This is a genomic window from Halobacillus aidingensis, assembly GCF_900104185.1.
In the GTDB taxonomy this organism is placed as follows: domain Bacteria; phylum Bacillota; class Bacilli; order Bacillales; family Halobacillaceae; genus Halobacillus; species Halobacillus aidingensis.
Window position 1 is genome coordinate 1 of sequence record NZ_FNIZ01000022.1, and the last position, 57,671, is coordinate 57,671.

At 42.3% G+C, this 57,671-nt stretch carries 58 protein-coding genes (1 of these 58 running past the window's edge); 6 read left to right on the forward strand and 52 right to left on the reverse strand.

The genetic code is table 11. The annotated features are described in order from the left end of the window. Positions 1-203: 203 nt before the first annotated feature. The 3 genes from BLS23_RS17140 to BLS23_RS17150 all read right to left on the reverse strand — a co-directional run bounded on the left by BLS23_RS17140 (position 204) and on the right by BLS23_RS17150 (position 4,536). Positions 204-1,841: a Na/Pi cotransporter family protein gene (locus BLS23_RS17140; RefSeq protein ID WP_089654346.1), complete on the reverse strand. Its 1,638-nt coding sequence runs from the start codon at positions 1,839-1,841 to the stop codon at positions 204-206. 196 nt (positions 1,842-2,037) lie between these two features. Beyond that, a complete protein-coding gene (locus tag BLS23_RS17145) occupies positions 2,038-3,822 on the reverse strand; it encodes a methyl-accepting chemotaxis protein (protein WP_089654275.1) in 1,785 nt (594 codons plus the stop codon). A gap of 93 nt (positions 3,823-3,915) precedes the next feature. Continuing rightward, positions 3,916-4,536, reverse strand: coding sequence for an NfeD family protein (locus tag BLS23_RS17150; protein ID WP_089654276.1), 621 nt, complete (start codon positions 4,534-4,536; stop codon positions 3,916-3,918). 250 nt (positions 4,537-4,786) lie between these two features. Between BLS23_RS17150 and ispG the strand changes: the two genes are divergently transcribed. Beyond that, positions 4,787-5,911: a flavodoxin-dependent (E)-4-hydroxy-3-methylbut-2-enyl-diphosphate synthase gene (gene ispG, locus BLS23_RS17155; protein WP_089654277.1), complete on the forward strand. Its 1,125-nt coding sequence runs from the start codon at positions 4,787-4,789 to the stop codon at positions 5,909-5,911. 34 nt (positions 5,912-5,945) lie between these two features. On the opposite strand, the gene BLS23_RS17160 is transcribed toward ispG, so the two are convergent. Next, positions 5,946-6,518, reverse strand: a complete 573-nt coding sequence (locus tag BLS23_RS17160; protein ID WP_089654278.1) for a DUF4190 domain-containing protein — start codon at positions 6,516-6,518, stop codon at positions 5,946-5,948. Positions 6,519-6,633: 115 nt separating this feature from the next. Beyond that, positions 6,634-7,362: a transglycosylase SLT domain-containing protein gene (locus BLS23_RS17165; protein ID WP_089654279.1), complete on the reverse strand. Its 729-nt coding sequence runs from the start codon at positions 7,360-7,362 to the stop codon at positions 6,634-6,636. A gap of 190 nt (positions 7,363-7,552) precedes the next feature. Between BLS23_RS17165 and BLS23_RS17170 the strand changes: the two genes are divergently transcribed. Next, complete coding sequence (locus BLS23_RS17170; RefSeq protein ID WP_089654280.1) at positions 7,553-7,837, forward strand: DUF2624 domain-containing protein; 285 nt, start codon at positions 7,553-7,555, stop codon at positions 7,835-7,837. A gap of 490 nt (positions 7,838-8,327) precedes the next feature. Here BLS23_RS17170 and BLS23_RS17175 read toward each other — a convergent pair whose 3' ends face one another. Beyond that, complete coding sequence (locus tag BLS23_RS17175) at positions 8,328-9,221, reverse strand: deoxyribonuclease IV (RefSeq protein ID WP_089654281.1); 894 nt, start codon at positions 9,219-9,221, stop codon at positions 8,328-8,330. A 15-nt stretch (positions 9,222-9,236) separates the two neighbouring features. Further along, complete coding sequence (locus BLS23_RS17180; protein WP_089654282.1) at positions 9,237-10,556, reverse strand: DEAD/DEAH box helicase; 1,320 nt, start codon at positions 10,554-10,556, stop codon at positions 9,237-9,239. 175 nt (positions 10,557-10,731) lie between these two features. On the opposite strand from BLS23_RS17180, the gene BLS23_RS17185 reads away from it, so the two are divergent. Beyond that, positions 10,732-11,688: a 4-hydroxy-3-methylbut-2-enyl diphosphate reductase gene (locus tag BLS23_RS17185; RefSeq protein ID WP_089654283.1), complete on the forward strand. Its 957-nt coding sequence runs from the start codon at positions 10,732-10,734 to the stop codon at positions 11,686-11,688. A 35-nt stretch (positions 11,689-11,723) separates the two neighbouring features. On the opposite strand, the gene BLS23_RS17190 is transcribed toward BLS23_RS17185, so the two are convergent. The 38 genes from BLS23_RS17190 to gpr all read right to left on the reverse strand — a co-directional run bounded on the left by BLS23_RS17190 (position 11,724) and on the right by gpr (position 49,338). Continuing rightward, positions 11,724-12,842: a Nif3-like dinuclear metal center hexameric protein gene (locus BLS23_RS17190; protein WP_089654284.1), complete on the reverse strand. Its 1,119-nt coding sequence runs from the start codon at positions 12,840-12,842 to the stop codon at positions 11,724-11,726. Further along, entirely contained in the window at positions 12,839-13,546 is a 708-nt protein-coding gene (locus BLS23_RS17195; RefSeq protein WP_089654285.1) for a tRNA (adenine(22)-N(1))-methyltransferase, read from the reverse strand. The genes BLS23_RS17190 and BLS23_RS17195 overlap by 4 nt, the downstream gene beginning before the upstream one ends. A gap of 69 nt (positions 13,547-13,615) precedes the next feature. Beyond that, a complete protein-coding gene (cccA, locus tag BLS23_RS17200; RefSeq protein WP_089654286.1) occupies positions 13,616-13,984 on the reverse strand; it encodes a cytochrome c550 in 369 nt (122 codons plus the stop codon). Between the two features lie 108 nt (positions 13,985-14,092). Beyond that, positions 14,093-14,626, reverse strand: coding sequence for a hypothetical protein (locus BLS23_RS17205; protein ID WP_089654287.1), 534 nt, complete (start codon positions 14,624-14,626; stop codon positions 14,093-14,095). 78 nt (positions 14,627-14,704) lie between these two features. Continuing rightward, complete coding sequence (rpoD, locus tag BLS23_RS17210; protein ID WP_089654288.1) at positions 14,705-15,838, reverse strand: RNA polymerase sigma factor RpoD; 1,134 nt, start codon at positions 15,836-15,838, stop codon at positions 14,705-14,707. 37 nt (positions 15,839-15,875) lie between these two features. Continuing rightward, a complete protein-coding gene (gene dnaG / locus BLS23_RS17215) occupies positions 15,876-17,687 on the reverse strand; it encodes a DNA primase (protein WP_089654289.1) in 1,812 nt (603 codons plus the stop codon). A 37-nt stretch (positions 17,688-17,724) separates the two neighbouring features. Beyond that, positions 17,725-18,186: a YaiI/YqxD family protein gene (locus BLS23_RS17220; RefSeq protein ID WP_089654290.1), complete on the reverse strand. Its 462-nt coding sequence runs from the start codon at positions 18,184-18,186 to the stop codon at positions 17,725-17,727. Between the two features lie 254 nt (positions 18,187-18,440). Then, a complete protein-coding gene (locus BLS23_RS17225) occupies positions 18,441-19,253 on the reverse strand; it encodes a pyruvate, water dikinase regulatory protein (protein ID WP_089654291.1) in 813 nt (270 codons plus the stop codon). 24 nt (positions 19,254-19,277) lie between these two features. Continuing rightward, positions 19,278-19,907 (reverse strand): transcriptional regulator CcpN, encoded by a 630-nt coding sequence (ccpN, locus tag BLS23_RS17230; RefSeq protein ID WP_089654292.1) that lies wholly within the window; start codon positions 19,905-19,907, stop codon positions 19,278-19,280. 82 nt (positions 19,908-19,989) lie between these two features. Next, positions 19,990-22,074, reverse strand: coding sequence for a glycine--tRNA ligase subunit beta (gene glyS, locus BLS23_RS17235; RefSeq protein WP_089654293.1), 2,085 nt, complete (start codon positions 22,072-22,074; stop codon positions 19,990-19,992). Next, complete coding sequence (gene glyQ / locus BLS23_RS17240) at positions 22,067-22,954, reverse strand: glycine--tRNA ligase subunit alpha (RefSeq protein WP_089654294.1); 888 nt, start codon at positions 22,952-22,954, stop codon at positions 22,067-22,069. Before glyQ ends, glyS begins: the two co-directional genes overlap by 8 nt. 284 nt (positions 22,955-23,238) lie before the next feature. Next, a complete protein-coding gene (recO, locus tag BLS23_RS17245; RefSeq protein WP_089654295.1) occupies positions 23,239-23,985 on the reverse strand; it encodes a DNA repair protein RecO in 747 nt (248 codons plus the stop codon). An 18-nt stretch (positions 23,986-24,003) separates the two neighbouring features. Then, positions 24,004-24,198, reverse strand: a complete 195-nt coding sequence (locus tag BLS23_RS17250) for a YqzL family protein (protein ID WP_309545149.1) — start codon at positions 24,196-24,198, stop codon at positions 24,004-24,006. A 52-nt stretch (positions 24,199-24,250) separates the two neighbouring features. Then, positions 24,251-25,156 carry a GTPase Era gene (era, locus tag BLS23_RS17255; protein WP_089654296.1) on the reverse strand — a complete coding sequence of 302 codons (906 nt, stop codon included), beginning with the start codon at positions 25,154-25,156 and terminating at the stop codon, positions 24,251-24,253. Between the two features lie 78 nt (positions 25,157-25,234). Continuing rightward, positions 25,235-25,612: a diacylglycerol kinase family protein gene (locus BLS23_RS17260; RefSeq protein WP_089654297.1), complete on the reverse strand. Its 378-nt coding sequence runs from the start codon at positions 25,610-25,612 to the stop codon at positions 25,235-25,237. Further along, positions 25,587-26,057: an rRNA maturation RNase YbeY gene (gene ybeY / locus BLS23_RS17265; protein ID WP_167356112.1), complete on the reverse strand. Its 471-nt coding sequence runs from the start codon at positions 26,055-26,057 to the stop codon at positions 25,587-25,589. The genes BLS23_RS17260 and ybeY overlap by 26 nt, the downstream gene beginning before the upstream one ends. A 1-nt stretch (position 26,058) precedes the next feature. Next, entirely contained in the window at positions 26,059-28,176 is a 2,118-nt protein-coding gene (locus BLS23_RS17270; RefSeq protein ID WP_244157265.1) for an HD family phosphohydrolase, read from the reverse strand. A gap of 64 nt (positions 28,177-28,240) precedes the next feature. After that, the gene (locus tag BLS23_RS17275) at positions 28,241-29,203 is read right to left on the reverse strand and encodes a PhoH family protein (RefSeq protein WP_089654298.1); all 963 of its coding nucleotides are present in this window, start codon (positions 29,201-29,203) and stop codon (positions 28,241-28,243) included. A 2-nt stretch (positions 29,204-29,205) separates the two neighbouring features. After that, the gene (yqfD, locus tag BLS23_RS17280) at positions 29,206-30,387 is read right to left on the reverse strand and encodes a sporulation protein YqfD (protein ID WP_089654299.1); all 1,182 of its coding nucleotides are present in this window, start codon (positions 30,385-30,387) and stop codon (positions 29,206-29,208) included. 16 nt (positions 30,388-30,403) lie between these two features. Next, positions 30,404-30,685, reverse strand: coding sequence for a sporulation protein YqfC (gene yqfC / locus BLS23_RS17285; protein ID WP_089654300.1), 282 nt, complete (start codon positions 30,683-30,685; stop codon positions 30,404-30,406). A 71-nt stretch (positions 30,686-30,756) separates the two neighbouring features. Beyond that, complete coding sequence (locus tag BLS23_RS17290) at positions 30,757-31,242, reverse strand: hypothetical protein (RefSeq protein ID WP_089654301.1); 486 nt, start codon at positions 31,240-31,242, stop codon at positions 30,757-30,759. A 28-nt stretch (positions 31,243-31,270) separates the two neighbouring features. Beyond that, the gene (gene floA / locus BLS23_RS17295; protein WP_167356116.1) at positions 31,271-32,239 is read right to left on the reverse strand and encodes a flotillin-like protein FloA; all 969 of its coding nucleotides are present in this window, start codon (positions 32,237-32,239) and stop codon (positions 31,271-31,273) included. Positions 32,240-32,253: 14 nt separating this feature from the next. After that, positions 32,254-33,612 (reverse strand): NfeD family protein, encoded by a 1,359-nt coding sequence (locus BLS23_RS17300; protein ID WP_089654303.1) that lies wholly within the window; start codon positions 33,610-33,612, stop codon positions 32,254-32,256. A 160-nt stretch (positions 33,613-33,772) separates the two neighbouring features. Then, entirely contained in the window at positions 33,773-34,219 is a 447-nt protein-coding gene (locus tag BLS23_RS17305; protein WP_089654304.1) for a GatB/YqeY domain-containing protein, read from the reverse strand. Between the two features lie 20 nt (positions 34,220-34,239). Continuing rightward, complete coding sequence (rpsU, locus tag BLS23_RS17310) at positions 34,240-34,413, reverse strand: 30S ribosomal protein S21 (RefSeq protein ID WP_008638284.1); 174 nt, start codon at positions 34,411-34,413, stop codon at positions 34,240-34,242. A 94-nt stretch (positions 34,414-34,507) separates the two neighbouring features. After that, a complete protein-coding gene (locus tag BLS23_RS17315) occupies positions 34,508-35,029 on the reverse strand; it encodes a flavin reductase family protein (RefSeq protein WP_089654305.1) in 522 nt (173 codons plus the stop codon). A 711-nt stretch (positions 35,030-35,740) separates the two neighbouring features. After that, a complete protein-coding gene (gene deoC / locus BLS23_RS17330; RefSeq protein ID WP_089654308.1) occupies positions 35,741-36,412 on the reverse strand; it encodes a deoxyribose-phosphate aldolase in 672 nt (223 codons plus the stop codon). An 89-nt stretch (positions 36,413-36,501) separates the two neighbouring features. Then, on the reverse strand, positions 36,502-37,251 hold the full coding sequence (locus BLS23_RS17335; RefSeq protein WP_089654309.1) for a 16S rRNA (uracil(1498)-N(3))-methyltransferase: 750 nt from the start codon (positions 37,249-37,251) through the stop codon (positions 36,502-36,504). Positions 37,252-37,255: 4 nt separating this feature from the next. Continuing rightward, positions 37,256-38,194, reverse strand: coding sequence for a 50S ribosomal protein L11 methyltransferase (gene prmA / locus BLS23_RS17340; RefSeq protein ID WP_089654310.1), 939 nt, complete (start codon positions 38,192-38,194; stop codon positions 37,256-37,258). 144 nt (positions 38,195-38,338) lie between these two features. Further along, complete coding sequence (gene dnaJ, locus BLS23_RS17345) at positions 38,339-39,469, reverse strand: molecular chaperone DnaJ (protein ID WP_089654311.1); 1,131 nt, start codon at positions 39,467-39,469, stop codon at positions 38,339-38,341. Positions 39,470-39,612: 143 nt separating this feature from the next. After that, positions 39,613-41,445: a molecular chaperone DnaK gene (dnaK, locus tag BLS23_RS17350; RefSeq protein ID WP_089654312.1), complete on the reverse strand. Its 1,833-nt coding sequence runs from the start codon at positions 41,443-41,445 to the stop codon at positions 39,613-39,615. A gap of 42 nt (positions 41,446-41,487) precedes the next feature. Beyond that, positions 41,488-42,018, reverse strand: coding sequence for a nucleotide exchange factor GrpE (grpE, locus tag BLS23_RS17355; protein ID WP_089654313.1), 531 nt, complete (start codon positions 42,016-42,018; stop codon positions 41,488-41,490). Between the two features lie 117 nt (positions 42,019-42,135). Continuing rightward, positions 42,136-43,158: a heat-inducible transcriptional repressor HrcA gene (gene hrcA / locus BLS23_RS17360; RefSeq protein ID WP_089654314.1), complete on the reverse strand. Its 1,023-nt coding sequence runs from the start codon at positions 43,156-43,158 to the stop codon at positions 42,136-42,138. Between the two features lie 404 nt (positions 43,159-43,562). After that, complete coding sequence (gene hemW, locus BLS23_RS17370; protein ID WP_089654316.1) at positions 43,563-44,702, reverse strand: radical SAM family heme chaperone HemW; 1,140 nt, start codon at positions 44,700-44,702, stop codon at positions 43,563-43,565. A 73-nt stretch (positions 44,703-44,775) separates the two neighbouring features. After that, a complete protein-coding gene (lepA, locus tag BLS23_RS17375; protein WP_089654317.1) occupies positions 44,776-46,590 on the reverse strand; it encodes a translation elongation factor 4 in 1,815 nt (604 codons plus the stop codon). Positions 46,591-46,686: 96 nt separating this feature from the next. Beyond that, the gene (locus BLS23_RS17380; protein WP_089654318.1) at positions 46,687-47,004 is read right to left on the reverse strand and encodes a hypothetical protein; all 318 of its coding nucleotides are present in this window, start codon (positions 47,002-47,004) and stop codon (positions 46,687-46,689) included. A 15-nt stretch (positions 47,005-47,019) separates the two neighbouring features. Then, entirely contained in the window at positions 47,020-48,168 is a 1,149-nt protein-coding gene (gene spoIIP / locus BLS23_RS17385; protein WP_089654319.1) for a stage II sporulation protein P, read from the reverse strand. 78 nt (positions 48,169-48,246) lie between these two features. After that, on the reverse strand, positions 48,247-49,338 hold the full coding sequence (gpr, locus tag BLS23_RS17390) for a GPR endopeptidase (protein WP_089654320.1): 1,092 nt from the start codon (positions 49,336-49,338) through the stop codon (positions 48,247-48,249). A 161-nt stretch (positions 49,339-49,499) separates the two neighbouring features. Here gpr and rpsT point away from each other — a divergent pair, with 161 nt between their 5' ends. Next, complete coding sequence (gene rpsT / locus BLS23_RS17395; protein WP_089654321.1) at positions 49,500-49,760, forward strand: 30S ribosomal protein S20; 261 nt, start codon at positions 49,500-49,502, stop codon at positions 49,758-49,760. 206 nt (positions 49,761-49,966) lie between these two features. On the opposite strand, the gene holA is transcribed toward rpsT, so the two are convergent. Beyond that, complete coding sequence (holA, locus tag BLS23_RS17400; protein ID WP_089654322.1) at positions 49,967-50,986, reverse strand: DNA polymerase III subunit delta; 1,020 nt, start codon at positions 50,984-50,986, stop codon at positions 49,967-49,969. Between the two features lie 348 nt (positions 50,987-51,334). On the opposite strand from holA, the gene BLS23_RS17405 reads away from it, so the two are divergent. Further along, the gene (locus tag BLS23_RS17405; RefSeq protein WP_089654323.1) at positions 51,335-51,469 is read left to right on the forward strand and encodes a YqzM family protein; all 135 of its coding nucleotides are present in this window, start codon (positions 51,335-51,337) and stop codon (positions 51,467-51,469) included. Between the two features lie 43 nt (positions 51,470-51,512). On the opposite strand, the gene BLS23_RS17410 is transcribed toward BLS23_RS17405, so the two are convergent. The 3 genes from BLS23_RS17410 to BLS23_RS17420 form a co-directional block, all read right to left on the reverse strand. Further along, a complete protein-coding gene (locus tag BLS23_RS17410) occupies positions 51,513-53,687 on the reverse strand; it encodes a DNA internalization-related competence protein ComEC/Rec2 (protein WP_244157270.1) in 2,175 nt (724 codons plus the stop codon). A 92-nt stretch (positions 53,688-53,779) separates the two neighbouring features. Then, positions 53,780-54,337, reverse strand: coding sequence for a ComE operon protein 2 (locus tag BLS23_RS17415; protein ID WP_089654325.1), 558 nt, complete (start codon positions 54,335-54,337; stop codon positions 53,780-53,782). A gap of 56 nt (positions 54,338-54,393) precedes the next feature. After that, the gene (locus BLS23_RS17420; RefSeq protein ID WP_167356113.1) at positions 54,394-54,975 is read right to left on the reverse strand and encodes a helix-hairpin-helix domain-containing protein; all 582 of its coding nucleotides are present in this window, start codon (positions 54,973-54,975) and stop codon (positions 54,394-54,396) included. Positions 54,976-55,047: 72 nt separating this feature from the next. Here BLS23_RS17420 and comER point away from each other — a divergent pair, with 72 nt between their 5' ends. Further along, positions 55,048-55,857, forward strand: coding sequence for a late competence protein ComER (gene comER / locus BLS23_RS17425; RefSeq protein ID WP_089654327.1), 810 nt, complete (start codon positions 55,048-55,050; stop codon positions 55,855-55,857). A gap of 327 nt (positions 55,858-56,184) precedes the next feature. Here comER and BLS23_RS17430 read toward each other — a convergent pair whose 3' ends face one another. The 3 genes in view from BLS23_RS17430 to yqeK are tightly spaced (at most 45 nt apart) and all read right to left on the reverse strand, a layout consistent with a single transcriptional unit that may run on beyond the window. Further along, entirely contained in the window at positions 56,185-56,901 is a 717-nt protein-coding gene (locus BLS23_RS17430) for a class I SAM-dependent DNA methyltransferase (RefSeq protein WP_244157267.1), read from the reverse strand. Positions 56,902-56,917: 16 nt separating this feature from the next. Further along, entirely contained in the window at positions 56,918-57,271 is a 354-nt protein-coding gene (gene rsfS / locus BLS23_RS17435) for a ribosome silencing factor (protein WP_089654329.1), read from the reverse strand. A 45-nt stretch (positions 57,272-57,316) separates the two neighbouring features. Continuing rightward, on the reverse strand, positions 57,317-57,671 hold the 3' portion of the coding sequence (yqeK, locus tag BLS23_RS17440; protein WP_089654330.1) for a bis(5'-nucleosyl)-tetraphosphatase (symmetrical) YqeK. Its footprint extends 206 nt past the window's final position; only the last 355 of its 561 coding nucleotides appear in the window; its start codon lies beyond the right edge, outside the window; its stop codon occupies positions 57,317-57,319.

Here is a 57,671-nt window from a genome sequence, read left to right on the forward strand (position 1 = left end):
CAGGACGAAGTCCGAGGAAGCTTGCCACTCCCCCACAGGAAAGCGAGTAGCTTCCCAGCCACCCCTAACGCTCAACACGGCAAACGAACCCCCAAAGTCTCGAAACTGAGTCTTCCACAATCCTGCCATATTCTTTAATAACATTTTTTATATTACATATCCGTTAAACAAAAAAAGGCGGCTGTGTCAGCCGCCTTTTTCCTTTATAGACTTTCCTTTTCTCCCAATACTTCCTCAGCAATGTTCACAGCATGGTCACCGATACGTTCTAAGTTGCTGATCATGTCTACAAATACAATACCTGCTTGTCCTGTACACACACCTTCGTTCAAACGGATGATGTGTTTCTTACGGTAACTACGTTCCATACGATCCAACTCATTCTCTTTTTGGACGACGGCCAATGCTTCTTCGCGGCTCATCGTTTCAAGAGATCTTGTCGCCTGCTTGACGGTCATTAGCGTAAGGTCAAACATTGTATTCAAATCCTCAATGGCCTGAGGGGTAAGGTTCACTTTATTTGAGTTCTTATAATCGATCAGCTCAATGATATTCTCAAAGTGGTCACCAATACGTTCTAAATCTCTGACAGAATCCATTAGTGCCGAATGCTTATGACTTTCCTCATCCGAAAGAGAAGCTTGAGAAAGATCCACGAGATAATCTGTTATTTTACGATCAAGGTTGTTTAAAGCATCTTCAATCTGCATGGCAAGTTCAGAGTGCTTTTGCTGTTTATTGTTCAAATAAAGGCTTGTCTCTTCAAGACCTTTATAAGCATATTCACCCATACGAACAACTTCTTCTTTTGCTTGGTCTAAGGCAAGGGATGGAGATTGTTCAATAAAGATCGGATCCAAATGCTGTGGTTTATGGTCAATTTCTGAATCTTTCCCTGGTACCAGTTTAATGACAATCCATGCGAGGACTGCAATAAACGGGAATTGTACAACCGCATTAGCAATGTTAAAGGATCCGTGAGCGAAGGCAATTGTCATTTCAGGCTCTAGATCCATACTCGTTTGTAACCAGTTCACATATCTTTCAAATGGAACTAGGAAAATCAAGAATACGGTAGCACCTAACACATTGAATATGACGTGAGCAAATGCAGCTCGCTTCGCGCCGACACTTGCACCTATGGAAGCAAGAACTGCTGTAATTGTTGTACCGATATTATCTCCAAACAATACAGGAATAGCTGCTTGTAAATCCACAAGTCCTTCTCCCAACAACGTCTGCAAAATTCCGATTGTTGCACTGGAGCTTTGTACGATAACCGTGAATAGGGTACCTACAATAACACCCAAAATAGGGTTATCACTCATACTTACCGTCAAATCTTGGAAAGCCTGTAATGATCGAAGTGGCTTCACTCCTCCACTCATTACTTCAAGTCCAAAGAACAAAGCACCTAGACCAAAGATGGTCTGACCAAAGTTCGCAACTTTTTTACTTTTGAAAAAGAATAGCAAGAAAGCACCAACGGCAAGGATTGGCAATCCATAAGCTTTAATATCTATACCAATAATAAATGCGGTCATGGTGGTACCAATGTTGGCACCCATAATAACACCAATCGCTTGTCTGAATGTCATGAATCCTGCGTTGACAAGACCAACTGTCAGTACGGTTGTCGTACTACTACTCTGCAAAAGAATCGTAACGACTGTACCCGCGATCACACCCATAAATGGATTGCTCGTGAAGCGGTCTAACAGTTCCCTCAAACGATCTCCCGCCGTACGTTGTAGTCCATCCGCCATATACTTTAAGCCGAATAGAAAGATACCGAGTCCACCGATGAATTCAAATATCATCTGTTGCACATCGATTTCCATGTTCTCCACCCTTTCTTCATCCAAGTTTCATCATTTTTCTCTTTATTAAAACAACCTCACTCATATTAACCATGGAAAAAGCTTTTGTAAAGGCAATTCATGAATCTTAACATTAAATTTACATTCGCATAATACCAACACAACCGTAGTGTGTTATTTGAATTTTCCGATAAAAAAAGGCCCTCATAGGGACCTTTTATGAAGCCTTCTCATTTATTGTAGAAGTATCTTTATATTCTTCTTTTACATCTCCTTGGGATTGTTCCTCTTTGAATTCTTCCTTTTCAAATTGATTGGAAGCAATAATAAGGGAGAGCTCTTGGGTAAGTCCTATCAGATCAGTAGTAAAAGCATCAAAGGTTTGCATCGTTATTTGTTGGCGGTTAGAAGTTTCTACTAATTCCCCTGTTGAACGCGACTGATTTGATGTAACTTCTTTCATGCCTTCAATCACATTTTCCATACGCGGCATAACCTCTTTGCCTTCTTTTAACTGATATTTAGTGGACTCTAATTGTAAATTAAATGTACTCATTCCTTCCGATAAATTCCTGAAGGCATCTTTTGAGATATCCATTTGCAGCTGCCTTTCCTGAATTTCTCTTTCCATTCGGTCAAATTGTGTGGAAAGATCTCCTCCGAGAGACATGACATCCTTCATCCGCTGATCAATATCAACAGCTGCTGTTCTGGACCGATCCGCCAGTCGTCTAACTTCTTGGGCCACTACGGCGAATCCTTCTCCATGCTGTCCGGCACGAGCCGCTTCAATAGAAGCATTCAATGCAAGCATTCTCGTCTGCTCTGCAATATTTTGTATTTTGGTTCCCGAATCCTGGATGTTCAACATGTAATTTTGAAAAGATTCGATTTTTGAAGTCATTTCTTGAATTTCTTTTCTCAAACTGTGGAAAGATTGTTCGACCTGCTCCACTCCTCCATTTCCCACTTGAACAGCTTCATTCATTCGTTCCTGTTCTCCAAAAAGGTTTTCCAACGTTTGGTGTATCTGACCGAATACCCTATTCAATTCATCGAAAACTTCTTTTTGGCTGTCCATATATTCTGAAGTTTGATTACTTTCCTCCTGGACTTGATTCACACTTCTGCTTAAATCCTGATGGACAAGCTTCAACTCCCGAGAGGAATCATCCATCTGTTCTCCTCCCTTTTCAAGTTGAACAACAGCCCCTTGAAGGGAAGATAGAATCTCCGCAATTTTATGTATAAGCTCTTCATAACTTTTTCTTAACGACTGGATCTCAGGAAGGCTTGTATTAATGGAGCTTGCTTCACTAAGAACCCCATTTCTCGCTTGCTTCATAACACGTTGCATCTGTTTCACTGGATGAACGATTTTCCCTACAACCAAATAAACAATTATACCAATCGCTATTATGGTAATGAGACCTAATATCAATGTGTACATGGCCATTTGGCGCACTCCACTCATAAAATCCCTCTCTGGGACTCCAAGAACATAAATTCCTTGTAATTCTTGGACAGGTGCGTAAGATAACACAAAACCTTTCCCATCCAACTGCACGGTTTCTGTACCATTCTCTTTGTTCAGAAGTTCCTTCGCAAGAGGTTCAGGAAAAGGCGCTTCATCCATTGTAGGGTACGAATAGATTCCCTCGTTATTAATGAGATAAGCTTCAGAGGACAAACCATCTTGTTGAATTTGCGCCTGTTGAGAATTTGAGTATCCTTCCATGCGTTTTGTGAATTCTTCCTGGTCTCCAACGAAGGCGTACATCAATTGTTCTGCTACATCCTGAGCCATTAACAACTCGCGTTCCAGGCGATCCTGAACCAAATCCATTTGATTTTCTTTAGCTTTCATGTAAGAGAAGAAACCAATCATGGAAACTGATATAAGCACGAGAGCACAAACGATGGCTGTCAGCCTTATTTGCAAGTTGATTTGAGACCATAGCACTTTTAACGCCACCGGCTTGAATCGTATCCCTATTTTCATAAAAAACACTCCATCTCTTTGATTGATTGCACAAACAAAGTATGACGACAGAGTGTTAAGGGATTGTTAACGTTTTTTTAAAGTTTGGTAATTTCACAACTTCTTGACCAGGATTTTTGTACCATCTACTTTCACGACCTTAATTTTATCCCCGGAGGTAATCCACTGGCCGTTTGAAACAGCACTGTATTCTTCATCCTCAATTTTTATCGTACCTACAGGTCTCATATCTGTTAGTGCTTCTCCTTGTTGTTCAAGTAAGTATTGGTACTTTTCATTCATTGAATTGTACCCCATTTCTGTGGAAAGTTGGTCATTGAGAGCCATTTTCGACCACATCTTTCTGTGCTTGAAAACTTTCAAGAACAGCAAAGAAGCCGCTCCACCTAAAATAACCCCTATTACACTGTACAAACCCGCTACCCAATTAGGTGCACTGAAGCCGACAGCAATAATCATCGTTACAGCACCAATTACCGCCAGTGTCCCATCATTCAATAGTTTCCCATCAATAATCATAAGAATGATTCCCAGAAAATATACGAGCATCATGACGATGAACATTTCTGTTTCAAGATAACCTGAAAAATAGACAGTTATAAAGCCGAAACCGATAATCGCAAACACTCCACGCATGTTAACGAGTAATTCCCCTATTAAAAACATAGTACCGAGAAAAGTAATAAATAAAGCGATCCAATCATAAGTAAACATGATGGTTCACATCCTCTCCTTAATTACTATATGTACGTCCGAAGATGTCCTTTTGTTTCAAAGTTACAATTATTTTTTCTCCACTAACCCCATGATATAATGATGACAACATTTATGAGTTTACACAAATTTAACTCACAAATGTGCATATTTAAGGTTCCTGACTTCTCATTTATAAAAATAGCCCTTATAATGAAGATTGGAATTCATCTTGCATACCTTTTTGTGAATATACAAAGGAGCGATATTAATGGCAATTACGCACAGAAAAGATACTCGTCCCGTAAGAGTCGGAGACGTTACGATAGGTGGATCGGATGAGGTTGTTATCCAATCCATGACCACCACCAAAACACACGATGTAGAAGCAACAGTCGCTGAAATCAAGCGTCTAGAGGAAGCCGGATGTCAGATCGTCCGAGTGGCTTGCCCGGATGATCGAGCTGCTGACGCCATTCCTGAAATTAAAAAACGCATCAATATCCCACTGGTTGTTGACATCCACTTCGATTATAAAAAAGCTCTGAAGGCCATTGAAGGTGGAGCAGATAAGATTCGTATTAATCCTGGGAACATCGGGAAACGCGAAAAAGTCGAAGAAGTCGTGAAAGCAGCCAAAGCAAAAGGCATTCCAATCCGAATCGGAGTCAACGCAGGTTCTCTCGAGCGCCATATCCTTGAAAAATACGGTTACCCGACCGCAGACGGAATGGTCGAGAGTGCTTTGCATCACATCAAAATTCTCGAGGACCTTGATTTTCATGACATCATTGTGTCCCTTAAAGCTTCTGACGTGAAATTGGCGATTGAAGCGTATGAAAAAGCTGCTGCAGCTTTCAACTATCCAATTCACTTGGGAATCACTGAATCAGGAACCCTTTTCGCAGGTACAGTAAAAAGTGCTGCCGGACTTGGTGCCATCTTGAGTAAAGGGATAGGAAGTACCGTAAGGATCAGCTTAAGTGCTGACCCTGTGGAAGAAGTAAAAGTAGCGAAAGAACTTCTCAAATCATTCGGTCTTGCATCAAATGCTGCGACATTAATTTCCTGCCCGACTTGTGGACGGATTGAGATTGACTTGATCTCTATCGCCAATGAGGTTGAAGAATATATCCAAACCATTAAAGCACCAATTAAAGTAGCTGTACTCGGCTGCGCAGTCAATGGTCCAGGTGAAGCGAGAGAAGCAGACATTGGGATTGCCGGTGCCCGCGGGGAAGGTCTACTCTTCCGTCATGGGGAGATCATCCGTAAAGTACCTGAAGACATCATGGTCGATGAACTGAAGAAAGAAGTCGACAAATTGGCAGAAGAACACTACGAAAAAGAGCGTAAAGAAAAAGAGAAACTAAAACAAGAGCAAGAACAATCCTAAAAAAAGGTGACCCTGATCAGGGTCACCTTTTTGTTTATATCAAGTTATAAATCGGGGCGAAGAATAATGAAAATGCGATGGAAACGATACTGACAATAATCGCCATATTCCCTAGTGTATCGGCTCCGCGTCGCTTACCAATGATCCCGAGAACAATCCCGGCCGCACCGAGAATTAACGGAGCAAAAAAGAAAGAAAGGATCGCGGCGGATAATCCCAACCAGCCCATCCCCACTTTTACATCTTCCTCTTCTTCCATTGTTGTTTCTTTTTCTTCGTTATTCATTGGCTCATCGATCGGCCCTATGGCCGCTTCCTGAGCGAACTCTTCCTCATAACTATCGCCATAAACAGGCTCATCTGATTCACGACCGTGATTATCAACGGCGACAACGTCATCAAAGTCAGAAGCTCTGGCTTCGCTGTTACCAGGTTCTTGTCGTAAATCATGGTCTTGAATTTCTTCAAAAGCTTCGTTCAACACTTGTTCTGTCGAAGGTTCGTCATGTTCATCAACAGCTTCAACATGCACTTGTTCTATTTCATCCCCATGCTCAGGGGCCTTTTGTGTTTTATGATTCTCAACAGTATCTTTCGGATCATGCATTAGAATACCCTCACTTTCTGTTTGAAGAATCATGATTATTATATGGAGAGTCCAAGAAATTACATGAGGGATTTGATGGTAAAAAACCGCCTGACATCACGTCAGACGGTTACAATCAATTCGCTAATACTACGGTCGTATGACTTTCTGCTTTCTCTTGAATTTCTTTTGCATACCAGCTTTCGGCATGTCCATTTTCTTCTTTATATTCATTCAAGCCGCCCATACCTCGGTGATAGGCTGTGAGTGCTTCGTCCCAATTATCGTATTTGTTTTGTAAGAAATCTAAATAAACTAATGATAATTGCATGGAATAATAAGGGTCGAAAAGCAACTCTTCTTCATAAGGTAAGCCAGCCATATCAGCAATCCAAGGAGCCGTGTTTTTCATAAATTGTGACATCCCATAAGCATGTCCATATTTCGTTTCAGGTCCCACGAGCTCAGGATCAAAGGTTCCTCCTGTTTCCACTTTCAGTAACTCATAAACAAGAAAAGGGTTGATTTTATAGCGCTCTGCTTCCTTAACCAGGTACATGGCCCAGGATTTTTTGAAATTCCCATCACTTTCTTTTACGAGACGGTCTGCCTTTTTCTCAATTTCCGGCCACGTATGATACCCATTTTTTTCTTCTGCTGCTGAAGGCTGTTCCTTCAAATAATCATTCGTGGACTGTAGCCGCTCAATTTCCTTGGATAGCTTTTCATTTTTATTTTTCAATTCCTGCTTTTGATCAGCCAGGGCTTTTTCCTGCTTTTGGTTCCATTGGTTTATAGTAAAGAATGCCGCCACAACGAGAATCAATGCAATACCCGTTGTCCAATTAGGTTTTTGTTCCTTCATATTTGTTTCACTCCTTCACTTTCTGCACATTGGTACTTTTGACTAGTACCACACTGAACCCATTGGCTTATACTAACCGATTGGTATATGTAATTCAATTGAAACACTTATAGACATAATTTTTTAAAAACACAAATCCTTCTCAACATTCATATGGTGTAGTAAATACGGTGAGAGGGAGTATAAGCCTATGAAGAATGTGGCACAACAGTTAATTACCCAGAAATTGAAACAGTTAACCGTAAAAGAACTACTTTTTTATAGTCAGAAATATCAAATCCCAATAACTAAGGATGAAGCTGCTGCCATTGTCACAGCTTTAAAGAAAAACAAGGATAACCCCTTCGACCCTGATGGAAGAAAGCGCATGTTCAGCAAACTCGCGAAAATCACATCAAAAGATACGGCAAGATCTGTATATAAATTGCTCATGAAAATGTCCAAAGAATACGGTGTTGAGCATTGGTTAAAATAACTTACCCCCATATTAATTCAACAAAAGCTTCCTTTTATTGAGGTCTCAGTTTCGAGACTTTTGTTGAGTTTGATGGGGGATGCGGCAAATGGCTAGCTTTCCTCGGGAGCTTGGTGAGCCTCCTCGGACTGCGTCCTGTGGGGTCTCACCAAGCACTTTTTTTCCCCTAGAGGTCTCCCATTCCCCTCCGCTCCTTTACCATATAAGTGCCTCGAAACCACCCCTGGAATAAGTTGCTTTTACTCACAAGGAAAGTAGAGCTATATGAAGTTCCATAATCGCTATTCTGGATAAAAAAAGCTTGCTATAGTGCGCTTTATTACTATAGATCAGGAATTGTAAAAGACATTCCTCCTCGGATAAGGGCACAGCCACCCCTGACACCCAACACGGCAACGTACCCAGAAACATCTCGAAACTGACGCTTCAAGAACCCTGCCATTTACTTTAATGACTAACGAAAAAAAGAAGGAGCACAAGGGCTCCTTCTTTATTGCTGCATGATTTTATCTTTTAAACCTTCGTCAAATACGCCTTCTTTGACCATATCAATTTCATAGCGATACGGAGGCTTTTTATTTTTCTTATCTTCCCCTACATATGGTGTTTCAAGGATTTTTGGTAGATCTTTCAAGGTCGGATGATGAATGACTTTATGAAGAGCATCAAAACCGATATGGCCGAACCCGATGTTCTCGTGACGGTCCTTGGCTGCCCCTTGGATATTTTTACTGTCATTTACATGAATGACTTTCAGACGATCGATCCCGACGACTTTATCAAATTCATCTAAGACGCCATCGAAGTCCTCAATCACATTGTAACCTGCGTCATGAATGTGACACGTATCCATGCAGACAGATAATTTCTCATTAAGGTTCACCCCATCAATGATCTTTGCCAACTCATCGAAACTTCTCCCGATTTCAGAGCCTTTCCCCGCCATCGTTTCAAGGGCAATTTGAACCTTTTGGTCTTTATGAAGGACTTCGTTCAAACCTTCAATGATTTTTGGTAAACCTTTATCTACCCCTTGTCCAACGTGCGACCCTGGGTGAAGAACGATTTGCCTTGCTCCGAGAGCTTCTGTACGTTCGATTTCATTTCTTAAAAAATCAACACCAAGCTGGAACGTTTCCGGCTTTGTTGTATTGCCAATATTGATGATATAAGGAGCATGGACCACGATGTCGCTGATGCCATTCGCTTTCATATGCTCCGTCCCTGCTTCAATGTTCAACTCTTCAATGGGACGGCGCCTTGTGTTTTGCGGGGCTCCTGTATAGATCATAAATGTGCTCGCACCATAGGAAGTTGCTTCTTCACTAGCGCCCAGCAGCATTTTCTTCCCTTTCATTGAAACGTGTGACCCAATCTTCAACATAAGATCTACCCTTTCTTATTTCTTCTTGAAACGGTTCTGTTTCAGCTTTCTCATATTCTTATCTGTCTGTTGCTTCATTTTTTTCTTATAACCAGGCTTCACTTTCTTCGGTTTCCGTACCATCTGCTTTGCTTTTTTCTCTAGATCGGAAGCATGTCGTTCACGGTTCTGTCGCTCGTTGTAGGCATTTGTTTCTTTCCATTCACCGTTTTTTACTTCATAAAATTCAAAAGTAAGTCCTTTTTTCTCGAGTTTCTGAATGAGAGGAAGGTCGGATTCCTTATACAAATTAATAGCCGTTCCTTGCATTCCAGCTCGAGCTGTTCGTCCGACTCTGTGAATGTAGAATTCTTCTTCTTTCGGCATCTGGGCGTTGATGACATGACTGACGCCTTGAATATCGATCCCTCGTGAAGCAAGATCTGTGGCTACAATATATTGATAGCGCAAGTTTTGCAACTCTTTAAGCATTCTTTTTCTTTCTCTTGGTGAAAGCCCACCGTGAAGAATTCCTGTTTCAAGACCTCTGTTCATCAATTCACCAGCTAGCTCGTCGGCATGATTTTTGCCATTTGTAAAAATGATGGCCAAATAAGGCTGGATCGCCTTCGATATTTCAACAATCACATCGGCCGGGTCTTTATGTCTTAGCGGGACTAGTCGATGCTCCATCGTTTCTGGTGATGGTTTGTCATCTTCAATCTGGATGTGTGTAGGGTTCGTCAAATATTTCTTTAAGAATGGTTGCAGTCGTTCTGGAATGGTCGCTGAAAAGACGAGCATCTGTACATCCTGGTCCATCCGTACAAGAATTTGGTCTACCTCTTCAATAAAGCCTAAATCCAGCATCAGGTCTGCTTCATCCAGCACAAACGCTTTGGCTTGGTAAAGATCAATCGCCTCTTCTTTAACCATGTCTAAAATACGACCCGGTGTTCCGACGACAATGTGAGGAGGTCTGGAAGATAGTTTTCCGACCATTTTTTGCTTATCCGTACCACCTATGAGGAGTTTTGAACGCCAAACCTCTTCTTTTCCAGCCATTTGAATTGCTTTTTTTACTTCATCCTGAATTTGGATGGCTAACTCTCTTGTGGGCGCTGTAACCACAAACTGTACATGGTCTGCCTCGTCATCCATCTGATTGAACAATGGAAGTAAATAGGCATGGGTCTTACCTGATCCTGTATGGGACTGTCCGATAAGACTCTCCCCTCTCAAGGCTGCAGGCAGTACCTGCTTTTGAATGGGGGTGGGTTTTTTAAAGCCTAATCCCTCTACAATTCGACTGACTGTAGAAGTGATGGCATATTGATCAAATGTGTGCTTACTCATAACCGTTCTCCTTTAATGTAAAATGTTCCTTCCTTATTATAATAGAGCTGAAGGTAAATTGCACGATAACCTTGTCTTAGAACGTCTTTCTTTGTCATCTTTCCCTTTACCCTTTATAATGATAATGGTATCTTTAAAGTTATTGGATTGGATTTATAGAGGAGGACGTTAATCAATGGAAGTCATTAAAATCGCCCCTCGCGGTTATTGTTATGGTGTAGTAGATGCAATGGTCATTGCTCGAAACGCAGCTAAAGACCCGAATCTGCCACGTCCTATATATATACTAGGTATGATTGTCCACAACTCACATGTAACCGACGCCTTTAAGGAAGAAGGAATCATTACTGTTGATGGAAAAAATCGCACCGACATGTTAGAAGGCATTCATGATGGAACGGTTATTTTTACCGCTCACGGTGTTTCTCCTCAAGTAAAGGAGCGCGCGAAAGCGAAAGGTCTCACCGTTTTAGACGCCACTTGCCCTGATGTGACCAATACTCACAACTTGATTAGAAAAAAAGTGGCTGAGGGATTTGAAGTCATTTACGTAGGAAAAAAAGGACACCCGGAACCAGAAGGCGCTATGGGCGTAGCACCAGGTAAAGTCCATCTCGTCCAAACGGAAGAGGATGTGGAAGAACTCAACATTGATCATGACAAATTGATGATTACTAACCAAACGACGATGAGTCAGTGGGACGTCTATGATGTTATGGAAAAAGCGAAAGAAAAGTATCCGCAACTCGAAAAACAGCAGGAGATTTGCATGGCAACCCAGGTACGTCAGGAAGCTGTTTCCGAACAAGCAGGCGAAGCAGATTTAACGCTGGTTGTTGGTGACCCGATGAGCAACAACTCCAATCGACTTGCCCAAGTCTCTATGGAAAAAGCTGGTACAACGGCTTACCGCATTGCTGATGTAACAGAAATTCAATTAGAGTGGTTGGAGGGTGTCGAGAAAGTAGCCGTTACAGCGGGCGCTTCAACTCCAACTCCTATAACAAAAGAAGTCATTAAGTTCATCGAACAGTTCGATCATAATGATGATAGCACATGGATTCGCGAGTCAAAAGTTGAGCAGAAAAAGATTCTGCCGCCCGTCCGTGCCAGAAAAAAAGTGAAGAGATAGAAAAAAGGATGAAAGCTCTAGCTTTCATCCTTTTTTTATACAATTGTAAAGGGCTCCGTCTCCGCTTTGGAAACAAAAATGTTCAAATCTCCATCTTTATTACACTTCTCATCCAAGTACCGTTTTACTTTCGGACAGACGACTTTTTCAACGTGATGACCGGGGTCAATGACGGAAAGCCCCATTTCCATGGCATCTTGTGTCATATGAAAAGTCATATCTCCGGTAATATAAACATCGGCCCCACTTCTCTTGGCTTTATGAATGTATTTTTCACCACTGCCTCCAAGAAGAGCTACCTTCTTCACTTTTTTATCCATATTACCAGATACACGCACATGAGGGACATCGTATTCCTTCTTGATCAGCTCGACGAATTCCCTTAAAGTCACAGGGTTTACGAGTTCTCCTACACGCCCTGCCCCCATTGATTCACCTTCATTTAATAATGGATAAACATCATAGGCGACTTCCTCATAAGGATGAGCCTCTTCCATCGCTTTCAAGACTCCGGATAGGCGTGATTTTGGAACAATCGTCTCGATTCGTTTTTCATCCACGATTTCAAGTTTTCCTTGTTCACCGATATACGGATTCGTTTCAGCTTCCGGTTTGAATGTCCCTTGTCCCGAAAGTTGATACGTACAGTGACTGTAATGACCGATATGCCCTGCACCTGCCTCACTAATCGCATCCCGTAATTCATCTGAATGGTTTTCAGGGACGAAAACGGTAAGCTTTACGAGAGAGTCGCTTCCTGTTTCGATCAGCGGCCGACAATTCGTTACTCCGATCAGTTCAGCCATAACATCATTCACACCGCCTTTGGCAATATCAAGATTCGTGTGAGCAGCATAAACCGTGATGTCATGTTTAATCAGTTTTTGGACAATTCTCCCTTTAGGTGTATCCAAATTAATTTGATTCAATTTGACAAAAAGCAGAGGGTGATGGGCAATGATTAAATCCACTTCTTTGTCAATCGCTTCGTCTACAACATTCTCCAAAACATCCAGGGTAACCATGATGTTTTTCACCGGTTTATTGAGGGTGCCAACCTGGAGGCCCACATTATCCCATTCAAAAGCCAACCCCTTGGGTGACCATTTTTCAAATTCACGGATGATATCCTGGGCTGTGTATGTTCGATTCATGATTGCAATACCTCCTCTAACCATTCCATTTCCTTTTGGTGTTGTTTCAATTTCTCTTCATCAGGAGAAGTCGCTCGCTTCATCTGTTTCACAATATATTGTTTCTTCTTCCATTCCTCTTTACATTTTTGGATAAACGCCTCTGTTTTTTTCTCTAATAAAAACGGCCCCAGCCACATTTCCTTCTCTATGATTTGCTGATGGTAACAGGAGGAAGGGTCTCCCTTTTCTGCCACAAGGATTTCATAAATGTGCCCACTTTCCTCTACAATTGTCTCATCGACAAGTGTATAGTCATGTTGGAAGAACCACCTTCTAAGAGATCTTGCGTCGATATTGGGTTGGACGACAATTCGATTGACTTCAGAAAGCTTATCTTTTCCTCCTTCAAGAATATCACGGATTAAAGGTCCACCCATTCCAGCAATGACAACCTGTTTTATTTCTCCAGGATCAACAACTCCGAGGCCGTCACCGAGACGGACATCAATACGATCCTCAAGCTTATGTTTTTCCACTTCGTTTTTTGCACTATCATATGGGCCTTGATTCACTTCACCTGCCACAGCTCTTGCTTCCGGATCATTCAAACATACAAAGCACGGAAGATAGGCATGATCCGAACCGATGTCCGCAAAATGGGCCCCTTTCGGTAAATAGTCGGCAACAAGTGCTAAACGTTGAGATAATTGATTTACATTCATAGACTCTTTCCTCTCATAAAAGAAAAGCTTTCTGATTGGCCAGAAAGCTTTTCGTTCTTCTTCTTATTGTTATTTCTTTTCAGCAAGCCATTCGGCCAATTTAGTTGCTTGTTCTCCTGTGTAAAGACCAGCAGGCATGGCAGAACCTTTACCATTTACGATGATGTCATTAATTTCTTCAGCTGAATAGCGGCTTCCTACTTGTTGAAGGTTAGGGCCAGCTCCCCCGCCAAGGTCTCCACCGTGGCAGCTTGCACATTGGTTCTGATACAACTCTTCAGGACTTGCACTTGCGGTTTCTTCTTGCTTCTCACCGCCGCCCTCTTCTTCATTCTGAATAGCTTCGCGTTGATTAATCCCAGCTGCAGATACGACAATCATAACGACGATCCCCAGCACAGCGATAATTGCGAATGGAATCACAGGGTTCTTTCTCATTTGTTGCAACCTCCTTATGTATTCCCTCATATAGAATTTTCGTGTCTATTCGACTATATTTATTTTACTTGAAAACCGTTACTTATTAAAGAGATATCATGTGAAAACTTATGAAACAATGTAAATAATTAAAAAAATGAAGCCAATGACACCTGAATAAAAAAGCATTTTCACCTTCCAAAACCATCCAAGATAAATCCACAAGGTAAAGTTTAAAGTGAGCGTTATGTAAAAGGCCAGCCCCAGACCTATCATATTTTGATTAAGGTGAACGGTCAAAAGCAGAAGAATTAACGCACCATTGAGAAGCGGAATAAAAAGCCAGTCCGACTTTTTATATTGTAACCAACGAATATGAATCCATACCCCGATTACAAAACTCGACAAAACCACTGTTTGCATTATGATTCCCATTTCAGTAAAATAAATGACAAGAAATGAAAGGGGTAACAAAAAAGCATTCATTGCCATGAACATATAAAAGGCGGGGCTTTGTGCACCTTTAGCGCTCTCTTCGTTCACCTGACCTTCCCCTTGAGTATAAAGCGCTAACAAGAAATTGCAATATTCATCTGGAAGCAAATGATTTTGTTTCCAGTACCTGATTTCATCAACGATGGTTTTTGTCCTTTCATGTTTCATAGCAGCCTCCCAAAGAAAAGATAACTCAGGAGCCCTCCCGCATCCATTTGCGAAACGACCCCTGAGTCGGAAGAATCTTTATTCCATGAAGTCTTTCAAACGTTTGCTCCGGCTTGGGTGGCGGAGTTTACGCAAAGCCTTCGCTTCGATTTGACGGATTCTCTCGCGAGTTACCCCAAACACTTTCCCTACTTCTTCAAGTGTTCTTGTACGTCCATCATCCAAACCGAATCGGAGTCTGAGTACATTTTCTTCTCGATCTGTCAATGTATCAAGGACATCCTCAAGCTGTTCTTTCAACAGTTCATAAGCTGCGTGATCTGAAGGAGATGTCGCTTCCTGGTCTTCAATGAAGTCACCTAAGTGAGAATCATCTTCCTCCCCGATTGGTGTTTCTAAGGATACCGGTTCTTGAGCAATCTTCAAAATTTCACGGACTTTATCTGGAGTAAGGTCCATATCCTGTGCAATCTCTTCCGGCGTTGGTTCACGACCAAGATCCTGAAGAAGTTGACGCTGGACACGAATAAGTTTATTAATTGTCTCTACCATGTGTACAGGGATACGAATCGTACGAGCTTGGTCAGCGATTGCTCTTGTAATCGCCTGGCGAATCCACCAAGTCGCATAGGTACTAAATTTGTAACCTTTACGATAATCGAATTTTTCTACTGCTTTGATCAGACCCATGTTACCTTCTTGAATTAAATCAAGGAAAAGCATACCTCGGCCTACATATCTTTTAGCGATACTTACAACAAGTCGCAGGTTGGCTTCCGCTAAATCACGCTTAGCTTCTTCGTCGCCATTCTCAATACGTTGAGCAAGACTGATTTCATCTTTGGCAGAAAGCAGGTTCACTCGACCGATTTCTTTGAGGTACATACGTACAGGGTCATTGATTTTGACTCCAGGGGGTACACTCAAGTCATTAAGATCGAACTCTTCCTCTTTATTCAATTGCTTCATACTTGGATCTGATTCAGAATCCCCGATTACTTCTACACCTTGTTCATTCAGGTGTTCATAGAATTCATCCATTTGATCAGAGTCCAGTTCGAAGCTCGATAGTTTTTCCGCTACCTCTTCATATGCGAGGATCCCTCGTTTTTTCCCTAACTCTACCACTTGCTCTTTCGCTTGCTCAAGTGTTAATTCTGTTTGATTCTCATTTTCTTTAGAACGTGATGGCTGTTGTTGCTTATCTGCCATAAGTCCCCCTCCTTCCAACAATCTATACAAACTCTACCTAGTGGTGTTTCAATTCTTTCTTGCGCTTGATGATTTCCATCGCAATTTCTGCTGCTCTGATCGGCTCATTTTGTTGTTCAGCCTTTTTCAACTCAGATTCAAGGTTTCTAATATCCGTTCGATCCCACTGTTCTGATCGAATCCTTGTGATGTAATCGTGGATTTCCTGATCAGAAACTTCTTCGCTGACAGGTGCCATTGCAAGCTCGATCGCCAAATTTTTGATGGAAGCATCTTCAATCATCTCGACGAACTGACTGATATCCGATTCATTGCCGTCTTCATAATATGCATAAAGATGGGTGACAATGACCTGATGGTCTTCAATATTGAAAGCTCCTCCGATTTCCTCTTGAACTTTATCAGCGATATATGGATCTCTCAACATATACGCAATCAGTTTTCTTTCTGCATTATGAAAAGCGGGTAAAAGTTTTTTTTGAACCGTTGGCTGCCTTGTATCATTAGTATATCGGTTCTTAGGCTCCTTATCCTTTACACCGCTTTGTGATCGAATCCGCTGAACTTCTTCTTTCAGAGTTTCTACGGAGAGCTGAAATTCTGTAGCGATTTCATTCAGGTAGTGCTCTCGTTCGACAGCACGGTCAAGCCCTGCAATCTCTTGTAATACCTTTTCGATATAAGTGATGCGATCTCCTTCTACTTGCAGATTATAATCTCTTCGCAAGTAATTCATCATAAAGGAAATGTACGTATCACTCGTATCAATGATTTCCCGTTTGAATCGGTCCCCGCCATACTTTTGGATAAATTCATCTGGGTCGAGCTCATCAGGGACACGAGCAACGTAAGTTTGACAACCTACACTTTTTAAGAGTTTCGCGGCTTTGACAGCTGCTTCGATTCCTGCGCGGTCACCATCATAGCAGATGATGATCTGCTCTGCGTATTTCTTCAAAAGGTTCGCCTGCATGCTTGATAAAGATGTCCCCATCGTACCTACGGCATGATGGATATTTGCTTGGTCAGCAGAAATGACATCTCCGAAACCTTCGAACAGGATGACCGTTTTTTCTTTTCGAATGGCGGAACGGGCGAGATCGAAGTTATAAAGCAGACGCCCCTTATGGAAAAGTTCTGTCTCCGGGCTGTTTAAATATTTAGGTTCCTGTTGTCCGAGAGACCTTCCCGCAAAAGCCACGGTTTTTCCTAAATGGTTCCTGAGTGGAAAAATGACTCTCCCACGGAACCTGTCCGCATATTCTCCATGATCATTGGTACTGAGCAAGCCTGCTTTAACCATCGTCTGTGGATGATACCCTTTCTTTTCAAGGAATGTAACGACAAAGTCCTTAGAATCCGGGGAATATCCAATTTGATATTTTTGGATCGTTTCATCCGTAAAACCACGGTCGATTAAATATTGGTAAGCTTCCCGACCATCTTTGGAATTCTTTAACAAATGATGATATAATTTAGTCAACCATTGATGGGCTTCAAGCATCGCCTGGGATTCTTGGCTCTTTTCTGACGGGGCCTCTTCAGATAATTGATCAGGAAGGTCGATACCAGTCTGCTCAGCCAGTTGTTTTAGTGCCTGGATAAAACTAAACCCTTCAATCTCCATCAGGAAGGTATAGACATTCCCTCCCTTTCCACAACCAAAGCAATGAAAGATTTGCTTATCTTGAGAAACGGAAAAGGAAGGAGTGTTTTCCCCGTGGAAAGGACAAAGGCCGAAATGGTTCCTGCCTTGTTTCTTCAAATCGACGTAATTGCCGATCACTTCTACAATATCCGTTGACCTTCTGATTTCATCGACTTTTTCTTCTGGAATATGTCCAGCCATAAAATCACCATACTACTCAATTATTCTCGTTCAAAGCTTAAAACCCTTCATGTTCTGACAACAATTTTTGGAAAACAGATCGGAACTTTTCGCGATCATTCGCTGTAAATGCCGATGGGCCTTTCCATTTCTTTCTCTGCTTCATTGTCTGCTGCCGTATGAACTTTTGGTTCATGATGTTGTCTGCATCATTTTCTCTAACCAGTTTACCTCTTGGAGTAAGGACATAAACCCCTTTGGAAGTCAATAATACAGCCAGCGAAAGATCCTGGGTAATAACGACATCGCCTTCTCCAACTTGATTAAGGATGTACAAATCGACAGATTGCGATCCGTCATCGACGAACATCCATCCAGCTTCTGCTTTCTCCCGACTATAATGATTGACGGTTGCTATGAAATAAGGATGTAGATCATACTGCATACAAACATCGATGATTTCCTCTTGTACTGGACAACTATCTGCATCGACATAAATATGAACATTTAAATTTGGCATAGTATCAATATTTCTACAATAAGCGGTAGAATCCTCCTTAAAAGTGAATGTTTTATTTTTCTGAAAAGTATGTGCTTTCTCTGACTCCTTACAGAAAAACTTGGTAGGAATGGACATCCCTTCACTATAAGGATTTTTACCACAAATAGATATTATAATACATTCCTATCATTTACGCTATGTCTAATTGTACCTAATTTCATTCTTCCCAACAAAAGTCGCGCTTAATCAAAGCACGACTTCTGCTATTTGTACTATTCTTGGGCATTCTGACGTAATTTGTTCATAATGACATTGGCTGTCTCTTCGACGGCTTTATTTGATACATCAATCACCGGACAACCAATCCGTTCCACAATCCGATTGAAGTGGTCGATTTCCTGCTGAATACGAGTCATATTCGCATAACTTGCTTGATCTCCAAGCCCTAATGACTTTAATCTTTCTTTTCTTATATCATTTAGTTTTTCTGCACTGATACTCAAGCCTATGCATTTATCAGGATCGACACGGAACAATTCTGATGGTGGCTGCACTTCCGGTACAATCGGCACATTCGCTACCTTTAGGCGTTTGTGAGCCAAATACTGAGACAATGGTGTCTTGGATGTTCGAGAAACACCAATAAGCACGATATCCGCTTTGGAAATACCACGTGGATCACGCCCGTCATCATACCGGACAGCGAACTCGATGGCCTCAACTCTCTTAAAGTAATCTTCATCCAATTTATGAACAAGACCTGGTTCAAGACGAGGTTTAATTTGTAGGTGGTTTTCCATAACCTCCATCATCGGCCCCATAATATCGACACACTGAATGCCATGCTTTTCAGCTTCTTGTTTCAGATGCTGTCTAAACTCTGGAATCACCAATGTAAAACCGATCATCGCCTTATGTTCTTTGGCTTGCTGCACCGCCTCGTTGATCGTCCCTTTATCTTCCACATAAGGAATTCGCTGCAAATCAAAAGGGCCGTCATCAAACTGACTGAGACATGCTTTTACGACCAGTTCTGCGGTCTCTCCAACCGAATCTGATAAGACATAAATTAAAGGCTTTTCCATACTATCCCTCCTCCCCCTCTAAAATTACAAGTGTTGGTCCCTGGCCAATTCCACGAGTGCTTTCGTAATATTCGTTTTCGTCAGTCTACCGACTACTTTCAGCCCTTCCTCACTAGGTTGAACGACAGGTAGACCATCAATTTGTTTTTCAATCAACTTCTGGGCCGCATCCAGTAACAAATCTTCAGGTTCACAAACCGTAATATTCGGCATTCTTGTCATAATGATATGGACAGGAACGGACGTAAGATCCTGATTACCGATACTCGCTCTCAGCAGATCTTTCCTTGATACGACCCCTGTTAAAATGGAATGTTGATCCGTTACGAAAAGCGTCCCAACGTCTTCTAAAAACATGGCACAGATGGCATCGTAAACAGATACATCTTCTTCCACAACTATCGGGCGGGATTGATATTCATCCACTTTGAACTTCTTCAACTTCTCCGTAAAAAGCTCAGATCCTGTTTTCCCCGTAAAGAAGTAACCGACACGCGGGCGAGCGTCCAAGAAGCCCGCCATTGTCAAAATGGCTAAGTCTGGACGCAGCGTGGCCCGTGTCAAGTTCAGCTGATCCGCTATATTCTCACCCGTAATCGGCCCGTTATCTTTCACAATTTGAATAATTTGCTCTTGCCGGTTTGATAGTTCCAATCTTTCTTCACCCCGATCACTAACTGAGACATACTATTTTTTAATTATAGCTCATTTTTAATTATCGGTAAAAGAAAGCTGATTAGAACTGTTGTTTCCATTCAATGGCATTCAAGTCTGCGAACGCATAGACGTCCTCGGAAATCTGTTTCAATAGACCCAAGCGATTACGGCGTATGCTTGCATCTTCCGTCATAACCATCGTTGCATCAAAGAAAGTATGGATTGGACTTGCAAGCTTGGATAACTGATTCAGAGCCAGGTCCAGTTGATTCTCTTTTAATGCTTGTCGATAATCTTCATGTATGTGTTGATAAGCATCATACAGTTGGCGTTCTTGTTCATTTTCAAACAATGAAGGATCGACATCCGCAGCATCTGCCTTCTTCGCTAAATTCAATACACGACCAAGTGCTTCATGCACAGATTTGAAAGAAGGATCCTGGCGTTTTTCTACTAAAAGAACCGCTTTTTCCTTCGTCGTGGGATAGACGCCGATGCCTCTTGCCAACACAGCTTCCACAACATCTGAAGCGACTCCTTCCTCTTTCATTAAATAAGCCGCACGCACTCGGAAGAATTCATGTAAGTCGTTATGAACTTCTTTTTCATCACGAGTCGGGAGATCCAGTTCATAATAGAATTGATGCACGAGATCAATCAATTGCTCAACTGGAAGCGACCATCCATGTGCCGTTAAGGTTTGCAGAATACCTAAAGCCTGGCGTCTCAATCCGTAAGGGTCCTGTGAACCTGTCGGAATGATGCCGATAGAGATACTACCTACGATTGTATCCAGTTTATCTGCAATACTGACAAGAGAACCGATGGTTGAAGAAGGTACGGGACCATTTGCTTGACGAGGCATGTAATGTTCATTGATGGCTACAGCTACCTCTTCATCTTCACCGAAAATTCGTGCATACTTTTCCCCCATCGTTCCTTGTAGTTCTGTAAATTCATCAACCATCTGGGTAACAAGGTCAAACTTACAAATTTCTGCTGCCCGTTTCGCTTTTTGCAGTTGAGTTTCTTCAAGGCCGATCCATTCCCCGAGTTTACCAGTAATGGCTACGATCCGTTGGACTTTATCCGCTAACGTACCAAGCTCTTCCTGGTAGACCATGCGAGAAAGCTTCTTCATCTTTTCATCAATGCTTCCCTTTTGATCTTCTTCATAAAAGAACTGAGCATCCTTAAGACGCGCCTTCAAAACCTTTTCGTTTCCTTTTGCTACCGTCTCAAGGTGCTTGTCATCCCCATTACGAACGCCGACGAAATGAGGCTTCAATTCTCCGTTCAGAGAACGTACCGGGAAATACCGCTGATGCTCCTTCATCGAAGTAACCAGTGCTTCTTCAGGAACTTCAAGGAATTCTTCCGAGAACGTGCCGCTGAAAACGGTCGGATATTCGACTAAATGCGTAACTTCGTTCAATAACTCTTCATCTATAATCAGCTTCCACTCATTTTCCCTTTCAAGCTTCTTCAGCTGATCTACAATCTCCGCTTTTCTTTCCTCTACCGAAGCCATGACATACTGTTCGTTCAACGTTGGTTCATAAGCATCAGCTTCAGCAACTGTCGTTTTGGATCCTAAGAAACGATGGCCATATGTCGTATTTCCTGTTTCAACCCCTTCGATTGTAAAAGGAATGACTTCTTCTCCGAAAAGACCGATCATCCAACGGATTGGACGTGCATAACGCAGGTCGCGATTTCCCCATCGCATGTTTTTAGGGAAGGTAAGCGATAAGAAAACATCACGGAAGTTCTGAAGAAGTTTAGTGGTTTGTTCTCCTTCAATGAACTTATTGACGTGAACATATTCCGTGCCTTTGATTTCTTTGAAATAGATATCATCTACATCTTTCCCTTGACCTTTAGAAAACCCGATGGCCGCTTTCGTCCAGTTTCCTTCTTCATCAAGAGCGATTTTCTTCGCAGGTCCTTTTGCTTCCTCTTCAATATCCGGCTGCTTTTCTTCAACATTTGTAATTTTAACAGCCAATCTTCTTGGAGTAGCAAAGCCTGTGATGTCTCCGTAAGGAATCCGGTTATCCTTGAACCATTGAGCTGTTTTTTCTTGCAGCTGATCTAAAGCATCATTGATAAAACGAGCGGGAAGCTCTTCCACACCTAGTTCAAATAATACGGTATTACTCATGATGACCCTCCTCCTTCTTCAACATCGGGAAGCCAAGACGCTCCCTTTCTTCTACATAGGTCTTAGCAATTTTCCGAGCCAGGTTTCTTACACGGGAAATATAACCGGTTCTTTCCGTTACGCTAATGACTCCTTTGGCATCAAGCAAATTAAACGTATGGGAGCATTTCAGAACATAATCATAAGCCGGAAAGACAAGTCCTTGTTCCATGATTCGCTGTGCTTCCTTTTCATAAGTTGAGAAAAGATCGAATAACATGTCCTCATCAGAAGCTTCGAACGTATAAACCGAATGTTCATATTCCGGCTGCGTGAAAATATCACCTACCGTTACTCCGTTGGTCCATTCTAATTCAAAAACATTTTCTTTATCCTGAATGTAAGAGGCCAGTCGTTCCAGACCGTACGTAATTTCAGCAGAGACAGGCTTAGCTTCAAGACCGCCGATTTGCTGGAAATACGTAAATTGAGTGATTTCCATGCCATCCAGCCACACTTCCCAACCAAGACCTGCGGCACCTAAGGTTGGGTTTTCCCAATTATCTTCTACGAACCGAATGTCATGTTTCTTCGGGTCAATTCCAAGGGCTTCCAGTGACTCTAAGTACAATTCCTGGATGTTATCAGGAGAAGGTTTCATAATGACCTGAAACTGATGGTGTTGATATAAACGGTTCGGATTTTGGCCATAGCGTCCATCAGCAGGACGGCGGGACGGCTCTACATAGGCCACGTTCCACGGCTCAGGTCCAAGGCTCCGTAAAAGCGTCATAGGAGACATCGTTCCTGCCCCTTTCTCGGTATCGTAGGCCTGCATAAGCAAACACCCTTGCTTTGACCAATGATTCTGTAATGTTAAGATCATGTCTTGAATATTCATACGTTCCCTCCTAGAAAATGACTTACTCAAAAGAAAAAGACCCCGTTCCTACGTCTGCATCCAGACATAGGGACGGGGTCTCCGCGGTTCCACCCTAATTGCTTCCCAAAAAAGGAAGCCACTTTCATCATCGCTCCAGAACGCCTTCACCAGCTTGTTTCCGCTTGTCTCTCACCGTCACAAGCTCGCTATTGGAAACAGAAAAACCGGTTACTACTCTCCTTCACAGCAACACGTTATTTAGTAATAGAATCATACTCTAATTCCAGCAAAATTGTCAAACCTCAGTCTGAAAACAAATCCAACTGCTTTAAAAATTTCTTTGATTTAATGAAATATCCACCATATCGATCATAGTATTCATCCATAATGTGACGCAACAATTTTTTATTCTCTTCTTTCATCGTAATCTGACCAAGTCGCTTCACATCCATATGTAAGAACACTTTCAACAATTTTGGTAAAGGATCCGGCAAACCATAGGCTTGTGGGTCCCGCTGTTTACAACGAAAGCACAACAGACCGCCCTCTGTCATTGAAAATGCAAAAGGACCTTCCTGACTGCCACACTGGATGCAGTGATCGACGACCGGGGCGAACCCCGCTTTTTTATACATTTTCAATTCATACATCAACGTCAGGATGTTTGGATCCTTTCCTTCATTCATCCATTGGAACGTTTGAAGCAACTGTTCATAAAGAAAAGGATCCGGCTGTTTTTCTTCAATGTGCTTATCGGTTAATTCTGCGATGTAAGACGCATAAGCCGTTTTTACAATATCCTCGCGAATTGACCTTAGGGAAGATAACATTTCCCCTTGACTCATTGATCCTAAGCCGGACCCTGTTTGAATTAAAAATGTGCCGTGGATGAATGGTTGGGTGATTGAGGACATCCGGCTCTTTGGTTTCTTAGCACCACGAGCCATTACGCCGATTTTCCCTTTTTCTCGTGTCATCATCGTGACGATTTTATGTGTTTCACCGTAATTATTCGTCCGGATGACGACTCCTTCCACCTTGTCCATCAAATGGCTCACCTGCTCTGTTTACGAATGGAATTCATCCGTAGATATTGGTTCAGTAGGGGAAGCGAGCTGTTCTTGAGACTGCTGATCTTGAGACTCCAATTCTTTCATCAATAAATAAGTTTCCACACTACCTGTTTGACTGAAAACGTTCCATGAAAGCTTGTCGCGCACAAGAAACACCGCCTTTCTTATCATCGCTAAACGAGTGTACATTACTAGAATGCTTCCCCTTACTGAAAACATAAGGCTTAATTTTTTCCAACCCTTAATATTCGTCTTCTCGGTAGCCGAAATCACTGAGTTGGATTTGTTTGTTTCTCCAGTCTTTTTGCACTTTGACCCAAAGTTCCAAATACACTTTGCTTCCTAACAGGGACTCGATGTCTCTTCTAGCTCTCTTACCGATCTCTTTTAACATACTGCCTTGCTTACCGATAATGATGCCTTTTTGAGATTTTCGTTCCACGATGATGGCGGCTTGAATTTGTACTTTGTCATGTTCATTTCGAGGCTCGATCGCTTCAATGACAACAGCAATGGAATGAGGGATTTCCTCACGAGTCAAATGTAAAACTTTTTCCCTGATAAATTCGCTGATGACAAAGCGTTCCGGATGATCCGTGATTTGGTCTTCTGGATAAAATTGCGGACCTTCAGGTAAATGTTTTTTTAGAACCTCCAGTAAATGATTGACGTTATTGCCTTCAAGGGCTGAGATTGGAATGATTTCTTCAAAATCAAGCTTCTCTTTGTACTGATCAATTAAAGGCAGTAAGTCATCAGGGTGTACCCTGTCAATCTTATTGATGATTAAAAATACAGGCTGGTCAACACGTTGCAGACGGTCCAAAATGAATTGATCCCCTCTCCCGTATCCTTCCTCTGCATTGATCATAAAAAGGACGGCATCCACTTCGTTCAATGTGTTCTCTGCAACGTTCACCATATAGTCTCCAAGCTTGTGCTTTGGTTTATGGATTCCAGGAGTATCGATAAAAATGATTTGCGATTCTTTATCTGTCATGACTCCCTGGATTTTGTTTCTGGTTGTTTGGGGTTTATCACTCATGATGGCGATTTTTTCACCGATCACACGATTCATGAACGTCGATTTGCCTACATTCGGACGCCCAACGATCGTAACAAAACCCGATTTGAAATTCTCTGTCATAAATGTTCCTCCAATAAATGTTCACGCATTCGTTCTACTCCATTTTACTATATCATCTTCTCAGGTACATTCCTATTCTCATATCATGAAAAGCTTGGGGAGGAAAATGATAATTCCTATGATGACCGCTCCAATACTTGCTATAAGGACAGCCCCGGCCGTAATATCTTTAATGGAACCGATGATAGGATGGTGTTCAGGATGGTAAAAATCAAGCAGCCTTTCCATAGCTGTATTGACCATTTCAAGGCTTAGGACCATGCCCACCGTGAGGAGGATAGTGATCCATTCCCACTTAGACAAACCGAATACGAGGGCCGCGATGATGACTAAAAGAGCTACCGACAGATGAATGCGAAAATTCCGCTCTGACTCATACACTTCTTTTATCCCATTCCAAGCGAAACGGAAACCGATCCCTGTTTTCTTTTTACGATCTTTGAAGTCCGAACTCATGTAAAATTTCCTCTTGTCTGCCGAACATTTTCTTCTCATCTTCTTCATTCATGTGATCATAACCTAGCAAATGTAAGAAGCCATGTAACGCCAAGAAGCCGAATTCTCGTTCAAGAGAATGGTTATAGTCCTCGGCTTGTTCTTTCGCCTTATCGACAGAAATGATAATATCTCCTAGCATGAGCGGCATGTTCTCATCCAACACATTCATTTCGTCTTCACCAAGTTCCTGCATGGCAAAAGAGATCACATCTGTCGGTTCATCTTTTTGACGGTAATTGCGGTTGATTTCCTGTATTTCTTTGTTATCCACAAAGCTAACAGAGACTTCCGCATCCCCTGTAACTCCTTCTTTTTCTCCTGCAAAACGGATAATACGTTGAATCATATCAACAAATGCTTCATCTACTGAATTGGTTTCGTCTTGAAAATCAATGGTAATCATATTATTTTGCCTCCTTGACTAATGGTTTGGTTTCCGGGTATTCGATTCTTGAATGAAAGATGCCCTGCAACGTTTCACATATGGCTGTTTCCATTGTCTTCAACTCATTAAACGTCAAATTGCTGTCATCCAGCTGACCATCAAGCATGCGGTCTTCCACAATGGATTTCACGATTTTTTTGATTTTTTCTTCTGTCGGATGATTCAAAGACCTTACAGCTGCCTCCACAGAATCGCAAATACAAATGATTGCTGCTTCCTTACTTTGAGGTTTCGGACCTGGATACCTATAATCATCTTCTTTGGTATCTTCGTTCATTTCCTTGGCCTGGTAATAAAAATACTTCAAAAGTGTCGTCCCATGGTGTTGTTTAGCGATATCAATGATCTCGTCTGGAAACTTACTCTTCTTCAGCATCCTCGCGCCTTCATAAGGATGGTTGATGATTATCTCAGCGCTTTGTTCAGGTTCCAGAAAATCATGCGGATTTCTCATCCCCATTTGATTCTCAATAAAATAATGGGGATGGACGGTTTTTCCGAGGTCATGGTAATAGGATGCCACACGTGCAAGAAGACCATGAGCTCCAATTGATTCACACGCCGATTCGCTTAAATTGGCTACCATGACACTGTGATGATACGTACCTGGAGCTTCCACGAGTATTTTACGTAAAAGCGGGTGGTTGGGACTGGCAAGTGTTAGCAATTTCTGATCAGAAAGGACTCCGAAACCGGTCTCTATGAAAGGAAGAAAGCCGAGCGTCAGAACTGTCGAGAGAAAGGCGCCGCTGACTCCATACCCACTATACAGAAACACTTCCGTCCATGAGTATTTTTCAAAAGAAATGAATAGAAAGAAAAGGATCGCACATATATTGGTAAAGGCAACACCTGCACTTGCACGAACAATGGACAACCTATCTTTACTTTGGGTAAGGAAAAAGATGCCTGCCAGCTGAGATAGCAGCAAATACATTCCTGCGGTTGCATGAAGAGCTCCAGCTAACTGTCCGTTGAACAACAAGCAAGCCATTAAAGAATAGACCACCGCCAGCACGATCGCAAAACGCTCAGAACAGAGGATTTTAACAATCATGACACCTGTGACAGCGGGTACGAGATAGTACACAGGTTGGTCCATTGATCCGAACAAACTGAACACTTTCATGAGTACAATAATCCATATGGATACAAACGCGGATATGAAGATATGACGAACAGTCCAGTTGTCCTTTTTAACCGCCCTCCTGTATTCTGCGTACATAATAGCACCTAAGAGGATTGCAAACATGGCTAATCCAATGGATGGAAGTAAATTGCGCTGTTGATCGAGCAGGCCGGTCAACAGAAGATCATCATAGATATCCCCTGTTATCGTAGATCCCTCTGCAACGATCACTTCTCCTGCTCTAATCATGACTGGCTCGACAGTAGCAGCCGCCTTTTTAATGGCTGTATCTGTTTTTTCAGGATCGAACAAGGAGTTCTCAACAAGAGCAAAAGTCCCTATATCCGAAATGACTCGCTTCAAATGTGATGGTGTTTCTGAATATTGTACTTTCAGCTGAATCCTTCGTTCTAAACCTTCAACTTCAGATCCTTGCACCCCTTCTTTAAAATAGTTATGTAAAAGGGTCTCAAGCAGCTGCTGGCTCTCATTCAAGGACGGTTGATCCATCCTCAGCAAAGGTAGAAAAACTTCTGTAGGAAGACCTTCAGAAAGTTCATCCGTCAGAAGCGATTCAATCATGGTTATTTGTTCTTCTTTAGTCAGGTTTTCCCCTTGGGTTTTGGTCTCTTCCACAACATCATAAATTTCACTTACCATCCTAAGACGTTCTTCTGTAATATCTTCAGAAATCGTATATTGATCCTCAACGGACTGAGTAACTTCTCTCAGTTGCTGCTCTGTCTTATGTTTGTTTTCCATGGTGATGGGGGAACGGATGGTTTCGGGTGCGGTGCTGTATTTCTCAAGCTTATACGTTTCCGTGTGGACATTTGGAATGGCAAGCGCAAAAAAGAAAACAGCAACAACGAATGCGGGTAATGCAAGCAACAGCTTTGACTTGTGCATGTTAAGTTTTTGAAGCTGTTGAAGGAATCGCGCCTTCAAATCACCCCACCCCTTCCCAATTTATTCCATGTAAAGACAATAAATAAGACCCAGTCGCTGGGTCTTATTTATTTTCCCCTTCATATGCATCGATAATCCGCTGCACAAGTGGGTGCCTGACAACGTCGGATTGATCCAAATGAATGAAGGCAGACCCTTTTACTTTACCTAACCGCTCCTCGGCGACTCGCAAACCGGACTTCACGCCTTTTGGAAGATCCACTTGCGTGATATCTCCCGTTATAATCATTTTTGAACCGAATCCTAATCGAGTCAGAAACATCTTCATTTGTTCAGGTGTCGTATTTTGAGCTTCATCCAAAATAGCGAATGCATCATCCAGCGTCCGCCCTCTCATATAAGCTAGTGGAGCAATCTCAATCGTTCCTCTATCTATCAAGCGCGCTGTATGTTCTGCGCCAAACACATCGTGCAAAGAGTCATAAAGCGGCCTTAAATAAGGATCGACTTTCTCTTTTAGATCCCCTGGAAGAAAACCTAAACTTTCTCCGGCTTCCACTGCGGGACGAGTCAGGATGATCCTCTTCACATCTCCATTTTTCAAAGCATTGACGGCCATAATCACAGCAAGGTATGTCTTTCCTGTACCAGCAGGGCCAATACCAAAGACAAGATCATTCTTCTTGATCGCTGCGATATAATTCCTCTGACCAAGGGTTTTGACCCTGATTGATTTCCCTTTTGAATTTTTCGTGATTTCATCTTCGAACAATGCTTCGAATTGATTTATTTTCCCTTTTTTAGCGAGTTCTACAGCATAAACGATATCTCGTTCCGTAACAGTCAAACCTTTACGAATGATTGCAAGAACGCTGTTGAGTATTTCTTCAACAAGCTGAACATGTTCCGCTTGACCGGATACTCTGACTTGTTCCCCGCGTGAAATGATCGTGACTTTCAGCTGTTCCTCAATTTGCTTGAGGTTACGGTCTTCTGTACCAAAAAGGGCTAATGCTTCTGTTGTATTATCTAATTGAATGTCCATTGTTTTTAAATCTTCTGGCATACTCAATCTCCTTGACTTACATACTTGGTCACTGCAATATTTTCATAAACTTTGTACATTAGGATTAATTTTACTTTACCATTCTCCTCACTGAGGTGCAAAACTTTTTCATCCTTAATTTCCGCATCAGGATCGAGTTCTTGCTGAAGGTTGCTCCTCGCTGATGAAACCCCAATCTCTTCGATATCTTTCCTGGATGATTCATACGCTTTTCGGTCAATCGAATAGTAGTCGATCGTCTTCATGTTCACAGGAATGTGGAACCCAAAAATACTCCAGTTTGATGAATGTGATTCTTCCCTGAAGTCTCCTTCCTCTCCTCGCCAAAAACCCCAAATAGGAAGAGCAAACTTCCCAATCTTCAAGAGATATTCACTTTCAACAGAACCATCTGTCAAGGAAAGCACTTGTTCCATAGGAAGGCTTTGAGCGACACGGTACCATGTTTCTGCAATTACTTCTCCTTCAGAATGTATAAATAGATCCTCTTCTTCCACCAACTGACCCGTGGCAAGGATTTGTCCTTTTTGTACAACGTCATAAACCGACACCATTGGACGACCCTTTTTTATAAATGTTTCAATAATCATCCCTTTTTTGGCTGCTACAAGGTTTGATGGACGAGTGTTCATTTCTGTATCGTATCTTGTTTTCTCCACCCCATACAAATGATAGCTCGTCCCTTGTTTTTTTACACCAATCCATAAAAGGTCCGGGATATCTTCCAATAACTGCTGTTGTATTTCAATAGGATCCTTCATCCCTATCGTTAGTTTTCCAGGAGAGACCCCATAACTATTCAATTTACTTTCAACATCTGCTTCAAGTTCCGGTGATAGTCCGTCCACCTTGATGGACCACAACGTATTCGCGAGAACAAAAATGATTACAACCGCTGCAATGAAAGCGAGAAGAACCGACAGCCTCCCTATCATATGCTGAATAATAAATGGAAGCCCTTTTCCACCTTTGATGGATATTTTACAACGGTACTTCTTCCTTAATTGCCTAAAGATTTTCCAATCCTTTAACCGAATCGTTAAAATGACGAGAGAAGCATCCAATCTTCTCATATTTGTGATTTGACAGCCACGTTTCGTACATGCTTGCAAAAAAGGTTCGATTAACGGTCCCTCTACTTGTACCTTCATGATTCCCTGAAAGAAATCATGCTGGTTCTTCATCGTCTCACCCCCCTTTTTATTCCGGCAAAAATTCTACGGATTTGAGTTCACCTTCCAGTAATAACTCTTCCTTCAGCATCATTTTCACACCCAGGTCTTTCCCCAAAATGCGAACCTGACCTTTTTTGTATTGAATTCGAACTTCTTCATCAGAAAAATGAAGGAGGCCTGTATGATTTTCTATGTACACATGAATGGACCCAATTGTTGTTATTCTAGGAAGATCCAACATGACATCAGATGGTAAATCAAAGTAACGACTGATCCAAGTCCGTAATTGCTGCTGCCATTTTGACATGCGACGCCCTCCCCTCTTTTCATTTATACGAAAAACGCACGAATTGTATCACTACAATTCGTGCGTTCTGCTTATCTTTTTCGCGGGTGGGAGCTGTGAGGCTTGCGAGCACGGGGTGAACCGAGAACTTCAGCCATTAAAATCCCCTCAGCTAACCGCTTTTTATCCCACTTTCTTGTTTTTTCTATAATTGGACCATTTTGATTTAACTGCGCAGAAGGTGTAGTTTGTTTTTTCCTCACCTGATCAGGGAATGTATAGATTTCCCCTTCTTGAGGATCTTCATTTCGAGCCGTTTCCGCTTCGGCCAGTTTTTTCTGTTTGGTCTCATAGTAATCCCGCAACCTATCTTCCCCTAATGTAGTCTTCGTTTCCTTTTCCTGAAGATCTGGAGAAGGACCACTAGGGTAGGCAGGAGGAACTGGAGATGTTTTCTTTTCAGGCTTTTGTTTATTCTCATTTTCTTTTGTCATCCCGCTAAACCAGCTGATAATCCCGCCAATAATAGCAGCAAGAATAAGGAAATTACTGAAAATGAGCTCAATCAGATCTCCCATACAAATTCTCCTTTAAGGTACTCAAGGATTATTTTTCTTCTTCCTCTTCATCGGACATTTTACCAAGCGTGTTTCTCATATCCGTATCCGCATTGATGTTCTGATAGTTCATGTAATCCATGACGCCCATCTTACCGGATCGCAAAGCTTCGGCAAGCGCTTGAGGCACTTGAGCTTCGGCTTCCACCACTTTCGCCTGCATTTCTTGTACGCGCGCACGCATCTCTTGCTCTTGAGCAATCGCCATGGCACGTCGTTCTTCCGCTTTCGCCTGTGCAATATTCTTATCTGCTTCCGCTTGGTCTGTTTGCAGGATGGCTCCGATGTTCTTCCCGATATCAATATCCGCGATATCAATGGAGAGAATTTCAAAGGCGGTTCCAGCATCTAAGCCTTTCCCTAATACATTTTGCGAAATCCTATCTGGATTTTCCAATACTTTGTTATGATTTTCGCTTGACCCAATAGTGGATACAATACCTTCACCAACACGAGCAATGACTGTATCTTCACCGGCACCACCGACAAGTCGGTCAATATTTGCTCTTACCGTAATACGCGCCTTTGCTTTCACCTCAATACCGTCCATCGCCACACCTGCGATGAATGGCGTTTCAATAACTTTTGGATTAACACTCATTTGAACGGCTTCCAAAACATCACGACCAGCGAGATCAATGGCTGCACAACGCTCGAAGCTGAGTTCAATATTTGCTCTTTGTGCTGCAATTAGAGCGTTTACTACGCGATCAACATTACCACCTGCTAGGTAGTGGCTCTCTAGTTGGTTTGTATTCACATTCACCCCAGCTTTATGGGCCTTGATCAACGGATTGATCACACGTGAAGGAATAACCCTTCTTAATCGCATACCTACTAATGTGAAAATACTAATTTTCACCCCTGCAGCTAGAGCACTGATCCATAGCATGACAGGAATAAATGTAAACAACACCGCTACTACGATAATAATGATACCAATGATGATGATTGGCATTAATTGTTCAAGTGTCACTTTGTTTCCTCCTCTTTTTCTGCTTTTTTAACCTCACGTACAACAATACGTGAGCCTTCTGTTTTGATAATTTTTACTGCTTGATGAACAGAAATGAAACCACCTTCAGATACAACATCCAACCGTTCACCATCAAAATCAGCTGTACCGGAAGGGCGGAGTGGTGTAATCGCCTCCCCTTCCATACCGATTAAATCCAAACGGTTTTGTGAAGATACATATCCTTTTTCAGATGAAGTGGAATCATTCAAAATGATATGACGAAAGAAGCCTCTTTCCAAACCAACAAATTTGAATAGTACAATGGATACAACAATTGTCACCAATAAAGCAATTCCTATACTCATGGCCATATGCCCCATATCCGCTGATGAAAGCATTAATGAGGATACTATCGCTACGACCCCAGCTATTCCTGCAATGCCTCCTGGTAAAAAGAATTCAGCTATCACTAACCCGATCCCAAGGACGAGCAGAATAATCGCCTCATATCCGGCCAGGCCAGCAACAATGTGACCATAAAAAAACAGCACAAGCGAGAGCGCTCCCATTGTTCCTGGTATGCCAAAGCCTGGTGAATACAATTCAACAACGAGACCAATACTTGCAACGGATAATAAGATTGGAATAACAACGGGATCTGTCAGGAATCTGGCAATATTCTCAGAAAGAGTAGGGTTCTCCTCTATGACGGTTGCATCAGACAAACCAAGGACGCTGAGAAGCTCATTACGGTCGTCAACGATTCCTTCCGCATAGCCTACCTCTTCTGCATCTGTTGCTCCCAATGTCAAAAATTCTCCCTCAGGAGCTCCATAATCCTTTAAATCGACGGAGGAATCGGCCATAGCCCGTGCATATATAGGGTCACGTCCTGTAGATTCAGCAGCTGCTACCATGGATGAAATCCAGGCCGATTGAGCCTTCTTATCAGCAGCCGTTCCATCAGAATTAATGACCCCGGATGCGCCCATGGTCGCCGTCTGCTTCATGTAAATCGCATCTGCGTTTAAAGCAATATATGAACCAGCCGAATAAGCCCTGTTTGTTACAAACGCACTATTCGGAACATCTAAATCTTGAAAGATTTCTCCTATATCACCCGCCGCATCCACGCGACCTCCCGGCGTATCGATTTCAAATATAATATGATCCACGCCATTTTCACGAGCTTCTTCTGTCGTTCGGTTGAGGAATGCAGCCATCCCACGCTCCACCGTATCTTTTACGGGAATGACATAAACTGTCTGACCTTCCCCGTCTGCTTGCACCGTTGATTGAAGATGGAAGAATGATAAAACGCTTCCTAAAATAAGGAGTATCCCCCAAACACCTAAACGTAAAGACCGCTTCATTCATTTTCACCTCCTTTACAGGTAGCCTTCCCACCATATAATACGTTTACGAAACAAAACCATGGTTGGTTTCAAAAAAGTTTAGTACTTTCATAAACGGATCGAAGAGATGTTTAGCGTATGTAAAAAGGCCTCCCTTAACAAAGAGAGGCCTTTATATTTACGATAGTTGCTGAAGAACGAGCTTATTGACCTTGGTTCCGTCGGCCTTGCCCTTGACTTTAGGCATGACGGCACTCATGACTTTACCCATGTCACTCTTAGAAGTAGCGCCTACTTCCTGAATCGTCTCATCAACGACTTGCTTGAGTTCTTCATCTGTCAGCTGTTTCGGCATATATACTTGTAAAATCTCAATTTCACGTTCGAGTCCTTCTACAAGATCTTCACGTCCAGCTTCTTTGAATTCATGGAGGGAATCATTTCTCTGCTTTACCTCACGAGATAAAACAGTCAATTCTTCTTCTTCAGATAATGAGTCTTTTCCCAGTTTTATGGCTTCATTCTGCATAGAAGCTCTCACCATGCGGATCGTCGATAATCTTTCCTTATCGCGGGCTTTCATGGCTGTTTTCATATCCTGGGTGAGACGGTCTGTAATTGTCATCTCTTCAACACCCTCTTTAATTACTTACGCTTTCTAGCCGCCTCAGACTTTTTCTTACGGCGTACGCTAGGCTTATCGTAATATTCACGCTTACGATATTCCGCTAATGTACCACTTTTTGATACATCACGCTTAAAGCGACGAAGAGCATCTTCAAGAGACTCGTTTTTACGAACGCGAGTTGTTTTTGACATGCTAATTTCCCTCCCTCCGAAGCAAACAAAACTGTTTCTCTTGTATGGGAACCCCCCATACCTTTGACAATTATATTATATGCATGTCATATGGTCAACTTTTTTTGAAAGATAATGGAGCGTTAACTTCTCTGATCTCTACCTCTTTATCCAGCCCCGTATAACTTGAACGCCCGAGGTAGAGCGGAATGTTCAAGTTTTCAAAGTTCGGCAACCCATTTTCAAGAAATTTTTCTTCCTTGTAGTGACAGCCCTCTATGTCACCGATCACCCAATCATGGTCCCCTGTAGGAACGATTTGATGGACTTGGCACTCATAGGCGAGATAGGCACGTTCAAGCAAAGGAAATCCATTCCGTTCCATTCTCCAAGGCTGTGCGTACATTTGGTTTTTATCAACATCCCTTCCTGAAACAGTCCCGCTGTATTGGATGAATCCCACCTCCTCAAAAGGGAGGAAGTTGATCGTAAATTGGGTCGATTGTTTTACCATCTCATATGTACGCCTTTCTCTTCCTATAGCTACGCCGTACATGGGTGGGGACATAGATAAGTATGCGTGCGTGCCAGCCGGCAGCCATAAAGTTGACCTTCCCTTCGTGAAAAACCCCCACAACGGCTACCATCCCAGGGTAACTGTGCATTTTAACATGATCTTTCCTATTCATCTCATCCCTCCTCCCCTATACATTCTTTCAAATAACCTCTAAAGTCAAACCCCACTACTCTCTCCTCCATTATAGCTCCCGTTTGTGGAAGACTCAGTTTCGAGATGTTTGTTGTGTGGATAGGGGCTGCGGGGAATGGCTCGCTTTCCGCGGGAGCGCGGTGAGCCTCCTCGGACTGCGTCCTGTGGGGTCTCACCATGCACTTTTGTCCCGCAGGAGTCTCGCCATTCCCCTCCGCCCCTTTGCCATATAAGTATCTCGAAACCACATCCGGAATAAGCTGCTTTTATGCATATGGTAGTTGCATGCGAAAAGCTTGTTATAGTGCGCTTTATGCTTATAACACCAGAATAATGGAAGGCAACTTCCCATAGTAAAGGGGTTCGTTTCTCATCTTCATGGAATGGGGTGGTTGGGAAGCTGCGAGACTCCCGTGGGAGAAGGAGATAGACGAGATCCCGCAGAACGCAGTCCGAGGAAGCTCGGCGCTCCCCCACAGGAAAGCGAGTAGCTTCCCAGCCACCCCTGACTCTGAATACGGCAAACGAATCCCTGTTATCTCGAAACTGAGTCTTCAAGAATCCTGCCATATTCTTTAATAAAGGTGTGAGCTCATAAAAAGAAGCCATCCCCTTTTCGAGATGGCTTCTTTCGGATGATTAATAATCAGAAGTTCCTTGTTCGCCATTTACGATGGCGATTCCGGAGCTTGCACCGATGCGAGTCGCACCAGCTTCGATCATTGCTTTTGCACCTTCGTAGTCACGGACTCCGCCGGATGCTTTCACTCCCATTTCCGGGCCGACTGTTTTACGCATCAAGCTGATATCCTCAACCGTAGCTCCTCCACCAGAGAAACCAGTCGATGTTTTGACAAAGTCTGCTCCTGCAGCTTTTGCAAGTTCACATGCTGCTACTTTCTCATCCTCTGTAAGAAGGGAAGTCTCAATGATTACTTTTACAATAGCTTTTCCTTCCGCTTCACGAACGACTGCTTCAATATCTTGTTGGACAAGTTGTTTGTTCCCTGATTTTAACTCACCGATGTTAATTACCATATCAACTTCAGTTGCGCCTTTTTCAATAGCTTGCTTTGTTTCAAAAGCTTTTGTTTCTTTCGTTGTCGCTCCTAGTGGAAAACCAATGACTGTACAAACCTTCACATCTGTTCCTTCTAGTAACTCGGCGCAGTAAGATACCCAGTGAGGGTTGACACATACAGATGCAAAGTTTTGTTCTTTTGCTTCCTTGCAAATTTGGGTGATCTTATCTTTCTGTGTGTCGGGTTTAAGCTGTGTATGATCAATCATTTTAGCTAGATTTTGTTCCATTTGTAGATCGTCCTTTCAAGTTTAAGTTGTCCGTACATCTATTACATCTTAGCATGAAAGCGATTAAAATGCGAGCTAATCTCTCTTATTCAAACTTCTTCCAACTTATAAGAAAGACTGGAAAGAAAATAAAGAGGGGCTGTTTCCATTCGTAAAATTCGCGGACCTAACCGAATCGAGTTGAACCCTTCGTGTAATAGTTTTTCCACTTCACTTTCAGAAAATCCACCTTCAGGTCCGAAAACTACTAAAACCGATTCCTCCCGCTTTAATGATTCGAAAACCTCACTCAACGAACGAGACTTTTCTTGTCTCGCCTCTTCCGCATATCCGAATAAACAGTGGTCATATTGCTCTTTTAATTCCAAAAGCTGATGAATAGTATGAACAGACTGAACCTCAGGGATAATGGTTCGTTCAGACTGCTCACTCGCTTCTTTGGATATTTTCTGCAATCTCTCGACCTTCTTGACTGCTTTTTTCTGATCCCATTTGGCAACGGAACGATCGGCTTGGTATGGAATAAAAGCAGAAGCACCAAGTTCTGTTCCTTTTTGGACAATTTGCTCCAGCTTATCCCCTTTTCCAAGACTCGCTACGATCGTCACGTGGACAGGAAGTTCCCGGTCTTCCTCCATCCAGGTGACAACAATACAATGGACAACGTCCTCAGCCACTTTTGTAATTTCGCATAAAGCGGGGCCTTTTTCTGGATGGATGGCTACAAGGTTGTCCCCTTCCCCCATTCGCATCACTCTTACAATATGATGGGTATCTTCCCCATTCACATAAAGGGCGTCATCGTTCCAATATTCTTGATCAACAAAATAACGTTGCATGCAATCACTCCGGTTTTTTCGCGATAATGCTGACCCAGTCTTCCATCTTGTTCGTCTCAACAATTTCAAAACCTGATTGAATCAATTGTTCTCGAACCATTTCCTTTCGTCCAGAAATAATTCCGCAAGTAATGAAATATCCTCCAGGCTTGACGACACGGTAGGCATCATCTGTGAATTTGACAATAATCTCTGCCAGAATGTTTGACACAATTAAATCTGCTTCCCAGTCTACTCCCTCAAGAAGATCATTAAGTTTAGATGTGACTTTATCTTCCACACCATTTAAAGCAGCATTGTTCTTTGTACTTGAAACAGCTACATCATCTAAATCATAGGCATACGCATGTTCGGCACCCAAAAGCACAGAGGCTACACTTAGTATTCCAGATCCCGCTCCAACATCCAGTACCTTATCTCCTTTTTCTAAATACTGCTCCAAAGCCTGTATGCTAAGAACTGTTGTCGGGTGTGTACCTGTTCCAAAAGCCATTCCAGGGTCCATTTCAATAATGATTTCATCACTGGATACCGGCGTGTAGTCTTCCCAGGTCGGGATGATCGTGATCTTTTCTGAGATCTTGACTGGTTTATAATATTTTTTCCACGCGGTTGCCCAATCTTCTTCATGAATTTCACTGATCGTCACATTATTGTGCCCAATATCAATGCCGAATTCTGTTAGATTTGATACAGTTTTTTTAATTCCATCAACGGTTTCCCCAAGAAAACTATTCATAGGAAGGTAGGCTTTAACATACACGCCTTCAGCCGGATAATCATCTGGATTCAATTCGTAAATTTCTCCAAGCTGCGTTTTCTTTCTTTTCATATCTGATGGGTCTTCGATGACGACGCCACTCGCTCCTGACTCATGCAGAATATTTGATACCGGTTCAATTGCTTCTGTTGTCGTATGGATACATACTTCAGACCATTTCATTGATGATCCACCCTCTTCATTATTTTTTCTAAGTACCTATGGATAGTCAACCAGACTCTCAAGATAAAAAGTGCCTGCACGAAAGAACGGGAAATTCCATGAACTACCCATCAACCAATCGTACAGACACCTTCCTTTTAACCTTTAGCTGTCTCCCTTAAATGCACGCTTCATACGTTCGAAAAAGTTCCCGTGCTGCTCATCTGTGGCTTCATTACCACTAATATCATTAAATTCACGAAGCAATTCTTTCTGTCTTTCCGTCAAATTCTTAGGGGTTATGACTTTCATCTTAACATGCTGGTCCCCTTGCCCACGGCCATGGACGTTCGGTGCCCCTTTCTCTTTCAAACGGAATGTCTTTCCTGTTTGTGTTCCTGCAGGCACTTTCAACTTCACATTCCCGTGTACGGTAGGGACTTCAATTTCATCCCCAAGTGCTGCCTGTGCAAAGGTAAGAGGAATTTCACAGAAAATGTGATCGCCCTCACGTTGGAAGAATTCATGTGGCTGAACGCGGATGACTACGAATAAGTCGCCAGCCGGACCTCCGTTGACACCTTCTTCCCCTTTACCTTGGACACGAATTTGTTGGCCGTCATCAATACCTGCTGGGATATCCAGGTGAATTTTCTTGCGCTTTGTCACACGGCCATCGCCGCCACAGGTGTTACATTTGTCTTTGATGAATTTACCTGTTCCTTGGCAGTGATGACAAACACGACGGTTGACCACGCGACCGAACGGTGTGTTCTGTTCTTGATTGACTTGTCCTGAACCTTGACAGTGGGAGCAAGTTTCAGGTGATGTTCCTGGTTTAGCGCCGGAACCATCACAAGTATCACACTCTTCTTCCATTGGAATTTCGATATCGGTAGACTTACCAAAAATGGACTCTTCGAACTGAAGGGTCATTGTATATTGCAAATCCGCACCTTTACGTGGAGCGTTCGGATCACGGCGTCGTCCTCCACCACCGAAGAACATATCGAAAATATCGCCGAAGCCGCCGAAGTCTTCAGCGCCTCCACCGAAGCCTCCAAAGCCGCCCTGGTTAGGACCGGCATGACCAAATTGATCATATTGGGCACGTTTTTGCTGGTCGCTTAACGTTTCATAAGCTTCTTTCGCTTCTTTGAACTTTTCAGAAGCATTGTCTTCCTCACTGACGTCAGGGTGATACTTACGCGCCAGTTTTCGGTAGGCTTTCTTTATTTCATCTTTTGAAGCATCCTTGGACACGCCAAGGACTTCATAATAATCACGTTTACTCACTTGTCGATCACTCTCCCGGACGCTATTACATAAGGTTTATATTAACATTGAAAATCTAGGCAGGCAAACGTCACCTCTTTGCCTTTTCATGAAAAAAGTCAAAGTCAAGAAGAACCTGACTTTGACTTTTTTTCTACCTTTTCTTACTTCTTGTCCTCATCGTCGTTCACTTCTTCATAGTCTGCATCAACGACATCATCTTCAGCACCGCCGCCTTCTTGGCCTTGAGCAGCTTCAGCTTGTGCTTGTGCCTGCTCATAAAGCTTCACAGAAAGAGCTTGCACTTGTTCTTGAAGTGCTTCTTTCTTCTCTTTGATTGCTTCTAGATCTTCGCCTTCAAGGGCTGTCTGAAGTTCTTCTTTCGCAGATTCAGCTTTTTGTTTTTCTTCTTCACTTACTTGTTCGCCAAGATCTTTGATGGTCTTGTCTGTCGTGAAGATCAGCTGGTCCGCTTCGTTACGAAGTTCAATCGCTTCACGTTTCTTCTTGTCTTCTTCAGCGTTTTCTTCCGCCTGACGAACCATTTCTTCGACTTCTTCATCAGAAAGGCCGGAAGAAGACTTGATTGTGATGGATTGTTCTTTGTTTGTACCCATGTCTTTAGCACGTACGTTAACGATTCCGTTAGCATCAATGTCGAAGCTTACTTCGATTTGAGGCACACCGCGTGGTGCTGGTGGGATATCTGTCAACTGGAAACGACCAAGTGTCTTGTTATCTTGGGCCATTTCACGCTCACCCTGCAAGACGTGAATATCAACAGCTGTCTGGTTGTCAGCAGCAGTTGAGAACACTTGAGAGTGGCTCGTCGGAATTGTTGTGTTACGTTCGATCAATTTCGTCGTAACGCCGCCCATTGTTTCGATTCCAAGGGAAAGTGGAGTGACGTCAAGAAGTACAACGTCCTTCACATCGCCTTGAAGTACGCCACCTTGGATGGATGCACCAAGCGCGACAACTTCATCAGGGTTTACACCTTTAGAAGGTTCTTTGCCGATTTCTTTCTTAATGGCTTCTTGTACAGCTGGGATACGAGTAGACCCACCTACAAGAATAACTTTGTGGATGTCACTTGCACTCATGTCTGCATCTTTAAGAGCTTGACGTGTCGGTTTCATAGAACGTTCAACAAGGTCAGATGCAAGCTCTTCGAATTTCGCACGAGTCAAGTTCATCTCAAGGTGAAGCGGTCCTGCTTCCCCTGCTGTGATGAATGGAAGAGAAATTTGTGTCTGCGCAACGCCAGAAAGGTCTTTTTTCGCTTTTTCAGCGGCGTCTTTAAGGCGCTGTTTTGCCATTTTATCCTGGGACAAATCAATGCCGTTTTCTTTTTTGAATTCAGCTACCATGTGATCAATAATGACTTGGTCGAAATCATCTCCACCTAGACGGTTGTCCCCGGCTGTAGAAATAACTTCAAACGTTCCATCTCCAATTTCAAGAATGGATACGTCAAATGTACCGCCACCAAGGTCATAAACAAGAATTGTTTGGTCTTGGTCTTCTTTATCAATGCCGTAAGCAAGTGCAGCTGCTGTCGGCTCATTGATGATACGCTCTACTTCAAGACCAGCGATTTTACCAGCGTCTTTTGTAGCCTGACGCTCAGCGTCGTTAAAGTAAGCTGGTACCGTGATAATTGCTTTATCTACTGTTTCTCCAAGATAATCTTCTGCATAGCTCTTGATATACTGAAGAATGATGGCAGAAACTTCTTGAGGTGTATATTCTTTACCTTCAACTTCTACCTTGTAGTCTGTTCCCATATGACGTTTGATGGAAAGAATCGTGTTCGGGTTTGTAATCGCCTGTCGTTTAGCGACCTCCCCTACTTGACGTTCACCATTCTTAAATGCAACAGCAGATGGGGTCGTACGGTTCCCTTCAGGGTTGGGAATTACTTTCGCTTCTCCACCCTCCATTACTGCTACACAAGAGTTTGTTGTACCTAAGTCAATACCAATGATTTTACCCATGGTTAAATGTCCTCCTTTACGTACTCGTTCATAAGATAATTTTTACTGATTCACTTTTACCATTGACGGGCGGATAACCCGATCTTTCAGGCGGTATCCTTTTTGCAACTCTTCTACGACAATATTACTTTCATAATTTTCGTCTTCGACTTGCATAATCGCCTGATGCATATGAGGATCGAATTCTTCCCCTTTAGCAGGAATTTCTTCGACGCCTTCTTTTTCCAGAGCTGCTTTAAATTGGTCATAAACCATTTTCATTCCATCTGCGAAGTTTTTGGCAGCATCGCCATCCACTTCCACCTGGAGAGCTCTTTCGAAGTTATCCAAAGCCGGGATCAATTCCTCTACAAGGCTCTGGGATCTATATTTCCTGTCCGCCTCTTTCTCTTTTTGAGTACGACGGCGGAAATTATCATAATCCGCTTGCAAACGAAGCAGTCGATTATTGATTTCTTCTTTTTCCTGACGAAGCTGTTCCAATTCATCTGTCTCTTCTACTACCGTTTGTTCAGATTCCTCATTTTGAGCTTCATCTTTTTCATCAATGATTTCTTGTTTGTTCTCTTCCATGACTTCCACCTCCTACTTTCCATTACACCGTTACTGACTATAACATGAATCCTTATCCTGAAAAAGCATGACACAAAATGAAGTGACGGGTCGGCTGACCCTCTTCTTTTTTCCGTCCTAATACCAGGCACGGAAAGTATCGGTCATATGCTTTGATAAGACGTTCATCAATGAAAACATTCGGTTATACTCCATGCGAGTCGGACCTAAGAGGGCAATTGTACCCACTTGATCATTCCCGAGCTGATAACTTGCCGTAATCAGACTGCAGTTTTGCATAGCATCAAAAGGGTTTTCTTGTCCTATTCGGACTTGAATTCCTTTCTTACCGGTCCGCAGCAAGTCAGCCATCTCACTTTCCCGTTCGATGGTGGCATATAAAGACCTGACTTTATCAAGGTCCCTGAATTCAGGTTGCATGAGAATGTTTGTCTTTCCACCAATGTACAGTTTCGTCGGATGTTCATCCACAAGAGCTGCACGCAAATACTGGAAAGCTTCTTCGTGATGATCTGTATGTGTTTTTAATAGATCATTGATCTCAGAATAGAGTTTCTCGTGCAATTTTACTAACGGGACTCCTTGGAGCCGGCTGTTTAAAATGTTCACCATCTTTTCCAGATCTGCACCCTTGATCTCAACAGGAACATTGAAAGCGCGATGCTCCACATGACCGGTATCCGTAACTAAAATGGCAATAGCAGACTGATCAGACAATGGAACGATCTGCAGTTGTTTTAGTTTTGTTTCGAATACTTCAGGTCCAAGGACAATGGATGTGTAGTTCGTCAAATCGGAGAGAATACCTGCTGACTTCTGAACCACACGTTCAAACTCCATCATTTTATCATCGAATGCTTCCCGAATTGTCACAATCTCTTGACTGGAAAGGCGCAATGGAGAAAGAAGATGGTCGACATAGAAGCGATACCCTTTTTCAGAGGGGACCCTTCCGGAAGATGAATGGGTTTTTTCAATAAAACCCAGTTCCTCTAAATCAGCCATTTCATTCCTTATCGTTGCTGAACTGAATGTTACAGCATCTTTTTTGGCTATTGACCGTGACCCTATAGGTTGTGCGGTCAGAATGAAATCATCAATAATGACTTGCAAAATGAGCAATTGTCTATCTGTTAACATCGATGATCACCCCTGTTAGCACTCGTTTGGAGTGAGTGCTAAATCTAATAATAAATTATCAAAAGGGTTGAGGGATGTCAACGGATAAAGCTCTTTTTTTTAGTCGTTCCTCCCGGTCCTTCTTCTCTTTTAGAAAATGTCCCTTTTATACTTGATGTTCCGTTCCCTAAAGCACCCTTTTTGAAGACAGGAAGTATAGACAGTGACGCAATAAGAGTTCGGGTTGGGAGAAGGAAACAGGCTCGCTCAGGAGGTACTGGAAACCCATCTTTAACAAGGCCTTCGAGGTATCGCCCGGCTCCTTCTTTTGTGGAATTCTCACCGTTACCCACCCTACCCATATCATTGTAAATCAACGGACCTTTCTTATGGCGACCATTTATGGATGAAGAACGTATAGATCGTTATTCATCCAATAAGAACTCTTGGAATACTTCATTACCAAGAATGCGACCCTTGGATGTAAGACGAATATGGTCAGCGTCTTCTGCTATTAAGGAGCGCTCTCTCAGTTCCGTAAGCTTGTTTCCGAAAACATCTACAAGTGTTTTCCCATACTTTTGTTGGAAGAGCTCTTTCGATACCCCTTGTGTCTTTCTGAGACCGAGAAACATTTCTTCCTCCAGCTGTTCTTTCAGACCAATAGGTTCCTCGTGGAGAACGGGTTTTCCATCTTCCGTGGCTTTCTTCACATAGGCAGGCAGAGGACGGATATTTATTGTCCGTTTACCCGGAAGATACCCATGAGCACCCGCTCCGATTCCATAATAATATTCATTATTCCAGTATGTCAGGTTGTGTTTACTTTCAAACCCAGGCTTGGCAAAGTTGCTGATTTCATACTGCACAGCGCCAGCTTCTGCTAATTTACGCTGTAGTAATTCGTACATTTCTGCTTCATCATCTTCTTTCGCCTTGGAAAGCTTACCCTTTTTGTACCGTTGATAAAACACAGTTTTCGGTTCAATTTGTAGAGAGTAGGAAGAATAATGCGGTAAGCCGAACTGCATCGCTTCATCAATGGTTTTTTCAAAATCTTCAACCGTTTGTCCCGGGAGAGCATACATAAGATCTATACTTACATTCGTTAAACCCGCCTGAACTAGACGATCAATATTCGTATAAACATCTTTTACTTTGTGTACACGACCAATCTTTTGGAGCATATCATCGTCGAAGACTTGAACTCCGAGTGATATACGATCGACGCCATACTCTTTTAACAAACGTACTTTTTCCACATCTAAATCACCAGGATTTGCTTCAAACGTGTATTCTTCACAGCCAGCTATATCAAAATGATTATCAATCATTTGTAAAAGCTTTTCTAACTGCTTATGGTTCACGGCTGTCGGAGTTCCGCCTCCGACAAAAATGGTTCGTACACTCGCTTTTTCTCCAGGGATATAGGTGTGAATTTCTTTTTCCAGTGCTTCTAAATATTCATCTGCCAGTCGCTCATTATAGAAAAATTTCGTAAAATCACAATAGTGACAAATCTGCTGACAAAAAGGGATGTGAATATATGCGGATGGAATTTTCATGGATGTTACCACCTTTCATAAGGAAAACCGCAAGAGAAAAATCTCCTGCGGTTTCAACTGTCTTCCTTTAGCTTTAGTCTTCGTTCAAGTCAAGGACCGACATGAAGGCCTCTTGAGGGACCTCGACAGATCCGACCATCTTCATGCGTTTCTTCCCTTCTTTTTGCTTTTCAAGCAATTTACGCTTACGGGAAATGTCTCCTCCGTAACATTTGGAAAGAACGTTTTTACGCATCGCTTTAATCGTCGTTCGAGCCACAATTTTATTTCCAATCGCGGCTTGGACAGGAACTTCGAATTGCTGTCTTGGAATTAATTCCTTAAGCTTTTCAGCAATGAGCTTTCCGCGCTCATACGCAAAGTCACGGTGTACGATGAAGGACAATGCATCAATGGTATCCCCATTCAACAAGATATCCATTTTCACGAGGTTGGAGACACGATACCCAATCAACTCGTAATCAAAGGATGCATATCCTTTTGTTTGGGATTTCAAGGAATCAAAGAAATCATAAACAATTTCAGACAATGGAATCTCATAAACGATATTGACCCTATTGTCATCTAAATACTGCATATCCATGAAATTACCACGTTTACGCTGACAGATTTCCATGACTGGACCAACATAATCGTTAGGGACCATGACCGTTGCTTTAACAAAAGGTTCCTGAACTTCTTCAAGTTTTTGGTTATCCGGCATCATCGAAGGGTTATCGACATTGATAACAGATCCATCTGTTTGGGTTACCTGATAAATAACACTTGGTGCCGTCGTAATAAGGTCGATTTTATATTCCCGCTCAATACGTTCTTGAATGATTTCCATATGAAGCATTCCCAAGAAACCACAACGGAATCCAAAGCCAAGTGCTTGGGAAGTTTCCGGTTCAAATTGAAGGGATGAATCATTAAGTTCCAAGCGTTCAAGAGCATCTCTAAGATCGTTATATTTGCTCGCATCTACAGGATACATTCCGCAGAACACCATCGGATTCATCTTTTTATAACCAGGCAGTGGTTCGGCTGCAGGGTTATTGGCAAGTGTAATGGTGTCCCCCACACGGCTGTCGCCGATATTTTTGATCGATGCCGTCAAATAACCGACATCCCCGACATTCAACTCTTTCAATGGGGTCGGGGTCGGGCGAAACACACCTAGTTCGTTCACTTCGAACTCTTTACCCGTCGCCATCATTTTAATTTTATCGCCAAGTTTGATAGAGCCTTCACGAACACAGGTATAGGCAACGACACCTCTGTACGAATCGTACAAGGAATCGAAAATCAGAGCCTTTGTCGGATCTTTGACATCGCCCTCAGGAGCCGGAATATCGCTTACGATCCGCTCTAAAATCTCATCGATTCCTACTCCTTCTTTAGCTGAAGCAAGAATGGCATCAGAAGCATCAATCCCGATGACATCTTCAATTTCTTGTTTAATCCGCTCAGGATCTGCACCAGGAAGGTCAATTTTATTAATGACCGGGATAATTTCCAAATCGTTTTCCAGCGCTAGATAAACATTGGCTAATGTTTGTGCTTCTATTCCCTGGGCAGCATCTACAACCAGGATCGCCCCTTCACAGGCCGCTAAACTACGAGAGACCTCATATGTAAAGTCGACGTGGCCCGGGGTATCAATTAAGTGGAACGTATAATCCTGTCCATCGTTCGCTTCATAAGACAATTGAACGGCATTTAATTTAATCGTGATTCCACGTTCACGTTCAAGATCCATTGCATCAAGGAATTGCTCCTTCATTTCTCTTTGTGTTAAAGCTTTCGTTTTTTCCAGAATACGGTCTGCAAGCGTCGATTTCCCATGGTCGATATGGGCAATAATCGAAAAATTGCGGACCCTTTCTTGTTTAGATTGTGCTGTCAACTTAAATCACTCCTACTGAATTCGACACAAATATCTAGGTTGATTATAGCAATACGGCAAGCATTATTCAATGTAAACCCCAACAACATCTGAATCTTATTCTCCCGCCTGTATGATTTCAGACAAAACAACGATGACTCCATTGAAGCTCGAAGCTACCCCTTGCCCCATCCCTCCGGCAAGCTTAGAGATCCAGGGTGCTCCAGATTCTATATTAGGAGAGGCGCAAAAATCATCGGAACCCGGTGATATGGATGTTTGCTTTTCCACGCTATGATCCACTTCTTGCTCTGATATTGGAGTCGTCACCACAGCGGGCCGGTCATCCAGCTTTTCGTTCGTTTTATCAATGCCATAAAAAGCTCCCGTCACAAAAACAATGATAACGATGAGTCCCCCCGCCAACCATTTCATTGCGCCCCTCCTCCATCAATCTTTGGATACTTTTTCATCCTCGAAGTAATAATCACTGAAAACTTCAGCCATCACATCTGCTGAACGATACAACTCATCTAAATGATTATAAACTCCGCCAAACTCGATAAGTATGGCATTCGGATGCAAGTCCTGGTTATAAATGCCGTCTACCCCCGAACCCTTCTTCGTAATGACACCCCGGCTGATCCCAGGATATTTCTCCTCGAGAAGCTGATGAATTTTGGATGCGAGTTGTAAGTTCTGTTCATATTGAGGGTGTTCCGCACCTATAACAAAAGCGAAACGCGCGTAATTTTTTCCGTTGATCGTCGTTGTGGTGTGCTCCTTGGAAAGTGAATCCCTATGAAGGTCAAACAAATATCGGATGTCACCATTCTGACTGATGGCTTCTTCAACAACTGGTCTCACGGCATCATAGGATTGATAATATTCCATTCCTTTTTCACTTCTTAATGCAGCTACATCTGTTGTATCAACAATCGTTCCAATCCCTCTTTTTTCTAACCCTTCGCCAAGACGTTCTCCGATAAGAGTAATATTTACTTTTCCATCGTGGTCCGTGGACTCATCCGGTAAGTGTGGATAAAAAGATTCTGTGTTGTGCGTGTGGTAAATATAAACACGATCTTCACCCACTGGTTTCTCTTCCAATTTGCCTTCGTCTTCGTTATTTTCTTCCACATCCCCTTCTTCCCCTCGGTCATCTACGATCATAGGAGGTTCTGACTCAATAGGGAGTGTGGAATAGTCCGTCCCTTTACCAGCAATGATAATTTGACTGTTGTAAGAAGACAATCCAGGGATTTCCCTTCCCAGGAGGCTTCTTGGATCATTCGGTGTAAGGCTCGTAAGTAGTTGAAAAGACAATGTGGTCAAGCTCGGAATTCGATTCCCTTCCGGATGGGCATCTTTAAAGGAGCGGTTTTCCATTTCGAACAGATATAAAAAAGCACTGCCTTCAAGCTTGGTTGTCCATTCTTGTATCGTACTTGAATAAATACGATAGGTCGTTTTTGCCCCTGTAAGAATACCGATACCAATAAATAATAAAAGCAAAACAGTGACTGCGATGATGGTCCACCTTGTCCCCTGCTTCATATAACTTTTCTTATTTTTCTTCATGATCGGGTAACGAGACATGAAAAATCCTCCCCCTCATCCACTATCTAGTAAATGGTATGAGAGAGAGGAATTTAATAGAACCTCTCTATTAAATCATTATTTCAAATATGATTGTGCTTCTCCATCTTCTATACCCGGATGCAAGGCCCCATTGATCCCTTTAGCAATGACATGAGCCATGTCCTGGATAAAGCTGTCCACCTCTTTCGGTGTGACCATCAAATTGTGGCCCAGAGGGGTCAGCACTTCTTTAATCAGTTGTTTCTTTTCCATCTCTTCTAATTGGCCGAACATGCCCATGACCGCTTTGCTTTGCTCTTCATTCGGGTGGTCTTCAGCCGTCAGCGTCTTTCTTTCAAACGGGTTCATGGCAGGTGACAAAGCATTGGACGGACGGTCTTTTTCCCGCCACTCTCTGCCAAAATGTTTTAACACATAATCAATCGCATCACTCGTGATGGTCACGGCATCTACTACTGTTGGTACACCAATGGAGATCACAGGAATTCCGTATGTCTCTCGGCTGATTTCTTTCCGCTTGTTGCCCACACCAGAGCCTGGGTGGATCCCCGTATCAGAGAGTTGTATGGTCGCATTGATGCGATTGATTGAACGTGATGCAAGAGCATCGATGACAAGAACGAAATCCGGTTTCGTTTGTTCTATGATTCCATGGACCATATCACTGGTTTCAATACCTGTGACACCCATGACCCCGGGCGTGAAAGCAGATACGGGACGGTAGCCATCAGATACGGTTTCCGGATGAAGCTCAAATAAGTGGCTCGTTACATAGACTTCTTCTGTTACCAATGGTCCTAAAGCATCCGGGGTCACATTTTGGTTACCAAGGCCAACAATTAACCCACGGTCCATATCCTTTATTCCACACTCATTCATCAATTTTCTTAGCTGGCCGGATAACGTTTTGGATAAATTCACTTGCAATTGATGATCCTGCTTACGAATAGCGAGCGATTCTAACGTGACATAATGCCCCGCTTTCTTCCCAATTCGTTCAGCACCCGCTTCATCTACCGTTACATACGTGATTTTAATATCATTCTTTTCATTTTCATGAACCTCAACCCCATCAGTATCTGAGGATCCGGGTTCATCTTTCACATTCATTTCCTGTGCCTCAAGTGCCAGGTCCGTTCTCAACGTGTAGTCGAAATTTTCCTCCATTCACTTCAACCTCCTTAAGAAAATCTTCTCCCAAGCAGATAAAAACTATGCAAATGAAGGGATTGGTAATGAGATAAGTATTGAAAACAGCTTACCGCTCTGGTAAAATGTCTCTTGTTCGATATGAATGAGTTTTTTGTTTTTACCTAGGAGGTGAAACTATGCCTAACATTAAATCAGCGAAAAAACGTGTACGTACGAATGATGACGCTCGTTCCTTGAATGCAGCTTTCAAATCTGACATGCGTACAGCGGTTAAACGTGTAGAAAAGCTTGTTGAAAGCAAGGATGTAGAGAACGCGAAAGAAGCACTTCCTACAGCTGTTAAGAAAATCGACAAAGCTGTTCAACGTGGTGCCCTTCCTCAAAACACAGGGAACCGTAAAAAATCCCGCCTAACTAAACTAGTCAACGCATTATAATTCATTCGTAATTTATGACCAACAGACGATCCTTCTTTCTTGAATGGGTCGTTTTTACATGAAAGAAGCCCTCCGATTCATCGGAGGGCTTCTTTTCGTTTAATCTTCATTAAATGGAAGACTCGATTTCAAAATTATTAGAGCCGTTATGTTAGGGATCAGGTTGGCTTGAAAACGACTCGTGATCAAGTATATTGGATCAATAATTAGGAAGAAACGGGTGTGTTTTGTTTGATGTTGATCAAGCGATAGAGAAGCATTTCAAAAGCCAGGGCTTTCTCCATTTTCCCCTGCTTCAAATTGTAGTCAGTTTCTGCAAGTTGATTCATAATTTGATCCAGTTCCTGTTGGGTGAAGGCACGTTCTCTTTTAAGCGCCATTTTTATAACGTAAGGGTGGGCCTTAATATAACTTTTCATTTGATTTTGGCCGTATCCTTTTTGTTTGAGTACCTTCGCTTGACTGATAATCCTGAATTGAGAAGCCAGAAGGGCAGTTAAAGCGATCGGCTCCTCATTCAGTTTTTCCAGATCTTTATAAATCCGAATGGCTCGACCCAAATCTTTTTCCATGACGGCATCGACAAGTTTAAGCCCTGAAGCTTCTGCACTGTGGGAAAGAAGCTGTTCTGCGATTTCTCTCGTGACAACGCCGCCTTCTCCGACATACAAAGCCAATTTTTCCATTTCTTTTCTAAGCGCCATAAGATTTGCACCAATTTCTTGAGTGAACAGTTCATGAATCTCTGGAGGAACGGTGATATGTAAATCATTCGCTAATGTTTGGACCCATTTGTCAACGTCCCATTCTTTAACCGGCTGGCAACTGATGACTTCTCCGTTCTTTTTTAATTGTTTGAACACTTTTTTCCGTTCATCCAGCTTTTCATAAGGAGCAACTAGAATAAGCACCGTGTATTCCGCAGGATTTTGAAGGTATTCCAGCAGCACCTCCGTGTCATGCTCGAACGGAAGTTTATCCGGCTTCGCCTTTAAAAAGACGGGATGATTGGCAATAACCACTTTCCCTTCACCAAGAAATGGAAAGGTTTCTGCATCTGTAATGACATCCTCAATAGGTGTCTCTTCTAAATCATACTGGGAAATATTAAACTCCCGGTCTTCTTTCTTTAATGTTTTTTCAATGATTTTATTTTTATGTTCTTGAATTAAATAGGATTCTTCCCCATATAATAAGTACACTTGTGATTGTTTTACATTGACCATAATGTGGTTGTCCTTCCTTTATAAAAAAGAGTACGGCGCCCCATAAAGGGGAACTCAGTGTCACCATTTTATGTTTCTTTGGAATTTCTGTCAAAATGGTGTGCTGATATCGCCGTATGAACCATCTATATAAACGCCATTCCAAAAGCCCCGGGAGCTCTTGGAGAGGACGATGTTGTTCCTCTCTTGCGTTTAGTTTGACCGCTTACGTAAGAATTATCTGTGACAAGTCTTGCTAGGAGTGGGAAAGGTATGAATCATCAATGAAAATTCGTTTTCATGCCCGGTAAATGTAGATTTTTGGTTAAAAATGGACTATACTTAATAATTGATATAGGAGGGGTAACAGTGAACGAGTTTAAAAACGATATTCAATCCAAAACTAATGATGTGATCGACTCTGGGTTAGGGTTTGTATTTTCATTTGTTTTCTTCTTCGTTATTTTCTTCATCGGTGTTTTGTTTTCTTTTCTCGGACAGTAATTGGATACAAAACCGGAAGGCTGCTGTTTTCGGCAGTCTTTTTTTATTCTCTGCTCGCATTATACGGGAAAAATGTTGAAAACGTTCCACTTTGCCCAGAAAAAATGTATTGGACGGCTCCATGTCGATTTGTTTGAAGCAATACAACTCCATGCTCGGTCAATCTTTCCACTACCTCTTCATGAGGATGACCATACCTGTTGTCCAAACCAGCTGAAATCAACCCGATCTTAGGATTCACCCGCTTCAATAACTCTTCTGATGTTGATGTATGACTCCCGTGATGGGCAACTTTCAATACATCTTTCTGCCCTATACGGTTTCTCTTTACGATTTCCCTCTCAATAGGAGCAGATATATCCCCCGTGAAAAGCCACCGCTTCCCACCTATTACGCTATCCAATACGAGCGAATTGTCATTTGGGTCACCATGATCTTGATCTATAACTGGGTGTACGACACGAAATTCATGGTCTCCTACCCAAACGCTTTGTTCTGCACTTACTCTCTCCACTCTTACCTCACTTTCGTATTTCTCGGTATGAAAAGGACTGACGTACATTCGATCGACATCCACGGCTTCAAGAATAAAAGGAATACTTCCGCTGTGATCCGAATCTTCGTGAGTGATAAATAAAGCATCAATGTGATCAATCCCTCGTGACTGTAAATAAGGCAAGATTACTTCCTTCGCTGTCTTTTCCTTGTTCGTTGTAAAAATCGGGGGTCCCGCTGCATCAATCATAACGACACCTTTCCTATAAGGCAGTTCTATAACGAACGAATCGCCCTGACCAACATCCAACATAGTTACGACACCCTCCTTTGAGAAATATGGAGTCGAACTATAAAAAACAAGTACAAAAACCACGGCAAGGGAAGCAGTAAAAGCCTTCACGTTTTTCTTTAGTTCCCAATTCCTCATCACCACTAAAAAAAAGCATATATACACAACGATATAAATAGGGGGAAGTTCACCAATCACCCAAGGGTAATCAAGATATTTTGATAACGCTATTAGAAAGGACAGAACAGATTCATGGACGATGGCAAATGCACGAGAAAGAACCGAACATAAGGCAGGGACGAGAAGGGATAGGATAAAGAGGATCATCAAAAAAGGAATTACAAAAAACGAAAAATATGGAACAGCAATCATGTTCATCCATAAAGAAAAGGGCTGAAATTCATAAAAATAATGGATTTGCAATGCAAGAAGTGATAGCTGACTCACCATCCCTATGACCGCTGACTGCATCCATTTACTTTCGTATTGTTTCAAAATTGGAATAGTGAGTAACAAACTAAAAGTAACTAAAAACGAAAATTGAAAACCAAGGTGGTAAAAATAAGACGGAGAAGAAACCAATAAGAATAGACAAGTGAAGGAAAGGATGTCGGTAAGGGGGATCTTTTTTTGGAAGGAGCTTGTGAAGATAAGAAGCACGCCCATTACCCCAGCGCGCATGACAGATGGAGCACCACCCGAAATAAACATATAAAAAGGCAATAGTAATAACAAAAAAAGCTTGGATTGTTTTTTGGTTGCCAGGCCTGTACGGTATAAAAGAAAGTAAGTTCCCCCAAGTGTAAGCCCAACGTGAAGTCCTGATATGGCTAGAATGTGGGACAAGTTAAACGCTCTAAACCATTCAACCGTCGATGCGTCGATCAGGCCTGTATCTCCAAATATTAGAGCCTCCATCCATATATAAGTACCTGGGTGAACACGATCTTTAACAGTCAATTTCAATTGTTTCCTTGTGTCGTACAAATGGCTGGTCCACGATTCTCCTTCACACTGTAGAGCTGCTTCATCATTTATGAGGATTTGAGCATGAATGCCTTTGTCTGCCATATAAGCACGATAATCAAACTGCCCTGGATTCCGAGCACTATCTAAAGGTTCTGCCTTTCCTTTTACCGTACATACGGCTCCATGCTTCCACCCGGGAGAAAAATCATTCTCATTCTCTTTCAAAAAACGAACTAGAAATTTCCCTTCTTCCCCTTTCACCACCATGGAGATTGATTGAGCTGTTTCTGTTACATCAGAAACAATTGTACCTTTTCTTGATTCATGATCAAGGAGTTGAGGATAAAACGAAGAGGTGCTTGGGGAAAGGTGGATATATCCACCTATTCCAAACAGAAAAAGAATAAATAGAAAGAGAAGATGTCGGCGGTAATTGATGAGCCAGTAAAGCATAATAAACACAAATACCAAAAAAGTGAATCCTTCTTGAATGGATAACACCCCGCCAAGCACAAAGGCTAAGACGGGGATGTGCCAGGATCCTCTCAAAAAAATCACCGGCTCTCAAGCTTTAAGAGTTGTGATGCTTCTTTTACAAGCTGTTCAGATTCAGGATCTTCCATCATTTCGAGTTTCTCAAGCATCTGTTTAATGAGAAGCTTGTGCTCAAATTGAAGCGGTTCCTTTTCAACCGGAACCTTTTGTACACGAACACCTGATTGTTGCAGGACTTCAATAGCATAGGGGTCATTTTTGTAATCTTCACTATAATAAACGGCTTTTATCCCCGCTTGAATAATTGCCTTTGTACAATGCAGACACGGAAAATGAGTCACGTAAATTTCTGCCCCTTCTGTAGCAACACCGAACTTTGAACACTGCAGGAGTGCGTTCATTTCGGCATGAATGGTACGGACACAATGACCATCCACTACATAGCATCCCTCATCAATGCAATGAACACCTCCGGATACACTTCCATTGTATCCCCCGGCAATCATTCGCTTATCTCTTACAATAACAGCGCCTACAGCTAACCTCTGACAAGTGCTGCGTGATTTTAACAAATAGCTTTGTGACATAAAGTATTGATTCCAAGTAATCCGTTCCATTATGTAACCTCCACTTTTTTCATCAAGTTTACTCTGACGTATGCGTTCCGTCAAACTTACGGAACGGTGATCATTTCCTTGAGATTTTCCAACGTCTTTTCACCTATTCCAGGGACGTTCACTAGATCTTCCACAGAAGAAAATGGGCCATTCTCTTCTCTATACTTGATAATACTAGCAGCTTTCGAGGGTCCAATTCCATTCAATTTTTCCATTTCACTTGCTGAAGCACGGTTAATGCTTATTTTTTCAGCTTCTTGTGAACCCTTTTCGACTATTTCATCGGATGATACTCGTTCGGAGGCTACAAAGATCACCATTTCATCTTGTATTCTTTGCGCCAAGTTCACACTCGTAGGATCAGCCTCTTCTGTCATTCCCCCGGCTTCTTTGATAGCATCGTCAACTCTTGTTTCTTCTTTCATTGTATATACACCGGGATGATGCACTTCCCCTTTTACATCGACTTTTACAGGAACAGAACCAGGAGCTTCTTCGACTGTTTCAAGAGTGTCCGTCTGCTCCACTTCCATTTCGACCATATGGCTCTCAGCATCATCTGCAGGCTTGAAAAAATAAAGAACACCAACGACTGCCAGGACAATAAACACCCACACGTATCTTTTTAATACGCTCATTCTCTTACCTTCTTTCATAATTGTATATTTTCAGAATAAGGATATATAGGTAATCATTAAGGAGGGATTCCAATGAAATGGGGAATCATCGGCACAGGGAATATGGGGAGTATGCTCATCTCTACGCTTATTAAGAGCGGAGCCGTACCTGCTGAGAAGTTGACGATTTACAACCGAACCATAGAAAAAGCGGAAAAGATCCAAGAAGAATTTCCAAAGCTTCATGTAGCGAAGAATGTATCTGAGCTGCAAAATAAGAGTGACATCATTTTCATATGCGTCAAGCCGCATCATTACAAAAACATCATCGATGAATTAGAAGGAAAATGGTCTGAAAATCAATGTCTTGTCTCCATTACTAGCCCGGTCGCGGTGGATCAATTAGAAAAAGTCACACCTTGCCAGGTTGCACGGATTGTACCCTCTATAACGAATCATGCATGGTCAGGGGTAAGTTTATTCACTTTTGGATCAAAGATAAAAAAGGAGAATCGCGACTTATTAAAAGAGACTTTCCAACACATTTCCACACCTATCGAAGTTGAAGAAAAACACATCCGTGTAGCATCAGACATCGTATCATGCGGGCCTGCATTCATCAGTTATCTGCTCAGTCAATGGATAGCAGCTGCTGGTGATGTTGCGGAGCTTCCTAAAGATAAAGCGACGTCATTAACAGAAAATATGATGGTTGGACTGGGAGAACTTTTAGCACAAAAAGTAATGACTCTGGAAGAATTAATGGAAAAAGTGACTGTCAAGGGTGGGGTTACGGGAGAGGGGTTACAAGCTCTAGAAGATCACATTGGGCCATTGTTTCAAAAAATGTTTGAAGCTACTCAAAATAAACATAAAGAAGATAAAAAACACATTAATTTATAATTTACACATTCGACAAAAGATCCAATTTTCCTGCAATAACCATACTTTTATTGCAGGATCTAATCTCTATTAAGATAGGCTTCGCTATTCATTGAAGTGGTGTCGAAATACTTATATGGCAAAGGGCGGCGGGAAATGGGGAGCCTCCTGCTGGAATAGAGGGCTTAGTGAGACCTTTTACGTAGCCTGAGAGCGAGGGCTCCTGTGGAAAGCGAGTCATTCCTCGACACCCCGGTTCCTTTCACACAAACATCTCGAAAATCAAGTCTTCAACGGCCAGAACAACCCAAAAAAAGAGTCCGCTATTTACGGACTCTTTCATAACTTCTATCCTTTTGTACAGACAAACAACCAACGTTCTCCTTCAATGGAAGGCGTCTCACTAAAATCCGAAAAGACTCCTTGGACTTTGAAACCTGATTGGGTGAGCCAGGATTGCAAAGCTTTATGATCATACCCTCGCTGTTCATGAATTTCATCAAAGCGTTGATATTTATCATCATCTTCTACAAAGAATGTTAAATCATGTACAAGGCTATTTTCCAGCTCTCCGGAATCACAGAACCAAATGAAAGATAGATCATCACGGACTTCAGCAAATGTTGCACCACTGAGATCATTACGAATATGATCTATAGAGTGCACATCAAACATAAATACTCCCCCGTTAGCAAGGGATTGATAAATCGAACGGAACGCTTGCTGTACCTTCTGTTCATCTGTTAAATAGTTGAAAACATCACAGTAACTGATGACACAGTCGTAATCAGCTAAACCTTCTAATGAAGTCATATCCTGTTGAATCCATTCGATTGCAGCCCGAGGATTTTTCTGTTGCGCGACGGCCAACATATCAGATGACAAATCGATCCCCGTCATATGATAACCTTCATTATGGAGGCGATGGGTGATCTCCCCTGTTCCACAACCTACATCAAGTATTTTTTGACCTTCTGGACGGTACTGTTGAAGTATTTCCTTCGTAAAATCCACCCATTGATCGTAGGGTGCATCCTGCATAAGGAGATCGTATACACGCGCCATATCCCCGTAGCTCATATTAGTTTTCTAATCCTTCTACAGCGACTGTGTCTGCATCGCCCCATAGTCTTTCCAAATTGTAGTAATGGCGTTCATCTTTATGGAAGATGTGGCAAACGATATCATTAAGGTCGACAAGTACCCAGCGGGCTTGCTCAAACCCTTCCATTCGCTTCACTTCTATCCCATTTTCTTCTGCTTGATTTTTCAATTCCCTCGCAATGGCTTGCACTTGGCGTTCATTGGACCCTTCACAGATTAGAAAATAGTCCGCGATTAAAGAAACTTCTGACATATCTAAAACAACGATATCCTGTGCTCTTTTTTCATCGCACGCTTGTGCTGCTAAATTTACCAATTCTTTACTTTCCATGGGTTTCCTCCCTATTTCATCTCTATCTTTTCCATGATCTATTGATCATATTAAGTCATTATATGCATGAAACGTGTCCGGATAAACGGTCCTTTCCTTACCAATAAGAAAAATGATTGTATTTTTCAAAGCTAAGGCACATGCTTCATCCAAATTTTCTTCTGCTTTATTCCGTACTTGATCTACTCCAGGAAACTCACGCCCGGGTTCTATATAATCAGCTAAAAACACTACTTTATCCAACGTGGACATGTGTTTTTTTCCTGTTGTGTGGCAGCTGATGGCAGAAATGATTTCACCATCTGTAAGCCCGACTTCTTGTTCAAGCATCAACGCCCCTACTGGTCCATGCCACAACTCATGATGATAATCCAATAGAGCCTTAGGCAGTCGACGGTCA

Excerpts from the sequence above, each read along its gene's own strand:
- BLS23_RS17140 (WP_089654346.1), bottom strand. The coding sequence starts at position 1,841 with ATGGAAATCGATGTGCAACAGATGATATTTGAATTCATCGGTGGACTC.
- BLS23_RS17145 (WP_089654275.1), bottom strand. The coding sequence starts at position 3,822 with ATGAAAATAGGGATACGATTCAAGCCGGTGGCGTTAAAAGTGCTATGG.
- BLS23_RS17150 (WP_089654276.1), bottom strand. The coding sequence starts at position 4,536 with ATGTTTACTTATGATTGGATCGCTTTATTTATTACTTTTCTCGGTACT.
- ispG (WP_089654277.1), top strand. The coding sequence starts at position 4,787 with ATGGCAATTACGCACAGAAAAGATACTCGTCCCGTAAGAGTCGGAGAC.
- BLS23_RS17160 (WP_089654278.1), bottom strand. The coding sequence starts at position 6,518 with ATGCATGATCCGAAAGATACTGTTGAGAATCATAAAACACAAAAGGCC.
- BLS23_RS17165 (WP_089654279.1), bottom strand. The coding sequence starts at position 7,362 with ATGAAGGAACAAAAACCTAATTGGACAACGGGTATTGCATTGATTCTC.
- BLS23_RS17170 (WP_089654280.1), top strand. The coding sequence starts at position 7,553 with ATGAAGAATGTGGCACAACAGTTAATTACCCAGAAATTGAAACAGTTA.
- BLS23_RS17175 (WP_089654281.1), bottom strand. The coding sequence starts at position 9,221 with ATGTTGAAGATTGGGTCACACGTTTCAATGAAAGGGAAGAAAATGCTG.
- BLS23_RS17180 (WP_089654282.1), bottom strand. The coding sequence starts at position 10,556 with ATGAGTAAGCACACATTTGATCAATATGCCATCACTTCTACAGTCAGT.
- BLS23_RS17185 (WP_089654283.1), top strand. The coding sequence starts at position 10,732 with ATGGAAGTCATTAAAATCGCCCCTCGCGGTTATTGTTATGGTGTAGTA.
- BLS23_RS17190 (WP_089654284.1), bottom strand. The coding sequence starts at position 12,842 with ATGAATCGAACATACACAGCCCAGGATATCATCCGTGAATTTGAAAAA.
- BLS23_RS17195 (WP_089654285.1), bottom strand. The coding sequence starts at position 13,546 with ATGAATGTAAATCAATTATCTCAACGTTTAGCACTTGTTGCCGACTAT.
- cccA (WP_089654286.1), bottom strand. The coding sequence starts at position 13,984 with ATGAGAAAGAACCCTGTGATTCCATTCGCAATTATCGCTGTGCTGGGG.
- BLS23_RS17205 (WP_089654287.1), bottom strand. The coding sequence starts at position 14,626 with ATGAAACATGAAAGGACAAAAACCATCGTTGATGAAATCAGGTACTGG.
- rpoD (WP_089654288.1), bottom strand. The coding sequence starts at position 15,838 with ATGGCAGATAAGCAACAACAGCCATCACGTTCTAAAGAAAATGAGAAT.
- dnaG (WP_089654289.1), bottom strand. The coding sequence starts at position 17,687 with ATGGCTGGACATATTCCAGAAGAAAAAGTCGATGAAATCAGAAGGTCA.
- BLS23_RS17220 (WP_089654290.1), bottom strand. The coding sequence starts at position 18,186 with ATGCCAAATTTAAATGTTCATATTTATGTCGATGCAGATAGTTGTCCA.
- BLS23_RS17225 (WP_089654291.1), bottom strand. The coding sequence starts at position 19,253 with ATGGAAAAGCCTTTAATTTATGTCTTATCAGATTCGGTTGGAGAGACC.
- glyS (WP_089654293.1), bottom strand. The coding sequence starts at position 22,074 with ATGAGTAATACCGTATTATTTGAACTAGGTGTGGAAGAGCTTCCCGCT.
- glyQ (WP_089654294.1), bottom strand. The coding sequence starts at position 22,954 with ATGAATATTCAAGACATGATCTTAACATTACAGAATCATTGGTCAAAG.
- BLS23_RS17250 (WP_309545149.1), bottom strand. The coding sequence starts at position 24,198 with ATGTACACTCGTTTAGCGATGATAAGAAAGGCGGTGTTTCTTGTGCGC.
- era (WP_089654296.1), bottom strand. The coding sequence starts at position 25,156 with ATGACAGAGAATTTCAAATCGGGTTTTGTTACGATCGTTGGGCGTCCG.
- BLS23_RS17260 (WP_089654297.1), bottom strand. The coding sequence starts at position 25,612 with ATGAGTTCGGACTTCAAAGATCGTAAAAAGAAAACAGGGATCGGTTTC.
- ybeY (WP_167356112.1), bottom strand. The coding sequence starts at position 26,057 with ATGATTACCATTGATTTTCAAGACGAAACCAATTCAGTAGATGAAGCA.
- BLS23_RS17275 (WP_089654298.1), bottom strand. The coding sequence starts at position 29,203 with ATGCCAGAAGATTTAAAAACAATGGACATTCAATTAGATAATACAACA.
- yqfD (WP_089654299.1), bottom strand. The coding sequence starts at position 30,387 with ATGAAGAACCAGCATGATTTCTTTCAGGGAATCATGAAGGTACAAGTA.
- yqfC (WP_089654300.1), bottom strand. The coding sequence starts at position 30,685 with ATGTCAAAATGGCAGCAGCAATTACGGACTTGGATCAGTCGTTACTTT.
- BLS23_RS17290 (WP_089654301.1), bottom strand. The coding sequence starts at position 31,242 with ATGGGAGATCTGATTGAGCTCATTTTCAGTAATTTCCTTATTCTTGCT.
- floA (WP_167356116.1), bottom strand. The coding sequence starts at position 32,239 with ATGCCAATCATCATCATTGGTATCATTATTATCGTAGTAGCGGTGTTG.
- BLS23_RS17300 (WP_089654303.1), bottom strand. The coding sequence starts at position 33,612 with ATGAAGCGGTCTTTACGTTTAGGTGTTTGGGGGATACTCCTTATTTTA.
- BLS23_RS17305 (WP_089654304.1), bottom strand. The coding sequence starts at position 34,219 with ATGACAATTACAGACCGTCTCACCCAGGATATGAAAACAGCCATGAAA.
- rpsU (WP_008638284.1), bottom strand. The coding sequence starts at position 34,413 with ATGTCAAAAACAACTCGCGTTCGTAAAAACGAGTCTCTTGAAGATGCT.
- deoC (WP_089654308.1), bottom strand. The coding sequence starts at position 36,412 with ATGGAACAAAATCTAGCTAAAATGATTGATCATACACAGCTTAAACCC.
- BLS23_RS17335 (WP_089654309.1), bottom strand. The coding sequence starts at position 37,251 with ATGCAACGTTATTTTGTTGATCAAGAATATTGGAACGATGACGCCCTT.
- prmA (WP_089654310.1), bottom strand. The coding sequence starts at position 38,194 with ATGAAATGGTCTGAAGTATGTATCCATACGACAACAGAAGCAATTGAA.
- dnaK (WP_089654312.1), bottom strand. The coding sequence starts at position 41,445 with ATGGGTAAAATCATTGGTATTGACTTAGGTACAACAAACTCTTGTGTA.
- grpE (WP_089654313.1), bottom strand. The coding sequence starts at position 42,018 with ATGGAAGAGAACAAACAAGAAATCATTGATGAAAAAGATGAAGCTCAA.
- hrcA (WP_089654314.1), bottom strand. The coding sequence starts at position 43,158 with ATGTTAACAGATAGACAATTGCTCATTTTGCAAGTCATTATTGATGAT.
- hemW (WP_089654316.1), bottom strand. The coding sequence starts at position 44,702 with ATGAAAATTCCATCCGCATATATTCACATCCCTTTTTGTCAGCAGATT.
- BLS23_RS17380 (WP_089654318.1), bottom strand. The coding sequence starts at position 47,004 with ATGAAATGGTTGGCGGGGGGACTCATCGTTATCATTGTTTTTGTGACG.
- spoIIP (WP_089654319.1), bottom strand. The coding sequence starts at position 48,168 with ATGTCTCGTTACCCGATCATGAAGAAAAATAAGAAAAGTTATATGAAG.
- gpr (WP_089654320.1), bottom strand. The coding sequence starts at position 49,338 with ATGGAGGAAAATTTCGACTACACGTTGAGAACGGACCTGGCACTTGAG.
- rpsT (WP_089654321.1), top strand. The coding sequence starts at position 49,500 with ATGCCTAACATTAAATCAGCGAAAAAACGTGTACGTACGAATGATGAC.
- holA (WP_089654322.1), bottom strand. The coding sequence starts at position 50,986 with ATGGTCAATGTAAAACAATCACAAGTGTACTTATTATATGGGGAAGAA.
- BLS23_RS17415 (WP_089654325.1), bottom strand. The coding sequence starts at position 54,337 with ATGGAACGGATTACTTGGAATCAATACTTTATGTCACAAAGCTATTTG.
- BLS23_RS17420 (WP_167356113.1), bottom strand. The coding sequence starts at position 54,975 with ATGAGCGTATTAAAAAGATACGTGTGGGTGTTTATTGTCCTGGCAGTC.
- comER (WP_089654327.1), top strand. The coding sequence starts at position 55,048 with ATGAAATGGGGAATCATCGGCACAGGGAATATGGGGAGTATGCTCATC.
- BLS23_RS17430 (WP_244157267.1), bottom strand. The coding sequence starts at position 56,901 with ATGGCGCGTGTATACGATCTCCTTATGCAGGATGCACCCTACGATCAA.
- rsfS (WP_089654329.1), bottom strand. The coding sequence starts at position 57,271 with ATGGAAAGTAAAGAATTGGTAAATTTAGCAGCACAAGCGTGCGATGAA.